The sequence below is a fragment of the Roseinatronobacter sp. genome (genome assembly GCF_051859525.1).
Lineage (GTDB): Bacteria > Pseudomonadota > Alphaproteobacteria > Rhodobacterales > Rhodobacteraceae > Roseinatronobacter.
This window is the reverse complement of the sequence record NZ_JBHYFM010000022.1, coordinates 1-46,250: the sequence shown is the minus strand read 5'-3', so window position 1 is coordinate 46,250 and position 46,250 is coordinate 1. Positions and strand designations below refer to the sequence as shown.

General features: G+C 61.0%; 42 protein-coding genes, 1 tRNA gene and 1 other RNA gene. 28 read left to right on the top strand and 16 right to left on the bottom strand.

Annotation, left to right across the window (positions count from 1 at the left end; genetic code table 11):
• Together ACTIE1_RS13680 and ACTIE1_RS13675 are read left to right on the top strand one after the other, a co-directional pair.
• Positions 1 to 310 (top strand): ATP-binding cassette domain-containing protein (locus ACTIE1_RS13680; protein ID WP_439563443.1); only part of this gene is annotated, 310 nt, incomplete at its 5' end.
• Positions 311 to 498: 188 nt separating this feature from the next.
• The gene (locus tag ACTIE1_RS13675) at positions 499 to 933 is read left to right on the top strand and encodes a c-type cytochrome (protein ID WP_439561078.1); all 435 of its coding nucleotides are present in this window, start codon (positions 499 to 501) and stop codon (positions 931 to 933) included.
• A gap of 61 nt (positions 934 to 994) precedes the next feature.
• Here ACTIE1_RS13675 and ACTIE1_RS13670 read toward each other — a convergent pair whose 3' ends face one another.
• The 3 genes from ACTIE1_RS13670 to ACTIE1_RS13660 are packed head-to-tail and all read right to left on the bottom strand — an operon-like array spanning position 995 to position 4,149.
• A complete protein-coding gene (locus ACTIE1_RS13670; protein ID WP_439561079.1) occupies positions 995 to 2,266 on the bottom strand; it encodes a bifunctional folylpolyglutamate synthase/dihydrofolate synthase in 1,272 nt (423 codons plus the stop codon).
• Positions 2,267 to 2,269: 3 nt separating this feature from the next.
• Positions 2,270 to 3,202: an acetyl-CoA carboxylase, carboxyltransferase subunit beta gene (gene accD, locus ACTIE1_RS13665; protein WP_439561080.1), complete on the bottom strand. Its 933-nt coding sequence runs from the start codon at positions 3,200 to 3,202 to the stop codon at positions 2,270 to 2,272.
• Between the two features lie 56 nt (positions 3,203 to 3,258).
• Positions 3,259 to 4,149 carry a lysostaphin resistance A-like protein gene (locus tag ACTIE1_RS13660; RefSeq protein ID WP_439561081.1) on the bottom strand — a complete coding sequence of 297 codons (891 nt, stop codon included), beginning with the start codon at positions 4,147 to 4,149 and terminating at the stop codon, positions 3,259 to 3,261.
• Positions 4,150 to 4,290: 141 nt separating this feature from the next.
• Between ACTIE1_RS13660 and cls the strand changes: the two genes are divergently transcribed.
• The 11 genes from cls to ACTIE1_RS13605 all read left to right on the top strand — a co-directional run bounded on the left by cls (position 4,291) and on the right by ACTIE1_RS13605 (position 19,197).
• A complete protein-coding gene (gene cls, locus ACTIE1_RS13655; RefSeq protein ID WP_439561082.1) occupies positions 4,291 to 5,718 on the top strand; it encodes a cardiolipin synthase in 1,428 nt (475 codons plus the stop codon).
• Between the two features lie 92 nt (positions 5,719 to 5,810).
• A complete protein-coding gene (locus ACTIE1_RS13650; protein ID WP_439561083.1) occupies positions 5,811 to 6,611 on the top strand; it encodes a S49 family peptidase in 801 nt (266 codons plus the stop codon).
• Between the two features lie 3 nt (positions 6,612 to 6,614).
• Positions 6,615 to 6,803 carry a hypothetical protein gene (locus tag ACTIE1_RS13645; protein WP_439561084.1) on the top strand — a complete coding sequence of 63 codons (189 nt, stop codon included), beginning with the start codon at positions 6,615 to 6,617 and terminating at the stop codon, positions 6,801 to 6,803.
• A gap of 21 nt (positions 6,804 to 6,824) precedes the next feature.
• Positions 6,825 to 7,766, top strand: a complete 942-nt coding sequence (locus ACTIE1_RS13640; protein WP_439561085.1) for a calcium/sodium antiporter — start codon at positions 6,825 to 6,827, stop codon at positions 7,764 to 7,766.
• A gap of 3 nt (positions 7,767 to 7,769) precedes the next feature.
• Entirely contained in the window at positions 7,770 to 8,546 is a 777-nt protein-coding gene (locus ACTIE1_RS13635; protein WP_439561086.1) for an SDR family oxidoreductase, read from the top strand.
• 303 nt (positions 8,547 to 8,849) lie between these two features.
• A complete protein-coding gene (gene uvrC / locus ACTIE1_RS13630; RefSeq protein ID WP_439561087.1) occupies positions 8,850 to 10,730 on the top strand; it encodes an excinuclease ABC subunit UvrC in 1,881 nt (626 codons plus the stop codon).
• Positions 10,731 to 10,736: 6 nt separating this feature from the next.
• Positions 10,737 to 11,450: an NAD-dependent deacylase gene (locus ACTIE1_RS13625; RefSeq protein WP_439561088.1), complete on the top strand. Its 714-nt coding sequence runs from the start codon at positions 10,737 to 10,739 to the stop codon at positions 11,448 to 11,450.
• A 328-nt stretch (positions 11,451 to 11,778) separates the two neighbouring features.
• The gene (locus tag ACTIE1_RS13620; RefSeq protein WP_439561089.1) at positions 11,779 to 12,999 is read left to right on the top strand and encodes a metallophosphoesterase family protein; all 1,221 of its coding nucleotides are present in this window, start codon (positions 11,779 to 11,781) and stop codon (positions 12,997 to 12,999) included.
• Positions 12,999 to 16,454 (top strand): AAA family ATPase, encoded by a 3,456-nt coding sequence (locus ACTIE1_RS13615; RefSeq protein WP_439563442.1) that lies wholly within the window; start codon positions 12,999 to 13,001, stop codon positions 16,452 to 16,454. Before ACTIE1_RS13620 ends, ACTIE1_RS13615 begins: the two co-directional genes overlap by 1 nt.
• A gap of 183 nt (positions 16,455 to 16,637) precedes the next feature.
• Positions 16,638 to 17,999, top strand: a complete 1,362-nt coding sequence (locus ACTIE1_RS13610) for a DUF1800 domain-containing protein (protein ID WP_439563441.1) — start codon at positions 16,638 to 16,640, stop codon at positions 17,997 to 17,999.
• A 16-nt stretch (positions 18,000 to 18,015) separates the two neighbouring features.
• Positions 18,016 to 19,197, top strand: coding sequence for a DUF1501 domain-containing protein (locus tag ACTIE1_RS13605; protein ID WP_439561092.1), 1,182 nt, complete (start codon positions 18,016 to 18,018; stop codon positions 19,195 to 19,197).
• 147 nt (positions 19,198 to 19,344) lie between these two features.
• On the opposite strand, the gene ACTIE1_RS13600 is transcribed toward ACTIE1_RS13605, so the two are convergent.
• A complete protein-coding gene (locus tag ACTIE1_RS13600) occupies positions 19,345 to 19,788 on the bottom strand; it encodes a DUF1178 family protein (protein WP_439561093.1) in 444 nt (147 codons plus the stop codon).
• A gap of 117 nt (positions 19,789 to 19,905) precedes the next feature.
• Between ACTIE1_RS13600 and ACTIE1_RS13595 the strand changes: the two genes are divergently transcribed.
• From ACTIE1_RS13595 to ptsP, 4 genes are all read left to right on the top strand, one after another.
• On the top strand, positions 19,906 to 20,415 hold the full coding sequence (locus tag ACTIE1_RS13595) for a glutathione peroxidase (protein ID WP_439561094.1): 510 nt from the start codon (positions 19,906 to 19,908) through the stop codon (positions 20,413 to 20,415).
• Positions 20,412 to 21,596, top strand: coding sequence for an acetoin utilization protein AcuC (locus ACTIE1_RS13590; protein WP_439561095.1), 1,185 nt, complete (start codon positions 20,412 to 20,414; stop codon positions 21,594 to 21,596). The genes ACTIE1_RS13595 and ACTIE1_RS13590 overlap by 4 nt, the downstream gene beginning before the upstream one ends.
• 67 nt (positions 21,597 to 21,663) lie before the next feature.
• Positions 21,664 to 22,923 carry an aspartate kinase gene (locus ACTIE1_RS13585; RefSeq protein ID WP_439561096.1) on the top strand — a complete coding sequence of 420 codons (1,260 nt, stop codon included), beginning with the start codon at positions 21,664 to 21,666 and terminating at the stop codon, positions 22,921 to 22,923.
• Positions 22,924 to 22,952: 29 nt separating this feature from the next.
• Positions 22,953 to 25,196: a phosphoenolpyruvate--protein phosphotransferase gene (ptsP, locus tag ACTIE1_RS13580; protein ID WP_439561097.1), complete on the top strand. Its 2,244-nt coding sequence runs from the start codon at positions 22,953 to 22,955 to the stop codon at positions 25,194 to 25,196.
• On the opposite strand, the gene ACTIE1_RS13575 is transcribed toward ptsP, so the two are convergent.
• Positions 25,175 to 25,711 (bottom strand): GNAT family N-acetyltransferase, encoded by a 537-nt coding sequence (locus tag ACTIE1_RS13575; protein ID WP_439561098.1) that lies wholly within the window; start codon positions 25,709 to 25,711, stop codon positions 25,175 to 25,177. The genes ptsP and ACTIE1_RS13575 overlap by 22 nt on opposite strands.
• An 81-nt stretch (positions 25,712 to 25,792) precedes the next feature.
• Between ACTIE1_RS13575 and ACTIE1_RS13570 the strand changes: the two genes are divergently transcribed.
• Positions 25,793 to 26,398, top strand: coding sequence for a flavin reductase family protein (locus tag ACTIE1_RS13570; RefSeq protein ID WP_439561099.1), 606 nt, complete (start codon positions 25,793 to 25,795; stop codon positions 26,396 to 26,398).
• A 27-nt stretch (positions 26,399 to 26,425) separates the two neighbouring features.
• Here ACTIE1_RS13570 and ACTIE1_RS13565 read toward each other — a convergent pair whose 3' ends face one another.
• From ACTIE1_RS13565 to ACTIE1_RS13545, 5 genes are all read right to left on the bottom strand, one after another.
• Positions 26,426 to 26,911 (bottom strand): RNA pyrophosphohydrolase, encoded by a 486-nt coding sequence (locus tag ACTIE1_RS13565; RefSeq protein WP_439561100.1) that lies wholly within the window; start codon positions 26,909 to 26,911, stop codon positions 26,426 to 26,428.
• Positions 26,912 to 26,920: 9 nt separating this feature from the next.
• Complete coding sequence (locus ACTIE1_RS13560) at positions 26,921 to 28,252, bottom strand: S41 family peptidase (RefSeq protein WP_439561101.1); 1,332 nt, start codon at positions 28,250 to 28,252, stop codon at positions 26,921 to 26,923.
• 10 nt (positions 28,253 to 28,262) lie between these two features.
• Positions 28,263 to 29,366, bottom strand: a complete 1,104-nt coding sequence (locus ACTIE1_RS13555; RefSeq protein ID WP_439561102.1) for a murein hydrolase activator EnvC family protein — start codon at positions 29,364 to 29,366, stop codon at positions 28,263 to 28,265.
• A 5-nt stretch (positions 29,367 to 29,371) separates the two neighbouring features.
• Positions 29,372 to 30,889, bottom strand: a complete 1,518-nt coding sequence (gene gpmI, locus ACTIE1_RS13550) for a 2,3-bisphosphoglycerate-independent phosphoglycerate mutase (protein ID WP_439561103.1) — start codon at positions 30,887 to 30,889, stop codon at positions 29,372 to 29,374.
• A gap of 85 nt (positions 30,890 to 30,974) precedes the next feature.
• Positions 30,975 to 32,213: an argininosuccinate synthase gene (locus ACTIE1_RS13545; RefSeq protein ID WP_439561104.1), complete on the bottom strand. Its 1,239-nt coding sequence runs from the start codon at positions 32,211 to 32,213 to the stop codon at positions 30,975 to 30,977.
• A gap of 134 nt (positions 32,214 to 32,347) precedes the next feature.
• Between ACTIE1_RS13545 and ACTIE1_RS13540 the strand changes: the two genes are divergently transcribed.
• Together ACTIE1_RS13540 and ilvA are read left to right on the top strand one after the other, a co-directional pair.
• Entirely contained in the window at positions 32,348 to 32,773 is a 426-nt protein-coding gene (locus ACTIE1_RS13540) for an acyl-CoA thioesterase (RefSeq protein ID WP_439561105.1), read from the top strand.
• On the top strand, positions 32,770 to 34,017 hold the full coding sequence (gene ilvA / locus ACTIE1_RS13535; protein WP_439561106.1) for a threonine ammonia-lyase IlvA: 1,248 nt from the start codon (positions 32,770 to 32,772) through the stop codon (positions 34,015 to 34,017). The genes ACTIE1_RS13540 and ilvA overlap by 4 nt, the downstream gene beginning before the upstream one ends.
• Positions 34,018 to 34,135: 118 nt before the next feature.
• On the opposite strand, the gene ACTIE1_RS13530 is transcribed toward ilvA, so the two are convergent.
• Positions 34,136 to 34,462, bottom strand: a complete 327-nt coding sequence (locus tag ACTIE1_RS13530; RefSeq protein ID WP_439561107.1) for an Hpt domain-containing protein — start codon at positions 34,460 to 34,462, stop codon at positions 34,136 to 34,138.
• Between the two features lie 190 nt (positions 34,463 to 34,652).
• Between ACTIE1_RS13530 and ACTIE1_RS13525 the strand changes: the two genes are divergently transcribed.
• On the top strand, positions 34,653 to 35,903 hold the full coding sequence (locus ACTIE1_RS13525) for a PP2C family protein-serine/threonine phosphatase (protein ID WP_439561108.1): 1,251 nt from the start codon (positions 34,653 to 34,655) through the stop codon (positions 35,901 to 35,903).
• Between the two features lie 137 nt (positions 35,904 to 36,040).
• Positions 36,041 to 36,799: an alpha/beta hydrolase gene (locus ACTIE1_RS13520; RefSeq protein WP_439561109.1), complete on the top strand. Its 759-nt coding sequence runs from the start codon at positions 36,041 to 36,043 to the stop codon at positions 36,797 to 36,799.
• A gap of 5 nt (positions 36,800 to 36,804) precedes the next feature.
• Here the strand turns inward: ACTIE1_RS13520 and ACTIE1_RS13515 are convergent, their stop codons facing one another.
• Together ACTIE1_RS13515 and ACTIE1_RS13510 are read right to left on the bottom strand one after the other, a co-directional pair.
• Positions 36,805 to 37,614, bottom strand: a complete 810-nt coding sequence (locus tag ACTIE1_RS13515) for an inositol monophosphatase family protein (RefSeq protein ID WP_439561110.1) — start codon at positions 37,612 to 37,614, stop codon at positions 36,805 to 36,807.
• A 91-nt stretch (positions 37,615 to 37,705) separates the two neighbouring features.
• On the bottom strand, positions 37,706 to 38,059 hold the full coding sequence (locus ACTIE1_RS13510; RefSeq protein WP_439561194.1) for a helix-turn-helix domain-containing protein: 354 nt from the start codon (positions 38,057 to 38,059) through the stop codon (positions 37,706 to 37,708).
• Between the two features lie 360 nt (positions 38,060 to 38,419).
• Between ACTIE1_RS13510 and ACTIE1_RS13505 the strand changes: the two genes are divergently transcribed.
• Entirely contained in the window at positions 38,420 to 39,391 is a 972-nt protein-coding gene (locus ACTIE1_RS13505) for an NADPH:quinone oxidoreductase family protein (RefSeq protein ID WP_439561111.1), read from the top strand.
• Between the two features lie 137 nt (positions 39,392 to 39,528).
• The gene (locus tag ACTIE1_RS13500; RefSeq protein WP_439561112.1) at positions 39,529 to 40,311 is read left to right on the top strand and encodes a Bax inhibitor-1/YccA family protein; all 783 of its coding nucleotides are present in this window, start codon (positions 39,529 to 39,531) and stop codon (positions 40,309 to 40,311) included.
• A gap of 480 nt (positions 40,312 to 40,791) precedes the next feature.
• On the opposite strand, the gene rpmG is transcribed toward ACTIE1_RS13500, so the two are convergent.
• Together rpmG and rnpB are read right to left on the bottom strand one after the other, a co-directional pair.
• Positions 40,792 to 40,959, bottom strand: coding sequence for a 50S ribosomal protein L33 (gene rpmG / locus ACTIE1_RS13495; protein WP_274350835.1), 168 nt, complete (start codon positions 40,957 to 40,959; stop codon positions 40,792 to 40,794).
• A 152-nt stretch (positions 40,960 to 41,111) separates the two neighbouring features.
• Positions 41,112 to 41,509, bottom strand: an RNA gene (rnpB, locus tag ACTIE1_RS13490) — RNase P RNA component class A.
• A gap of 137 nt (positions 41,510 to 41,646) precedes the next feature.
• On the opposite strand from rnpB, the gene surE reads away from it, so the two are divergent.
• From surE to ACTIE1_RS13475, 3 genes are all read left to right on the top strand, one after another.
• Positions 41,647 to 42,432: a 5'/3'-nucleotidase SurE gene (surE, locus tag ACTIE1_RS13485; RefSeq protein WP_439561113.1), complete on the top strand. Its 786-nt coding sequence runs from the start codon at positions 41,647 to 41,649 to the stop codon at positions 42,430 to 42,432.
• A complete protein-coding gene (locus ACTIE1_RS13480; RefSeq protein WP_439561114.1) occupies positions 42,429 to 43,076 on the top strand; it encodes a protein-L-isoaspartate(D-aspartate) O-methyltransferase in 648 nt (215 codons plus the stop codon). The genes surE and ACTIE1_RS13480 overlap by 4 nt, the downstream gene beginning before the upstream one ends.
• A 75-nt stretch (positions 43,077 to 43,151) precedes the next feature.
• Positions 43,152 to 44,327, top strand: a complete 1,176-nt coding sequence (locus ACTIE1_RS13475) for a peptidoglycan DD-metalloendopeptidase family protein (protein WP_439561115.1) — start codon at positions 43,152 to 43,154, stop codon at positions 44,325 to 44,327.
• Between the two features lie 174 nt (positions 44,328 to 44,501).
• Here ACTIE1_RS13475 and ACTIE1_RS13470 read toward each other — a convergent pair whose 3' ends face one another.
• Positions 44,502 to 45,626, bottom strand: coding sequence for an FAD-dependent oxidoreductase (locus ACTIE1_RS13470; RefSeq protein ID WP_439561116.1), 1,125 nt, complete (start codon positions 45,624 to 45,626; stop codon positions 44,502 to 44,504).
• A 143-nt stretch (positions 45,627 to 45,769) separates the two neighbouring features.
• Between ACTIE1_RS13470 and ACTIE1_RS13465 the strand changes: the two genes are divergently transcribed.
• Positions 45,770 to 45,846 (top strand) — tRNA-Met (locus tag ACTIE1_RS13465).
• The last annotated feature ends 404 nt before the right edge of the window (positions 45,847 to 46,250 follow it).

The window sequence follows — 46,250 nt, the reverse complement described above, 5'->3', positions numbered from 1 at the left end:
CGGCGGGGATCTGTCGGGCGGGCAACAACAACAGCTTGCCATTGCCCGCGCCCTGATTGCCCGACCCAAGGTTCTGTTGCTGGACGAACCGACCGAAGGCATCCAGCCCAATATCATCAAGCAGATCGGCAAGGTTATCGAATTGCTGCGCGATGAAGGACAGATCGCCATTGTTCTGGTCGAGCAGTATTTCGACTTCGCCTATGATCTGGCAGATGAATTTTGCGTGTTGAATCGCGGCGAGGTGGTGCTGTCACGCCCCGCAAATCAGGTTACGAAAACAGAAATCCTTGAACGTGTCTCGATTTAGGACCCGCGCCGTGTTGCCTGTCGGGGGGTAGGTAAAATCGTCGCAGGGGGGCGGATGGGCAGGGACACTGTCCTTATGTCACCTTGCGTTAGCGTTTTGTGCCGCTACACTAGCCCCATACCCGCGAGTCGGTCGGGTGTTATATTGCTGTCAGGCAGCGGGTTCCCCCGCACCCAGAGGAGAGACAAATGTTCAAGTTCAAAACCGCAGCGCTGGCTGCACTGTTCACCCTGCCCTTCGCCGCACATGCGGAACCCACCGGTGACGCCGCCGCGGGCGAGCAGAACTTCCGCCAATGCGCAAGCTGCCACGGCATCGTGTCCCCTGATGGCGAGGTTATTCAACGCCTTGCGCCGACGGGCCCGAACCTGTGGGGCGTCGCCGGGCGTCAGGCCGGTGCCTATGAAGGGTATGAGCGGTTCTCAAACTCCATTCAGGCAGCAGGGTCCGAACACGGGCTTGTCTGGGATGAGGAAAGCTTCGTGGCCTATGTCAACGACCCCATCGGGTACCTGCGCGAGGTTACAGGTGATGCACGCGCGCGCGGCAACATGAACCACCGCCTGCGCGGGTCGGCCGAAGATATCTATGCCTATCTGGCACAATTCAGCGCTGACGAATAAACCCGCGCGCTGCGTTCGGAAGTCGGGGGCCAGCCATGGCCCCCGTTTTCATTTGTCCCGGTCAACCATTCTCGCGCAGAATATGCCCCGCCAGATACAGCGACCCGCAAATCAGCACCTGCGCCTGCGGGTCCTGCGCAGCAATTTCGGCCAGCGCATCGGCGACACTCTCGGCCTGTTGTGCGGGAATACCTGCTGACTGCGCGGCATTTGCGGTTTCTTGCGCGCTTAGGGTTGCGGCCTCCCCGGGGATGGAGACGGCATAAAGACGCTGCGCCACACCGGCCAGCGGACGCATGAACCCGCCCACATCCTTGGTATTCAGCATGCCGCAAATCATCCACAGCTTGCCCAGATTCATCTGCGCCAATGTGGCGGCAATCGCCTGACCTGCGGCCGGATTGTGCCCCCCATCCAGCCACAGCCGCCCTTGTGGCAGTGCATCGACCAGCGGACCATTGCGCAGGCGCTGCATGCGCGCGGGCCATTGCGCGCGGGTGACTGCTGCTTCCGCCCCTGCCCCGTGCCCCAGCGTGCGCAATGCGGCCAGTGCCACACCGGCGTTTTGCACCTGATGCGGCCCTGCCAGATTGGGCAAGGGCAGATCCAGCAGGCCGGTTTCGTCCTGATAGACCAGCCGCCCGCCTTCTGTGGTCACATGCCAGTGCTGCCCCTGAACCAGCAATGGCGCGCCAAGGCGCGCGGCGCGCGCTTCGATCACGTCCAGTGCCGCATCTTCTTGCGCGGCCACCACGCACGGCACACCGCGCTTGATGATGCCCGCCTTCTCGCCCGCGATTTCGGCCAGCGTGTCGCCCAGATACTGCTGATGGTCCAGACTGACCGGCGTGATGATACTTAGCGCCGGTTGTTCGACCACATTTGTCGCATCCAGCCGCCCGCCCAGCCCGACTTCCAGCAGGGTGTAATCTGCGGGCGTGCGGGCAAAGGCCAGAAGGGCCGCACAGGTTGTAATCTCGAAATAGGTGATCGCGTCCGTTCCGTTGGCCCGCAGACATTCATCCAGCAAATCCGTCAGCGCGGGTTCGGAAATCAATTCCCCCGCCAGCCGGATACGTTCATGAAACCGCGCCAGATGCGGGCTGGTATAGGCGTGGGCACTGCATCCCGCCCCTTCCAGTCCGGCACGGATCATGGCTTGCGTGCTGCCCTTGCCATTGGTGCCCGCAATATGGATGACGGGCGGCAGGTCGCGTTCCGGATGGTCCAGCGCCGCCAGCAGACGCCAGACACGGTCCAGCGTCAGATCAATAATTTTGGGATGGAATGCCATCATGCGCGCCAGAAGCGCGTCAGACCCTGCGCCTGTCACGGATCAGCGCCCCTGTTCGGGGGCAGCAGGGTCCGGTTGCGGGTCCGCCACCGCGTCCGGCGCGGGAAGATCGCCATAGACGACAGGCCCCTGCGCTGTCAGCATCCGCAGGATTGTCGCCACCTCGGACCGCAATTCCTTGCGCGGGGTCACGCGGTCCAGCATGCCATGATCCAGCAGGTATTCGGCGCGCTGGAACCCCTCGGGCAGGGTTTCGCGGATGGTCTGTTCGATCACACGCGGACCGGCAAAGCAGATCAGCGCATTGGGTTCGGCGATCTGCACATCGCCCAGCATCGCGTAACTTGCCGTCACCCCGCCTGTGGTCGGATGGGTCAGCACCACGATATAGGGAAGGCCCGCTTCGCGCAGCATATCGATTGCGACAGTGGTGCGCGGCATCTGCATCAATGACAGGATACCTTCTTGCATACGCGCGCCACCTGCGGCGGAAAACAGCACCAGCGGCAGCTTGCGCGCAATCGCATGTTCAGCGCCCGCAATGATGGAATTGCCGACATACATGCCCATCGACCCGCCCATGAACCCGAAATCCTGCGCGACCGCGACAAGGCGCGTGCGCAGCACCTGCCCTTCGGCCACCAGCATGGCTTCCTTTTCGCCCGTGCCCTTTTGCGCGGCCTTCATGCGGTCGGGGTATTTCTTCTGGTCGCGGAAATGCAGCGGGTCGGCAATGGGCTGGGGCACGGCGATTTCGGTGAACATGCCGCCATCAAAGAAATTGGCGAATCGTTCGCGCGGCGAAATCGGCATATGGTGGTTGCACGATGTGCAGACCTGCTGGTTCTGGGTCAGTTCCCGATGAAACAGCATTGTCCCGCATTCGGGGCATTTGACCCATAAATTCTCTGGCATCTCGCGCCGGGAGAAAAGCGAGTTGATCGTCGGGCGAACGTAATTTGTAATCCAGTTCATCGCGGTATCCTGAAGGGCGTCTGGCCTGAGATAATCGCCATACGCATGAAATGCAATCAACGAGCGCGCAGCCACCACCGGCATCCTGCCCAGACCAGCACCATGCCCGCCACATCCAGCCCCAGCATGAAGGTCATGACCTCTGTGTCCTTGGGGCCGAAAGGCAGGCGGTACAGCGCCAGACCGTCCAGCGCCTCGCCCGTGGTGAACAGGAACATGGCCAGCAGGTTATTGGCAAAATGCAGACCCCACGCCATGCCGATGCTGCCGCTGCGCGCCGTCAGATCGGCCAGCAGCAGGCCGAAAAACCCTGTCACAAACACCACCATCCAGACCGCGCCGCCCATCTCGTCCGGGGCGTAATGCACCAGCCCGAACAACACGGATGGCACCACCATCCACACCCAGCGCGACAGGAAACGCGCGGCCAGTTGCTGTTGCAGATAGCCGCGAAACACCAGTTCCTCGGCGCCGGTCTGGATCAACAGGCCCAGCAGTGCGACAGGCAGCCATGCCAGCCAGACCGTCCACGCCACGCCGCTGCCCAGTTCGACAAAAACCAGCACATACACAACGCCCGGAACCGACATTGCCAGAAAGATCAGCAGCCCCGCCAGAAAATCGCGCCAGACCAACGCCCGCGGACCAAATAGCGAGGCCACGCTGCGATGATGGATAAACCGCACCGCCGCGAATGCGCCCAGTGCCATGCCGACAAAGGTGAACAGCACCCCCACCAGCGATGCAGGCGTCCCGCCCAGCCCCGCGCCTTCAAGACCGGCATCAAGGTTACGCAGGCCATGTATGCCCATAAACCCCACGCCCATCAACGCGATCCAGCCCAGATAGACGGCCATCAGGACCATCATGCCCAGAAACAGGCGCCACAGTTGCGGGCGCAACCGGGCGGGGGCGACATAACGGTCAAAAATCAATGGCTGCAACATAACAGAATATATCCCCGAAAGGTGAAGCGTGCTGTCGCACAAACTGGCACAATCGCGCCCCGCTTCAAGCAGATCACGGACAGGGTGACAATGGCGCGATGACATGACAATGTGACACCTTATCGTGTTAAGGAACAGGTCATGGCGGCGGCAACAGTTGTTCTGGTTGTCATATTGCAGGTGGGCTTCATTATCCGTGCGCTGCTGCGCGCGGGGCTGTCGCCCTCCGCGCGGCTGGCGTGGGTAACGATCATCTCGGCCCTGCCGGGGGCGGGCATTGCCGCGTATTTCCTGTTTGGCGAAATCCGGCTGGCGCGTGCGGGGCGCGAACGCATGCGCGAGGTGCGCAACAAGTTGCAGGCCGCGCAACGTGCCACACTCGGGCACGGGACCGTGCACACAGGTGCCGCATATCCGGCTTTTGCGGCAGGTCTGGCCACCAGCCAGTTCCCGCCACTGGCAGGAAACCGCCTGACCCTTCTGTGCGAAGGGGACGCCATGATGCACGATGTCTTTGACGCGATCGGGCAGGCGCGCGACCATGTGCATGTGTTGTTCTATATCTGGCTGCCCGATGCGACCGGCACGCGCATGGCGCAAGCCCTGATGGATGCCGCGCGGCGCGGGGTGACATGCAGGGTGCTTGTCGATGACCACGGCGCGCGGCGCCTGATCCGGTCGAACCTGTGGCAGTTGATGGGCGCGGCGGGTGTTGCGCTGGAACGGGCGGCCCCTGTCGGCAATCCCTTCATCAGCCTGCTGTTCCAGCGCATCGACCTGCGCAACCATCGCAAGATCATTGTTGTGGACAACCACCTGAGTTGGGTCGGCAGCAGGAACTGCGCCGATGCTGCCTTCGCCATCAAGCCGCGCTTTGCCCCTTGGGTGGACATCCTTGTGCGGCTGGAAGGGCCGGTGGTCCAGCAGCAACAGGCGGTTTTCCTGCATGACTGGATGACGCATCATGCAGAAGACCTTAGCCATATGCTGCGCGCCCCTGCCCCGCCAGCGCCCAAGGGCGATGTGGTTGCGCAGGTTATCGCGTCCGGCCCAGACGATATTTACACCACACCGTCAGACGCGTTGCGCGCCATGATCTATGCCGCGACCGAACGCCTGACGCTGACCACACCCTACTATGTGCCCGACCCCGCCCTGCACACGGCCATTTGTTCAGCGGCGGAACGCGGCGTGCAGACCGACCTGATCCTGCCCGCCCGCAATGACAGCGCTATCGTGGGTGCGGCCAGCGAAAGCCTGTATCCCGACCTGCTGCGCGCGGGCGTGCGCATCCACCTGTTCACACCCGGGCTTATTCATTCCAAGATCGTCACTGTTGACGGCCAGTTCGGCATGATTGGCACCGCAAATCTGGACCATCGCAGTTTTGACCTGAACTATGAAAACTCGTTATTGTTCCAATGCGCCAGCTTTACCGAATGTCTGGACCAGCGCCAGCGCAGCTACATGGACCGCGCCACGCGGATCGACCGCGCGGATGTGGCCAACTGGTCCATCATTCGCAGGCTGCGCAACAATACGTTGGCGCTGGCAAGCCCGCTGTTGTGAGGGCGCACAGGCCACAGGAAAACGCAGGCAATCGCGCAAACTTCGTCCCGTCAGTCTTGTTGCCCACACTGCGGCACCCTACATGCAAGGCCATGTTCATGAATTTACCTTTCCTTCCGAAAAAACCGACCGTCGCCGTGATCCGCTTGCAGGGCATGATTGCCGCAAGCAGCAGTCCGGGGCGGCTGAATGATGCCACCCTTGCCCCCCTGATCGAGGCGGCATTCCGGCGCGGGAAACCGGCGGCGGTGGCGCTGGTGATCAATTCACCGGGGGGAAGTCCTGTGCAAAGCGCGCTAATCGCGGCGCGCATCCGCCGGCTGGCCGAGGAGGTGAAGATCCCCGTGCACGCCTTTGCCGAGGATCTGGCGGCATCGGGCGGCTACTGGCTGGCCACGGCAGGCGATGATATTCATGTCGATGCAAATTCGATCATCGGCTCCATCGGGGTTGTTTCGGCAGGGTTCGGGCTGCATGACCTGATTGCGCGTCACGGCATTGAACGGCGTGTCTACACCTCGGGCAAGTCCAAATCGCAACTGGACCCGTTCCGCCCCGAAAACCCCGACGACATTGCCCGCCTGCGCGCCCTGCAAGATCAGGTGCATCAGAATTTCATCACACAGGTCAAGGACCGGCGCGGCGCAAGGCTGGCGCAGGATGACAGCCTGTTTACGGGGGAATTCTGGGTTGGCAGCCGCGCGGTTGAACTGGGACTGGCCGACGGGTTGGGCCATCTGGTGCCCGTGATGAAAGCGCGCTACGGCGAGAAGGTGCGGTTCCGCTCGTATGGAATTCGCCGCCCCTTCCTGTCGCGGCTGGGGCTGGGCATCATGTCCGACGCGCTGGAGCTGTCGCAGGAACGCGCCCTGTATGCACATTACGGGATGTAGGCCATGATCATTAAAATTGTGGCGGCATTTCTGGTGTTTATTGTCGTCATGGGCGCAATCAAGAAATTCATGAATCCGGCATACAAGACGCCGCTGGACCGGTTGCGTCAGGCGAAACTGCCGCGCCCGCGCAAATGCAAGACATGTGGAAAATTCCTGCTGAACGGCGAATCCTGCCGCTGCAAGCGCTAGATTTTGGAAGGCTGTATATAGATGCTGGTTGACCTTGCGCAGGTTGCTGCGGGATTGGTGATCTTGCTGGTGGCCGGCGATCTGCTGGTTCGTGGCGCAGTGAACATGGCGCTGCGGCTGGGCATTCCCGCGCTGATGGTGGGCATGACCATTGTGGCCTTCGGCACATCCGCGCCCGAGCTTCTGGTGTCGGTCAAGGCAGTGCTGGAAGATGCGGGCGGGCTGGCATTGGGCAATGTCGTGGGGTCCAATATTGCCAATATCCTGCTTGTTCTGGGCTTGCCTGCGCTGGTTTCCGCACTGGCCGTGAACCGCGAGGTGCTGCGCGATTACCTGATGATGCTGGCAGTCAGCGTTTTGTTCATCGCGCTGGCGCTGACCGGCGTGATCGGGGGCTGGCAGGCGCTGGTGTTGCTGGGGGCATTCGCGCTGTTCATGGCCGACAGTATCCGGCGCGGGCGCAAGGCGCGAACACAACCCGACGATCTGGAAGGCGCGGATATGTCCATGAGCGGGGCGAAGATCGCGCTGTTCACCCTTATTGGCATCGCGGGCCTGCCACTGGGGGCAAGCGTGCTGGTCAGTGGCGCGGTTGATATTGCCGAAACGCTGGGTGTCTCGGACCTGATGATCGGGTTGACCGTGGTGGCCGTGGGCACATCGCTGCCGGAACTGGCCACGACCCTGATGGCGGCCATTCGCCGCGAAGGCGGCGTTGCCTTGGGCAATATCATCGGATCAAACCTGTTCAATCTGGCGCTGATCCTTGGGGTTGCCGGTCTGTTCGGACGCATGGAAATTCCTGCACAGATGATACAGCTGGATCTGTGGGTCATGCTGGGGGCCACACTTCTTCTGGCTTGGTTCATCTGGACACAAAAACCCATCTCGCGGATATGGGGCGGGGCCTTGCTTCTGGGATACGGGGGCTACATCTGGGCTTTGACACAGATCGGAGTGTGAACAATGCCCAAGGCCCTTGTGACTGGCGCGGCCCACCGACTGGGGCGGGAAATGGCCCTGTATCTGGCGCGGCGCGGCCATGATGTGGCAATCCACTATGCGCGCTCGGACATGGCCGCGCGACAGCTTCAGGCGGACATCATGGCCATGGGCCGCAAGGCCGTTTGCGTTCAGTCCGACCTGCTGAAGGAAGATGCGCTGCACAGTGTTGTCACAGACGCGGCGCGCGGACTTGACGGCGCGCTGTCGGTGCTGGTGAACAACGCCTCCATTTTTGAGGATGACAGCATCGCCAATGCCACGCGCGAAAGCTGGGACAGGCATATGATGACAAACCTGCGCGCGCCCTTCGTGCTGACGCAGGCATTTGCAGCGCAATGCCCCCCTGCCCTGACCGATGCCGCCGGGGAACCTGTTGCCAGCGGGCTGGTGGTGAACATGATTGACCAGAAAGTGCGCAAGCTGACGCCACAGCACATGACCTATTCCATCGCCAAGATGGGGCTTTGGGCCTTCACGCGCATGGCCGCGCAAGAACTGGGCCCACAGATCAGGGTGAATGCAATAGGCCCCGGTCCGACACTGCAAGCGGCCGATCAACCACAGGGCGAGTATCAGCACAGCCGCCGCACAACCATGCTGGGCCGCGGTGCGAACCCGTCCGATATTACTGCCGCACTTGGTTTTTTCTTGGATGCTCCGGCGGTTACAGGGCAACTTTTATGTATAGATGGCGGGCAGCATCTGGGGTGGCAAACGCCGGACGTGGCCGGGCTGTAAGCGGCATTCTGCATGCAATTTACCAAGTTGTGCACCGTTCACGAAACAGTCACAAATCCGTAACCATTTATTAATAAATTTCAGTGACTTGACAGGTGCCAATTAAATTATCATTTACAAACAACATGTTAAATTTATGCACAAAAATTAGGCACAGCTTGAAACTGGTAGGGATTCAAGGGAAAATCGACGCGTTACAGTTTTCGCCCACAGACTTATCCACAGATTCAGTGGACAGGATTCAGGTTGCAGGACCAGCCCGGACATTGCAGACAAAGGCAGAATCAGCAAGGACCACGCGCAATGCCGGACAACAGGCCGCCAAATGACACACCGGACACAGCCCTGCGCGGCCATGCCTGCATTCAGTCCTATCTGAAATCGCTGGACAACTCGCCTGGCGTGTATCGCATGCTGAACGAAAAATCCGAAGTTCTGTATGTGGGCAAGGCGCGCAGCCTGCGGATGCGGGTATCGAATTACGCGCGCCCGTCCGGGCATTCGGCACGCATCGCGCGGATGATCTCGGAAACCACAAGCATGATGTTCCTGACCACGCGCACCGAAACCGAAGCGCTGTTGTTGGAGCAGAACCTGATCAAGCAGCTGAAGCCGCGTTACAATGTGCTGCTGCGCGACGACAAGAGTTTTCCCTATATCCTGCTGCCCAAGGACCACGCATTTCCGCAATTACGCAAGCATCGCGGGCGGCGGTCGGTAAAGGGCAGCTATTTCGGCCCCTTCGCCAGCGCGGGCGCGGTGAACCGCACCCTAAACCAGTTGCAGCGCGTGTTCCTGCTGCGCAACTGCACCGATTCCGTGTTTCACAGCCGCACGCGGCCCTGCTTGCTGTATCAGATCAAACGCTGCAGCGCGCCCTGCGTGGGCTATGTGACCGAGGACGAGTATGCCGGACTGGTGGCTGATGCAGAACGCTTCCTGTCGGGCAAAAGCACGCGCATTCAGGCGCAGCTGGCGCAGGATATGCAGGCCGCATCCGACAATATGGAATTTGAACGCGCCGCAGCCTTGCGCGACCGTATCCGCGCGCTGACCAATGTGCAGCAATCCCAGGGCGTGAACCCGCGCGGCGTGACAGAAGCCGATGTCATTGCCATCCATCTGGAAAAGGGGCAGGCTTGTGTGCAGGTGTTCTTCATCCGCGCCAATCAAAGCTGGGGCAACCGCGATTTTTACCCCGCAACAGGTGCAGGCGCGGAAGAACCGGAAATTCTGGAAGCCTTCCTGACGCAATTCTATGACGGCAAGGAACCGCCGCGCCTGTTGCTGCTGTCGCATGAGTTGGAGAACGCCGATCTGGTGGCCGCCGCCCTTGGCGAACGTGCGGGCCGCAAGGTGGAACTGGCCGTGCCCCAACGCGGCGAGAAGGCGGAACTGGTGGAAAACGCGCTGCGCAACGCGCGCGAAAGTCTGGCCATGCGCATGGCGTCGACTGCCGCGCAGGGCCGCTTGCTGGACGGGCTGGCCGACGCCTTCGGGCTGGACGGGCCGCCCGACCGCGTGGAGGTGTATGACAACAGCCATATTCAGGGCACCGACGCCGTGGGCGCGATGATTGTGGCAGGCCGTGACGGGTTTATCAAAAGCCAGTATCGCAAGTTCAACATTCGCGGCGACAGCCTGACACCGGGCGATGATTTCGGCATGATGAAAGAAGTTCTGACCCGCCGTTTCCAGCGCCTGCTGAAGGAAGACCCCGACCGTCAGGGCGACACATGGCCCGACCTGCTGCTGATTGACGGCGGCGCGGGGCAAGTCGGCGTTGTGGCCGGAATCATGGCCGATCTGGGCGTGGATGACATTCCGGTTGTGGGGGTGGCCAAGGGCATTGACCGCGATGCGGGCAAGGAAGAATTCCACCGCCCCGGTGCGCGCCCCTTCGCGCTGCGCCACAATGATCCGGTGCTGTATTTCGTCCAGCGCCTGCGTGATGAGGCGCACCGTTTCGCCATTGGCACACACCGTGCAAAACGGGCCAAAGCTGTCAGCGCCTCGCCGCTGGATGATATTCCGGGCGTGGGCGCAGGGCGCAAGCGCGCGTTGCTGGCGCATTTCGGCTCGGCCAAGGCAGTGGCGCGCGCGGGCCTGTCGGACTTGCAGGCAGTGGGCGGCATATCGGAAACACTGGCGCAGGTCATCCATGACCATCTGAACGCAAGGTAGGCGGCCATGCAGAATATCGTCATTCTAACCGGCGCGGGCCTGTCTGCCGAAAGCGGGCTGGGCACATTCCGCGACCAGAACGGGCTGTGGACCAAATACGACCTGAAGGATGTGGCCACCCCCGAAGGCTTCGCGCGCAATCCCGCGCTGGTGCATGATTTCTACAATGCGCGCCGCGCGAATTGTCTGGGGGCCAGCCCCAACGCGGCACATGCAGCCCTTGCCCGCCTGCAACGCGCGGCCCCCGACCGCGTGTGTCTGGTGACGCAAAATGTCGATGACCTGCTGGAACGCGCGGGCGCGGTGGATGTGGTGCATATGCACGGGCAGTTGAACCGCGCGCTATGTGCGGATTGCGGCCACAGATGGGACGCGCCGCAGGTGATGTCCCCGTCCGACCCCTGCCCTGCCTGCGGGCGTGCCGCGACGCGCCCCGATATCGTGTGGTTCGGGGAATACCCCTATCATATGGACCGGATCGACCGCGCGTTGATGCGCGCCGATCTGTTTGTGGCGATTGGCACATCGGGCAATGTCTATCCGGCGGCGGGGTTTGTGCAGCAAGCCGCCGCTATGGGGGCCGCAACGCTGGAGCTGAACCTTGACCCTTCCGCCACAGCGGGGCTGTTCGAGGACACGCGCCTTGGCCCTGCAAGCCGGATCGTACCCGTCTGGGTCGAGGAGGTTCTGGCGGGCTATTCAGGACAAAAGGACAGGTAACGTCTGCGCGTCTTGGCCTGAAGCGGTCATTGGGTATTGCCCAAAGGTGCGGAATCAAGGGCGCAGCCCTCCGCGCCATCGGTGGGCCGTCCCGCGGCCTGCCGATTACTCTGGTGGCATTTCAATCCTTGAGACTCAGGAGTATGCCGCCTGCATAAAATGCATTCCTATACCGTCGGATCGGCAGACCCCGGCCCACCGCTGGCGCGGGCTTTATCCAAGCGCGTAGGGCAGCTTCAGGCCATAAGCCTCCCCTGCTATCCTTCCGCCCCCCATTCACAACCTTCCCACCCTTGCGCCCCCGCGCGAAGCAAGGCAGTGTCGCGCCATGGCGTTTCGTTTCATTCATACCGCTGACCTGCATCTGGACAGCCCGCTGCGATCGCTGGCGCTGCGTGATCCGGATCTGGCCGGTTTGATTGCCGGTGCCACGCGCATGGCCTTGCGCAACATAATTGATCTGTGCCTGTCCGAGCAGGTCGATGCGCTTCTGGTTTCGGGTGACCTGTATGACGGGTCACAAACCAGCATGAAAACCGCGCGTTTTCTGGCGGCCGAACTGGCGCGGCTGGATGATGCCGGTATCCGCGCCTTCATCATTCGCGGCAACCATGACGCCGAAAGCCGCATCACCCGCGAACTGACCCTGCCGCCCTGCGTGCATCTGTTCGACGGGCGCGCAGGCGTGGAACTGCTGGAGGCAGGCCCCCTGCGCATTGCCCTGCACGGGCTAAGTTTCCGCGAACCCAAAGCGCCCGAAAGCCTGCTGCCCAAATACCGCGCCCCTGTTGGTGATGCCGTCAATATCGGCCTGATGCACACATCCCTGAACGGTGCCGAAGGGCATGACCCCTATGCACCCTGTTCCCTGTCCGATCTGCACGCAAGCGGGTTTGCCTACTGGGCGTTGGGGCATATCCACAAACGCGCGGTTTATCGCGGGGACGCCTGTGTGGTCATGCCGGGCATTCCCCAAGGGCGCGACATTGGCGAAGTGGACGGCGGGTCGGTCACATTGGTCACAGTGGATGATGGCGGTGCCCTGCATCTGGAAGAACGCGGCGTTGCGCTGGCAGCCTTTTGCCCGCTGAATGTGGATGTGACGGGCATTGACCACTGGAACGGCGTGCTGGCCGCCATACGCACCGCATTGCAGAACGCACAACGCCGCGCGCCCCATCTGGTGGCCCGTCTGCGCCTGACAGGGTCCAGCCCGCTTGCGCAGCGCCTGCTGCGCGACCGCGACCTTACCCTGGCCGAGGCACAGGAACTGGCCCGCGCCATAGGCCAGACATGGGTTGAGAAACTGGTTCTTGACCTTGGCGACACCACGTCTGTTTCGGGCGAGCTTGCACAGCTTGCCGCCCTGATCGACACGGAGTTTCGCCACGCCGCGCATTTCACCGCCACATTGGAGGAGATGCGCGCCACCCTGCAAGCCGCCCTGCCCCCAGACCCCGCCTTGCGCGCGGCGTTTGACCAGTTGGACCCCGCCCTGATCGATGACGGGCTGGCGCAGGTTCTGGCCCGTCTGGGGGATGCGCGCTGATGCGGCTGGATGCATTGGGCCTGACCGCTTATGGCCATTTCACCGATGCGACATTTTCCCTGCCCCCACCGTCCAGCGGCGCACCCGACCTGCATATCGTGTTCGGCCCGAACGAGGCAGGCAAATCCACGCTTCTGGCGGCATGGCTGGACCTGCTGTTCGGGTTCCCGAACCAGACGCAATATGATTTCCTGCATGAAAAACGCGCATTGCGGGTGCAGGCGCAGTTGCGTGATGTGTCGGGCAATGCCTATGCGCTGGCGCGGATCAAGGGGAATGTGAACACCTTGCTGGATGCAGCGACCGACCAGCCGGTCGCCCCATCCGTGCTGGCCAGCCTGTTGGGGGGGCTGGATCGCAGCAGCTACACCACCATGTTTTCGCTGGATGACGCCACATTGGTCAAGGGCGGCGACAGCATTCTGGCCAGCGAAGGGGATCTGGGCCAGCTTCTGTTTCAGGCCACCGCAGGGCTGGCCGAACTGGGCGAGCGGTTGCGCGACTTGCGCGCGCAATCGGACGAGTGGTTCCGTCCGCGCGCCCGCAAAACCCAGCTTCACGCATATCGCGACCGCCTGAAACAACTGACCGAGGATCGCAAGGCCGTGGACCTTCAGGTCAGCGCGTGGCGCAAGCTGTGCGATGATGCGCAAACTGCCGATCAGACCTATCAGCGCGCGTTAAACGCACGCGCGCAGACGCAAACCCTGCATGATGCCCTGGCGCGCGATCTGGCCGCACTGCCCGTTCTGGCCCGACTGCACCGCGAAGAAGCGGCGCTGTCCACACTGCCAGCCCCCGCACCCCTGCCCGCCGAGTGGGTGGCGAACCTGCCAGAGTGGCAGCGCGAACACACCAGTCTGGCGGCCCTGATCCCGCAGGCGGAAGCCGCGCTTAGGGATGCCGAACACGCATTGGACGGGCTTCAGGCGGATAGTGCCGCGCTGCGCCATGTGCCCGATCTGGACAGGCTGCAAGCCCGCTTTGGCGTCATTGACCAACAGCAGGATGATTTGCCCAAGCGCCAGTCGCAACGTGACAACCTGCAAGCCGCAATTGCGCAGGCCATCGCCGATCTTGGGCTGGACGGCGACCAGCAGGGCGACCAGAACGCAGCCCCACTTGCCGCACCGCTGCGCGATGCGCTGGCCACCCTGATCGAGCAGGACAGCGACCTGTCACGCCGCGCACAGCTTGCCACGCAGGAACTGGCACAGGCCAGCGATGCGCTTGTCGAAATATCCGGCAATGACCCGGCCGCCCAACCGGATGAGGCCAGATTTCAGGCGCAACAAAACCTGCAGGCGCTGTTGCCCGAATTGCGCGCCAAGGACCCTTTGCGCGCCCATGCGGACGCGACATCGGCATGGGACACTGCACGGGTGGCGTGCGAACATGCCTTTGCCGCGCTGCATCCATGGCAGGGCACGCCGCAGGCGCTGCGCAATATTGACCTGCCTGCGGCGCAGGCCCTGCGCGCGCTTGGCACACAGATCGCTGACGCCGAAGGCGATATCCGCGCGGCAGAAACAGAAAACCGCCGCCTGCAAATACTTGTGGCCCGCGGGCAAGCGGCCTTGGGGGATTGCGCCGCGCCAACGCAGGACGTGCTGGACGCCGCACGCGATCTGCGCGACCGCCTGTGGGCGGCCCATTTGCACAACATGAATAATGCCACCGCGCGCGAATTTGCCGCCGCGATGGCTGCCCATGACGGGCAGACCCGACAGATGATAGATGCCGCGCGCATGGCTGAACGGCTGGAACAGCTGCGCGCCCATCAGGCCGAACTGGCGCAGGCGCTGGCGCACAAGGCACAGGCGGAAGCTGTGCTTGCAGACCTGATGGACCAGCTTGCCGCACTTTGGGCAAGGGTGCACCCGCAAGACACTGGCCCGCCGCGTTCTGTCGCCGATCTGCTTGTATGGCAGGACCAGCGCGCCAAGGCGTTGCAAGACGCACAAGCCCAGGCGCAGGCGCGCACCCATCTGGATGCCTGCATATCGCGGCTGGAACAGGCCCGTGCCACCCTGAGCCACGCGATTGCGGCCATGGGCGAAAGCCCTGCCAGCGAAACCGACTTCACCTTGCTGCTTGCACAGGCCGAGGGGCTGAATGCCAATGCCGCACGCCTGACCGAGCGTCGCGCAGCCCTAAGCCGCGCGCAGGCAGACCTAAGGCGCAGGCAAAACGCGCTGGATCAGGTGCAGGCCAGCCGCGCCGCGTGGCAGACGCGCTGGACGGACACATTGGCGCAGACATGGATCGCCCCGACGACACCTGTGCCACAAGTGCGCGCCATCCTGACGGCACTGGACAGGCTGGCCCCGTTGCGCAGTGAATTGCGCGACCTGACGCACCGCATTGACGCGATCGGCAAGGATGAACGCGCCTTTTGCGACCAGCTGGCTGCGCTGGCGCAGGACATGGACATGCCGCCCCATCCCGACCCGCGCGTGCTGTGGCCACAACTGCGCGACAGGTTGCGCCGCGCGCAAGACACCGCAGAGCAACGCCAGCGCCTGATCAAGGCCCGCGATACGGCCCGCGCGGAACTGGACGCGCTGATGCGCCGTGCACGCGCGCTGGAGGATGCGACCCAGGCGCTGCGCGCGCAATTCAACACCGCGTCACTGGACAAGATTGCCGAACAGATGGCCGCCATCCGGCAGGCCAATGACGCAAGCGCCCGCGTGACCGACACGCGCCATGACCTTGCAAGCCATCTGCATTGTGATGATCTGGCGGCTGAAATCACGCGGTTGCAGGCGCTTGACCCTCAAGCCATGGGGGTGGAACGCGACACGCTTGCCGCCACGCTGAAAGCACAGGATCAGGCGCTGCGCGAAGCCTATGCCCAACTGGCCGCCGCGCGGGCGGAGCTGGACAGCGTAGGACTGGACGATGCCGCCGCCCGACTGGAGGAGGAACGCCAGACACTGGTTTTGCAGATCGCAGAGGAAGCGCGCGACTATCTGGCGCGACAGGCCGGTATTCTGGCCGTGGAACAGGCACTGCGGCGCTACCGCGACACGCACAGGTCCACCATGATGGACCGCGCGGGCCATGCATTCCGCGCGCTGACCTGCGGGCGCTACAAGGGCTTGTCCACCCGTCCTGACGGGGCGCGGGAATTGCTGATTGCACGCGATGCGCGCGGCGCGGCAAAGCCCGTGGACACCCTGTCCAAGGGGACCAGTTTCCAGTTATATCTGGCATTGCGCATTGCGGGCTATCTGGAACTTGCCGGCAGCCGCCCCATGGTGCCGTTCATTGCAGATGACATTATGGAAAGTTTCGACGATGACCGGTCCGCCGCAACCTTCCGGTTGCTGGGCGATATGGCGCGAAAAGGACAGGTGATTTACCTGACCCACCACGCGCATCTGTGCGAGATTGCCAAACGCGCCTGCCCCGATGCGCAAATCCACGATATGCGCGCGCTGTCACGCTGATCGTGTCGGGGTGCCCCCGATGGCCTGTGTGACCTGCGCCCCTGTGCCAGTGCCGACCTTCCAAACGCAACTGGCGCAGGATAGCAGCGGCGAACACTGTTGCGCCCCGTGGGGGAACGTGATTTCCTGTTCGGGCAAGTGCATGACATAGTCATGCCGCGTCATCGGGCAGGTAGGGCGAAAATGGTGTCGGTTCCCACAATAGCGGCGATCCGGTTCGGGGCCGGATTGTCCCCGAACACCCCGGCGCCCGCAAATGCCGATATGCTGTATAACAGCCTGCAAGCAGAAGCGCGGCCTGCATTCCCGCCACAGCCATGGGCGGAACGCCTGTCCCTGCTGCAAAACCGCGCAACCCTGCTGCGCACCAGCCGCGAGGAAACCGCCACGCCCGCCGACCGCTCGGCGTTCGAGGGCGCGCATCAGGCCCTGCGCGATGCCAGCTTCACCGATCTGCGCCATGCCATTGCCGAACTGGCCTATGCGGACTGCGGGTTCCATGAACGCCTGACCCGTTTCTGGGCCAACCATTTCGCAGCCATGGGCATGGGGGGCGCATTGATGCGCACGCGCAGCGCCTTTATCCATGACGCGATCAGGCCGCATGTGACGGGCCGTTTTTCCGACATGCTGCGCGCGGCGGTGCTGCATCCGGTGATGCTGGTCTATCTGGACCAGTTCCGTTCGGTCGGGCCGAACAGTGCGGTGGGCAGGCGACAGGGGCGCGGTGTGAATGAAAATCTGGCCCGCGAGGTTCTGGAACTGCACACGCTGGGCGCGTCAGCAAGCTATACGCAGGCAGATGTCAGCCAGTTTGCCCTGCTGCTGACCGGACTGCGTGTAGGCCCGCAAAACGAGTTCATGTTCGATTCCCGCATCGCCGAACCTTCCATACTGGAGGTGCTGGGCACGCGCTACGGGGCACGCGTGACGCGGCTGGAGCATATCATAAAAGCGCTTGATGATCTGGCCCGCCACCCCGACACCGCCACGCATATCGCACGCAAGCTGGCGCGGCATTTCGTGGCTGATGCGCCCGACCCGCAGCTTGTCGCGCATATCGCGGCTGCGTTTTCCCAAAGCGGCGGGGATCTGATGACCTGTTACCGCGCACTACTGGAACACCCTGCGGCATGGGAAAACCCGATGGCCAAGACCCGCGCGCCGGTGGAATTGATGGCAGCGGCGATACGCGCCCTGAATATCCCGCGTGACGGGTTTCTGGCGCTGCCATCACGGCGCACACGGCTGGAACTGGCGGACCCCTTGCAGCAGATGGGCGAGGCGTTTGAAGCCGTCCCAAACGCTGCGGGGCATGACGACGCTGCCGCCTACTGGGTCACGCCCCAGACGCTTGCGGCACGCATTGGCTGGGTCACGGCGCTGGTGCAGCGCTGGCCGGACGGGCCGGACCCGCGCGCATTCGTGGATCTGGCACTGGGCGATGCAGCGCCCGACGCGCTGCGCCGTGCCGCACGCGGGGCCGAGACGCGCATACAAGGGATCGGGCTGATCCTTGCATCGCCCGCATTCAACCGCAGATAAGGGGAAAGGGCACATCATGGCCGACCGGATGAACCGCCGCCAGCTTTTGACCCGTGCGCTGGCGCTGGGGTGCACGGCGGCGGCCAGCCCTGTGCTAACGCCTGTATCGCTGGCCGCGCTGCCGGGCACGCGCCGACTGGTTGTCATCGTTCTGCGCGGGGCCATGGACGGGCTGGACGTATTCCGCCCCGTGGGTGATCCGCATCTGGCCGCATTGCGCCCGCATCTGACGCAGGAAAACACGCCCCTGCCGCTGGACGATTTCTTTGCGCTGCATCCTGCCTTGTCGGGGTTGATGCCGTTGTGGCACGCGGGCGAGATGGCTTTTGTTCCTGCAACGTCAACCTTGTACCGCGACCAGCGCAGCCATTTTGACGGTCAGGACCATCTGGAAGCGGGCACGGCGGGTGTCCTGCCGCCCGCCTTGCAGCGCGATGGCTGGCTGAACCGGCTGGTTGCACAACTGCCCCATGCGCAGGCACGCACGGCCTTCGCGGTGGGGCGTGAACGCATGCTGATCCTTGAAGGGCAGGCCCCGATGACCCAATGGTCGCCGGGCACCGATCTGGACCTAAGCCCGCAAAACCGGCTGCTGCTGTCCTACCTGTTCGACAATGATCCGCTATTTGCACAAGCAGGCCGGATCGCACTGGAAATGACAGCCACGGGCACCGATACGGATGACGGCGATATCCCCGCAGGCAGCGATGCGGCCGGACTTGGCCAATATATTGCGCAGCAATTGCTGGCTGACGCACGCATTGCCAGTTTTTCACTGACCGGATGGGACACGCATCGCGACCAGCACCGCGCGCTGCTGCCTGCGTTGGGGCGGTTGCAGGATGCGATTCTTGCCTTGCGCGAGGGCCTTGGGCCGGTTTGGGGCGAAACCACTGTGATGGCCATGACAGAATTCGGGCGCACGGCACGCGAAAACGGCGCACGCGGCACCGACCACGGCACGGGCGGGGCGCTGTTGCTGGCGGGCGGGGCGTTGCGCGGGGGGCGGGCCATCGGGGGCTGGCCGGGTCTGGGGGATCAGGACCTTTATGCAGGGCGCGACCTGATGCCCTTGTCGGACATTCGCGCCTATCCGGCATGGGCGATGCGTGATCTGTTCGGCCTGCCGGTATCAAGCATTGAACGGCATGTGTTTTCAGGCCTGGACATGGGCGATACCCCGCGCCTGTTTCTGTAAGGGGGCCTTCCGGCTGCTTTGTGCCTGGCCCGAACAGCGTGCCCTAGAACATGTCGCGTTCATAAGTATTCACGCGACATGTTCTAACTTATTGGTTCTGCATGCTCGAGAAGCTCAAAACCGGTTCCCACTTTTGAGCAACACGCCCTAGTTCGCCTTGCGTGTGGGCGTGAAGGGAAGCGGCAGGACAGGAACCCCGTCATCCAGCAGGGCCTTGGCGTCCTGTGGTCGGGCCTCGCCATAGATCGGGCGGTCGGGGATATCGCCCAGATACATCGCGCGCGCCTGAGAGGCGAAATTCTCACCGACATATTCGGAGTTTGCTTCGATATGGCTGCGCAACTCCCGAAGTTTCGCGGCCAGTTCGGGGCTGTTGTGTTGCGGGGCGGCGGGCGTGTCGGACGGCGCGGGCTTGTCGGGGGATTGCGTTTGCGCCACAGCAGGCGCCATCAACGCCTTTTCGACCTGTGTGTCGCCACAGGACGGACAGGCCACAAGTTTGCGGTTTTGCAGGCTGTCAAATGCAGCGCCGGACTGAAACCAGCTTTCAAACCCGTGCCCTTGCGCACATCTGAGAGAGAATTTGATCATGATCCAGGCCCCTTGCACCCTTGGCTGTGTAGTTAAACGCTGGGGCGGTTAATTCAAGCTGAAACCTTTGCCCTTTCAAGGACCAGCACTAGTTTCCCGTATCTACAGGAGGGATCGATGCGCGCTGTCATATGCACACTCATTGCAATGCTCTTGGGGTTTCCGGCCCATGCGTTCCAGTTCAGGGGTCTGGACGGGCAAGTACTGGATCTGGACGACTGGCGCGGGCAACCCGTTCTGGTTGTGAACACAGCGTCATTGTGCGGGTTCACGCGGCAATACGGCGACATGCAGCAGTTATATGACGATTACGGGCCGCGCGGGCTGGTTGTGCTGGCGGTTCCATCCGATGATTTCCGGCAGGAATTGTCCAGCAATGAAGAGGTTGCGGATTTTTGCCGCGTCCAGACCGGACTGACATTTCCCATTACCGAGATCACGCCGGTGCGCGGGCCGGAGGCGCATGCGTTCTATCGCTGGCTTGCAGATGCGCATGGCGCGGTGCCGACATGGAATTTCAACAAGGCACTGATCGGCCCCGATGGCGCATTGCTGGGGTTCTGGGGGTCCGGCACGCGCCCGACCGCCCGCGCCATCACGCGGCAGATCCGCGCGGCCCTGCCGTGACGCCGGTTTTCATAGGGTCCGGCATCTATCGCGGGTCCAGCTATGGCGCATGGCACCCTTTGCATATTCCGCGAGTTTCCACAGTGATGGATCTTGCGCGCGCCTTGGGGTGGCTGCCCGACGCACAATACCGCACCAGCCCACGCGCCAAACCGCTGGCGCTCGGCATGTTTCACACCCCTGACTATGTTGCGGCCCTGATGCAGGCGGAAGCAACGCAAACCGTGGATGAGGGGATGCGCGCCCGCCACGGGCTGGGCACCACGGCCAATCCGGTCTTTGCTGAAATGTTCCGTCGCCCTGCCACAGGGGCAGGCGGTGTGATGCTGGCTGCCGAGTTGATGCGCGATGGCGGCGTCGTGCATGTGCCCGGCGGCGGCACCCATCATGCCATGGCCGACCGTGCAAACGGGTTTTGCTATCTGAACGACCCAGTTCTGGCGCTGCTGAGCCTGCGGCGCATGGGGCTGTCGCGCATTGCCTATGTCGATATTGATGCCCATCATTGCGACGGTGTGAACGCGGCATTGGCGGGCGCTGATGATATGCTGATGATTTCCGTCCATGAGGACCGCCGCTGGCCCTTCACCGGCGCGCTGGGGGATGACGCGGGCGGACGGGCGCTGAACCTGCCGGTGCCGCGCGGGTTCAATGACAGTGAAATGCGCTATGTCCTGCACCGGCTGATCCTGCCTGTGCTGGAACGGTTCGACCCGCAGGCGGTGGTGTTGCAATGCGGGTCCGACGCCATTGAGGAAGACCCGCTGTCGCGGTTGGCACTGTCCAACAACGCCCATGTGGAAACCGCACTGGCGCTGCGCGATCTGGCCCCGCGCCTGATGGTGCTGGGCGGCGGTGGGTATAACCCGTGGTCGGTCGCGCGCTGCTGGACGCGGGTGTGGGGGGCGCTGAACGGCCATACCGCAAGCGCCCCCCTGACCGATGCGGCGCAGCAGGTTTTGCACGCGTTGCACTGGAACCGGCGCGGCACAGGGCGCAGGCCGCAGGATCATTGGAAAACCACGCTGGCCGACCCCCCGCGCGAAGGCCTTGTGCGGCCCGAAATTACAGGCGCCGTGGCCAGCCTGCATGCGCGGTTTGACGCTGCGTCACCCCATTCGCGGCGCAATGGGGCACAGGGGCAGAAAAAAACCGCCCATAGCCCTGCCCCAAGCCTATAGGCCACCTTGCGTAACCCACTGCACACGCCTATGAAGTGGCGCGAAAACCGTTTGGAGGGGTCGGCCAATGCCGCTTCTGGTAATGAAATTCGGCGGCACCTCGGTTGCGGATCTGGAACGGATCCGCAACGCGGCGCAAAAGGTCAAGGCAGAGGTTGACCGCGGCTATGACGTGATCGTCATCGTCTCGGCCATGTCGGGCAAGACCAATGAACTGGTGGGTTGGGTCAATGAGACCTCGCCCATGTATGACGCACGCGAATACGATGCCGTCGTCAGCTCGGGCGAGAATGTGACCGCAGGCCTGATGGCCCTGACGTTGCAGGAAATGGATGTGCCCGCGCGCAGCTGGCAAGGCTGGCAGGTTCCCATCCAGACCACCAGCGCGCATAGTGCGGCACGGTTTGTCGATATTCCGCGCGCCAATCTGGACGCGAAATTTTCCGAAGGCTTCAAGGTTGCCGTGATCGCGGGCTTTCAGGGTGTCAGCGCTGAAGGGCGTATCACCACCCTGGGGCGTGGCGGGTCCGACACCACGGCTGTGGCCTTTGCTGCGGCGTTCGACGCAGAGCGTTGCGACATCTACACCGATGTGGACGGTATCTACACCACCGACCCGCGCATCACCTCGAAGGCGCGCAAGCTGGACAAGATCAGTTTTGAAGAAATGCTGGAACTGGCCAGCCTTGGTGCGAAAGTGCTGCAAACACGCTCGGTCGAGCTGGCGATGCGCTATAAGGTGCGGCTGCGTGTATTGTCATCGTTTGATGATACGGATGAGCAATCAGGAACCCTGGTCTGTGATGAGGATGAAATCATGGAATCGAAAGTCGTGTCTGGCGTGGCCTATAGCCGCGAAGAAGCCAAGCTGACCCTTGTCACCGTCGAGGACCGCCCCGGCATAGCCGCCGCCATTTTCGGCCCCCTGTCCGAAGCGGGCGTCAATGTGGACATGATTGTCCAGAACATCTCCGAACAGAATTACAAGGGCCGCGAAAAGCCGGTGACCGACATGACATTCTCCTGCCCGGTGGAGCAGGTGAACCGCGCGCGCAAGGCGCTGGAAGCTGCGCGCGATGCAGGGTCCATCACCTATGACATGCTGGAAATAGATGAAGATGCCGCCAAGGTTTCGGTTGTCGGGATTGGCATGCGTAGCCATGCTGGGGTTGCGGCGCGCATGTTCCGCGCGCTTGCGGATGAAGGTGTCAACATCAAGGTCATTGCGACATCAGAAATCAAGATTTCAGTCCTGATTGACAGGAAATATATGGAATTGGCTGTTCAGGCGCTTCATGATGCGTTTGAACTGGACAAGGCGGGCTGAGAAACAGCCCGCAACAATTTGGAGGGGCCATGCCCCACAGAACACAGACAGACAGCCGTATGCTGCTGCGCCGGTTGCGCGACACGCTTGCGCAGGGCAGCCCCGGACAGGAGCGGCTTGACCGGATTACGACCATCATCGCAGAATCCATGCATACGGATGTCTGTTCCGTCTATCTGTTCCGCGATCCTGACACGCTGGAACTGTGCGCAACCGAAGGGCTGAAGCCGGAATCCGTGCATCACACCCGTTTGCGACTGGGTGAAGGGCTGGTGGGCAAGGCGGCAAGGCTGGCGCGCCCCATCAACACGGCCAATGCCCCCGCCGAGGCCGGATTCCGTTATATGCCCGAAACCGGCGAAGATGTGTTCACATCCTTTCTGGGGGTGCCCATACAGCGTCTGGGCGAGCGTCTGGGCGTTCTGGTCGTCCAGTCCCGCGAATCGCGCCTGTATTCCGAGGACGAGATTTACGGCCTTGAAGTGGTCGCGATGGTGCTGGCAGAAATGACCGAACTGGGTGCGTTTGTGGGCATGTCCGCCGACATGCCGTCCCCACATATGAGTCAGGCCGTGTTGCACGGCATCACCGCGCAGGAAGGTGAAGCGGAAGGCCATGTCTGGCTGCACCAGCCGCGTGTGGTTATCACAAATCTGGTCAATGATGATTCCGAAGCCGAGCTGGAGCGCCTGCAACAGGCGGTGAATGCGCTGCGTGTCTCGGTCGATGATATGCTGGCCGCCACGCGGTCGCGCGACAAGGAACATACCGAAGTGTTGCAGACATACCGGATGTTTGCGCATTCGCGTGGCTGGCTGAAACGGATGGAAGAAGACATTCGCCTTGGCCTGTCAGCAGAAGCCGCTGTGGAAAAGGAACAATCCGAAGCCCGCGCAAGGCTGGAAACCGTGCCCGACGCCTATTTGCGCGACCGGCTGCATGATCTGGATGACCTGTCAAACCGGTTGCTGCGCATTCTGACCGGCCAAGGCAATGAAACGGGCGCGGAAATGCCCGAACGCCCCATATTGGTTGCGCGCAATATCGGGCCGGGTGAATTGCTGGAATACGGGCGAAAACTGCGCGGTGTCGTGCTGGAAGAAGGGTCCGTGGGCAGCCATGCGGCGATCGTGGCACGTGCGCTGGCCATTCCGCTGGTCATCAATGTGCCGCGCATCACCACCGAGGCCCTGAACGGCGATCACATTCTGGTCGATGGCACCGAAGGTGTGGTCCATCTGCGCCCCGATGACAGCATCAGTTCGGCATTTCGTGACAAGATGGCGATGCAGGCCAAGGCGCAGGAACGCTATGCCAGCCTGCGCGACAAGCCTGCAACGGCCCTGTGCGGAACACGCATAAGGCTGAAAATGAATGCGGGCCTGATGGCCGACCTGCCGTCCCTGCCCAGTTCCGGCGCCGAGGCCGTGGGCCTGTTTCGCACCGAATTGCAGTTCCTGATCCGCGACAAAATGCCCAAGCGGTCCGAACTTGTGGCCAATTACACCCGTGTTCTGGATGCAGCGCAGGGCAAGAAAGTGTATTTTCGCACCCTTGATATAGGGTCTGACAAGGTCATGCCCTATATGAAGCGCCCGGATGAACCGAACCCCGCAATGGGGTGGCGGGCGCTGCGTGTGGGTCTGGACAAGCCGGGTGTGCTGCGCATGCAGTTGCAGGCCCTGATCCGTGCCGCCGCAGGACGCCCGCTAAGCGTGATGTTTCCCTTGGTGGCGCAAGCTGGCGAATTTGACCGTGCCCGCGATGTGTTGATGCGCGAACTGGACCGCGAACGCAGGCTGGGTCATGCCCTGCCCGAAAAAATAGACGTGGGCACCATGCTGGAAACCCCGTCACTGGCCTATGCGCCCGACAGTTTTTTCCAGAATGTTGATTTCATCTCGATCGGCGGGAATGACCTGAAGCAGTTTTTCTTCGCTGCCGATCGTGAAAACGAACTTGTGCGGCGCAGATATGACACCCTTAACCTGAGTTTTCTGACATTCCTTCAGCATATCGTGGACCGCTGCCATGCTGCGGGAACCGACCTGTCATTTTGTGGCGAGGATGCGGGGCGTCCGTTGGATGCGCTGGCCTTCGCGGGCATCGGAATTCAGGGATTGTCCATGCGTCCGGCGTCTATCGGGCCGGTCAAGTCGCTGATCCGGCGGGCCAACCTGAATGAAGTGACCGAAATCATCGCACGTTGCAGCGCACGCGGATTGGAAAGCGCGCGGCCGGCATTGCTGGATTATGTCGCCTCGCTGCCCTGATCGCAGACCGCCGCCTGTGGCGGGGCCGCGCAGGCAGCATCATGTTGCACGACCAGGCCCTGCACCCCGTCCCAAGCCCCCGGAACCAGCGCCAGCCCAAGAATGCGGGCGGGGTTTGTGGGGGGCGGCATTTGCACAGCGTCAAGGCGCTGAAAGCCGAAGCGCCCGTAATACGGCTCGTCCCCGACAAGCAACACCCGTTTCCAGCCCAGTTGGGCCGCGCGTGACAGGCTTTCGCGCATCAGCCAACCCCCCAGACCTTCGCCCTGATGGGTCGGGTGAACTGCGATTGGCCCCAATAACAACACATCCGCACCCGCCACGCTGACAGGCCAGAACCGGATTGCGGCCGCCACACCGCTGTCATCGCGCAGCAGCAGACATAGCCCCGCCACAGGGGCCACACCGTCACGCAAACGGTAGGATGACAGCGCTTCACGGCCCGGTGCGAAGCACAGGTCATAAAGGGCCTCGACCTCCCACCAATCCGAGTTAGTTTCCTGCAATAACCGCATGATCTGTTCCCTGCGCCATCAGCGCTGGCCGCGGCACTAGCATGCCGCTAGACTGGGCGCAAACACACGAAGAGGCATATTTTGTTTTATGAACCCCGCAACGGCCACGGCTTGCCGCATAACCCGTTCAACGCAATTGTAACCCCCCGCCCCATTGGCTGGATTTCAACGCGCGGACCTGACGGGCACGACAACCTTGCGCCCTATTCGTTTTTCAACGCTGTCGCTTATGAGCCGCCGCAGGTGATGTTCGCATCCACCAGCGCCAAGCCAGACCGCGACGGCACCAAGGACAGCGTGGCCAATATCCGCGAAACAGGCGTGTTTTGCGTCAATATCGTGGAACATGCCGCGCGCGATGTCATGAACACCACGTCCGGCCCATGGCCGCGGCAGGTAGACGAGTTTCAGAAAGCAGGCATTCCGCGCGCATCATGCCACATGATTGACGCCACGCGTGTCGCAAACGCCCCTGCCGCGCTGGAATGCCGGATGACCCAGATTGTGACACTGGCCGGAGAGGCGAATTTTCTGGTCATCGGTGAAGTCATTGGCGTGCATATGCGCGATGACTGCATGGTTGATGGGATGTTCGACATTACCAGTTTCAAGCCGCTGGCGCGCTGCGGTTACCGCGATTACGCCGTGGTGGAACAGGTGTTCAGCCTGAAACGTCCGGGCGAATGATCTTGACGGGGTGGTGCGCCACCCCTGTCAGGCCAGCCATTCGCTGAATTCGTCGATCACGCTGGCGTAGATATCGCGTTTGAACGGCACAATCGCATCAAGCATGTCATTTGCCGTGATCCAGCGCCATTGCGAAAATTCAGGGTGCTGCGTCCGGATATCTATCTGGTCATCGCGCCCTGTAAACCGCATCAGGAACCAGCGCTGTTTCTGCCCGCGATACCTGCCCTTCCAGATACGCGGCACAATGTCATGCGGCAGGTCATAGGCCAGCCAGTCCCGCGTTTCCGCCAGCGGCACCACCAAGTCGGGGGTGACACTGATTTCTTCGGCCAGTTCGCGCAGCGCGGCCGTGCCGGGGGTTTCGCCCTTGTCTATGCCGCCTTGTGGCATTTGCCATGCGGGGATTTCGCTATCGATACGTTGGGCCGCGAAAACCAGCCCGTCCTTGTTGATAAGCATTACCCCCACACAGGGACGGTAGGGCAGTTGCGCAATCTGGTCGGGGGTCATGGTGGTGAGTTACCGACCGTTCAACGCCGTCAGACCACGCAGGATGTCCAGCGCATAGGCCAGTTGGTAATCATCCTGGCGCATGCGGGCGACATCTTCGGCCTGTCTACGCTCATCCTCCAGCTGGCGACGCTCGTCATCGGTGATGTCGCTGTTGTCCAGACGCCCGCGCAGGTCGTTTTCCGACCGTGTGCGCGGTGCGGTTTCGGCCTGATCTTCCTCGATCGGCTGGCGGCGGGGTTGTTCGACAACGATGTCAGGCGATACGCCCAGCGCCTGAATAGACCGCCCCGATGGCGTGTAGTAGCGCGATGTCGTCAAGCGGATTGCCCCGTCCCCGCGCAACGGAACAACGGTCTGCACCGAGCCTTTGCCAAAACTGCGCGTCCCCACAACAATGGCGCGGCGGTGGTCCTGCAATGCGCCCGCGACAATCTCGGACGCCGATGCAGAGCCGGCATTGACCAGCACGACCATGGGCTTCCCTTCAATCAGGTCGCCCGGTTGCGCGTTGAACCGCTCGCCCGCGCCTTCATCGCGCCCGCGGGTCGAGACAATCTCGCCCCGATCCAGAAACGCATCAGAGACACGAATGGCCTGCGTCAGCAGCCCGCCGGGGTTGTTGCGCATGTCCAGCACAACCCCGCCCAGCTCGTCCAGCCCGCCCAGTTCGTCAATGGCTTCCTGCAAGCCGTCACGCAGGTTGGGGAAGGTTTGTTCATTGAAGGTGGTGACGCGCAAAATGACGTTATTGCCTTCTGTGCGCACCCGCACGGCCTGCAAGCGGATGGTGTCGCGGATGATCGACAGATCGAACGGTTCTGCCACGCCGTCACGGATCACAGTGATGATAATCTCGGACCCCACAGGCCCGCGCATCAGGTCAACTGCCTGTGACAGGTTCAGGCCCATCAGCGACTCGCCATCGACATGGGTAATCAGGTCACCCGGCTCCACGCCAGCCTGATCGGCGGGCGTGCCGTCCATAGGGGTCACAACCTTGATGAAGCCGTCTTCCTGCGTCACTTCTATGCCCAGACCACCAAACGACCCGCGTGTCTGGGTGCGCATGTCGTCAAAATCATCGGGCGGCAAATAGCCTGAATGCGGATCAAGCGACGTCAGCATGCCGTTTATCGCAGCCTCGATCAGCTTGGCGGTTTCGACGTCATCGACATACTGGTTACGAATCCGCTCGAAAACATCGCCGAACAGGTCAAGCTGTTCATAAACCGAACTTGTCTGACCACGTTCCTGTGCCAGCAGCGGCGCTGCAACCTGGGTGGCCAGCACCACACCCGCAAGCGCACCGCCAAATCCTGCCACAACGTAACGTTTCATACTTTTGATCCTATTCTGGTTCCTGCCGCCCAGTGAATGCGAACCAAGGCTCGGGGTCAATGGGGTTCCCGCTCTCTCGCAACTCAAAATAGAGTGTTTGATTGCGTGTTCCAGTCCCTGCCCCTTCGGAAATGGCCGCTGGCATGGTCCCCAAGGGCGCATTGCGTGGCAGGATCTCGCCGGTTTCGACCAACTGCGCGCCAAGTCCGGCCAGAACCATCAACATATTTTCTGCCGGTTCCAGAATAACCACATTCCCCTGCCCTGCCAGCGCGCCGGAATACCGCACGGTTCCCGACCATGGCGCCGTGACCAGCGCATCAGGCGTTGTGGCAAGCACCAGACCGGAACGCGAAATACCCGCAGCATCGGGTTGATTGAAACGACGCAACAGCGTGGCGCGCACAGGCAGGGAAAGCGTGCCACGGGCGGCAGAAATGCCCGCAACAGGCGTTGTGCCCAATGCCGACTGGCCTTGGGCCAGTTCGGCGGCGAATGCATCCAGCGATGCGGCATCCAGCGCCAGCATTTGCAGACGTTCAGGATCGTCAAACAACCGCTTTGGCAACGGGCCGCGTTCTGAAATCGCCTGAGCAAGTTCAATGCGGGCTTCCTGTGCTGTGCCAAGCCCCTGTTCCAGCGCCAGAAGCCCGTATTGGCGGGCACGGCGCAGGGCGCGTATTTCATCCAGTTCACGGCGCAGGTCGGCCACTTCCGCACCCAGCGCCGGTGCGATTTCCCCCAACAATTGTGCCGCGCGCGCGGCCTCCAGCGCGCCAGAGGGATGAACCAGTGCGGCATTCGTATCAAGCCGGTCCGTCGCCATAAGGACCGCCAGCAGGCGCGCCAGATCGCTGCCCCGCGCAGAAAACACCCGCGCCAGCGCCGTTTCGCGCAACTGCACATCACGCAACCCTTCGCGCAGGGCGACCATGCCATCTTCATAGGCTTGAATCGTGGTGCTGAGTGCGGCGATCCTGTCACGGCCCGAACTGGCCTGCTGCAACTGCACGCCCGCGTCCTGCAACGCTTGCGCCGCCGCCATTGCACGCGCAGCCGGATCGCCCAGCGCGGGCGCGGATACCAGCGCCAGCCCTGCCGCGATCAGGGCCACGCGAATCATTCCTGAATAATCAGGCTTTTGCCTGTCATCTCTGGCGGGGTCTTCAGCCCCATCAAGGCCAGCACTGTCGGCGCCACATCGGCCAGACGCCCCGCGCGCAGCCCCGCCCCCGCTGGCCCGCCGATCAGAACCACAGGAACAGGATTCAGCGTATGCGCCGTGTGTGGCCCGCCGGTTTCGGGGTCGATCATCATTTCGCAATTGCCGTGATCTGCGGTCAGCAGCATTGCCCCGCCCGCCGCCGCCAAGGCATCAAGCGCTGCGCCAAGGCCCTTGTCCACGGCCTCGACCGCGCGAATTGCGGCATCCAGATCGCCGGTATGGCCGACCATATCGGGATTGGCGAAATTGACGACAATCAGGTCATAGCCCGCGCCAATGACCTGAACCAGCTTTTCGGTCACGTCACCCGCTGCCATTTCGGGTTCCAGATCATATGTCGCCACCTTGGGGCTGGATGGCATGAAGCGATCCTCGCCCGTTTCCGCATCTTCCTTGCCGCCGTTCAGGAAGAAGGTGACATGGGGGTATTTTTCGGTTTCAGCCAGACGGAACTGGCGCAACCCATGCGCGGCAACCCAGGCACCCAGGGTGTTCACGATCTTGCGCTTCGGGTATGCGGTGGACATGAAGGCGTTATGCGCATCGGAATATTCGACCATGCCCAACACCGCACTCCATTGCGGGGTTGCCCCCCTGTCGAAGCCGCTGAAACTGGGGGCTGCAAGGGCCGCAAGGATTTCACGCGCACGGTCGGCACGGAAATTCAGGCAAAACAGCCCGTCCCCCGCCCGCGTCCCCGCATAGCCGGAAATGACAGTTGGTGCGATAAATTCGTCGGTTTCACCGCGTCCGTAGGCTTGGGCAACCGCATCCGCCGCGCTGGCCGCGTCCTGCCCTTCGGCGCGGATGATGGCATCATGGGCGCGCTGCACACGGTCCCAGCGATTGTCGCGGTCCATTGCCCAGTACCGGCCGATCACTGTGCCGATACTGGCACCATCGGGAAGGCTGGCCTGCAAGGCATCGATGAACGGCGCGGCCGATTTCGGGGCCACATCGCGCCCGTCGGTGATTGCATGCACCACCACTGGCACACCAGCGGCGCAGAGTGCCGAGATCGCGGCTTGCAGATGCGTGATATGGCCATGCACCCCGCCATCCGACACCACACCAAAGACATGCGCGGTCCCCTTGCTGGCCTGCATTTTGCCAATAAAGGCCAGCAAAGCGTCATTTTTCAGGAAACTGCCATCTTCCAGCGCCAGATCGATCTGCCCCAGATCCATTGCCACGACACGGCCCGCGCCAATATTGGTGTGGCCTACCTCGGAATTGCCCATCTGCCCGCTGGGCAGGCCCGCATCGGGGCCATGGGTGAGCAGGGTGGCATTGGGGCAGTCGCGCATCACCCTGTCAAAATTCGGTGTATTGGCCTGCATGACTGCATTGCCCGCACTGTCGGGGTTCAGGCCCCAGCCATCAAGGATACACAAGACAACAGGTTTGGTCATGACGTTCCCTTTCCGCGGGTGCGGGACCGAAGACACGCGGCCTTCGGCCCGAGAGTATTTTTGGCAAGATGAAACAGGCCTGCGATCAGCCCTTCAGCCGCCGGTTGCGCGCCGCAAGCAGTTTCAGGCGCAGGGCATTTAGCTGGATGAAACCGGCCGCATCCTTCTGGTCATATGCGCCTGCATCATCTTCAAAGGTGACATGCGCTTCGGAATACAGGCTGTGATCGGACCAGCGCCCGACTGTGCGCACGGACCCTTTGTAGAGTTTCAGGCGGACCGTGCCCGTCACATGTTCCTGACTTTTGTCGATGGCGGCTTGCAGCATTTCACGTTCGGGCGAGAACCAGAACCCGTTATAGATCAGCTCCGCGTAGCGCGGCATCAGGCTGTCCTTCAGATGGCCCGCCCCGCTGTCCAGTGTGATCTGTTCGATACCGCGATGCGCTTCCAGCAGGATGGTGCCGCCCGGTGTTTCATAAATCCCGCGCGATTTCATGCCCACGAAGCGGTTTTCAACGAAATCCAGCCGCCCGATTCCATGTTTGCGGCCATAGTCATTCAGCGCGGTCAGGATGGTGGCCGGTGACATTTCGGCACCGTTGATGGCAGTCGCATCGCCCTTCCGGAAGGTGATTTCAATAAATTCCGGCGTATCAGGCGCATCTTCGGGGTTTACGCTGCGCTGATAGACGTAATCGGGCGCATCTTCGGCCGGATCTTCCAGAACCTTGCCTTCGGATGAGGTGTGCAGCAGGTTCGCGTCCACGCTGAAGGGCGCCTCGCCGCGTTTGTCCTTGGCAATGGGGATCTGGTTGGCTTCGGCAAATTCCAGCAATTTGGTGCGCGATGTCAGGTCCCATTCGCGCCATGGTGCGATCACCTTGATATCGGGGTTCAGCGCGTAAGCCGCCAGTTCAAAACGCACCTGATCATTGCCCTTGCCAGTTGCACCATGGGCCACAGCATCCGCGCCGGTCGCTTCGGCGATTTCAACAAGGCGTTTGGAAATTAGCGGGCGCGCGATGGACGTACCCAGCAGGTATTGTCCTTCATAAAGGGCATTGGCACGGAACATCGGGAATACGAAATCACGCACGAATTCCTCGCGCAGATCCTCTATGAAGATATTGTCAGGCGCGACCCCCAGCATTTCGGCTTTCTTGCGGGCGGGGTCCAGTTCCTCGCCCTGGCCCAGATCGGCGGTGAAGGTCACCACTTCGCAATCATATTCGGTTTTCAACCATTTCAGGATGATCGAGGTATCCAGCCCGCCGGAATAGGCAAGCACGACTTTTTTCGGGGCATTCGGTTTAGCGGACATAGGGGCGGCTCCGGATTGGGTGGCAGGTTTTGTTTTCGTCTATTGGCTTTGGCGAAGTGCTGCAAGGGTGCAAGGGGGTTCTGCTGCGCCGCAGATGTGATATGCCATGCATGAACCACATTATCGGAGATGTCATGTCAACGCGTCTTGAACTGCTGCGAGGGGTCATTCACCCATGGCACCACGACCATTTCGGCCATATGAACGTGCGCCATTACGCGCCTTTCTTCGATGATGCCTGTTATCATATGTGGACGGCAATGGGCCTGCCCTATAGCCGTATGCTGGCCGATGACAGGGTGCACACAGTCACCGCACAGGCAACGACGCGCTTCGTCCGGGAATTGCAGGCGGGGGATCTGGTTGTCATTGACGGCGCGGTATCGCGCATCGGCACGAAAAGTTGCACGTTTCACATGCGTATGCGGCATGCCGACACAGACGCGGTGCACGCAACCTATGAGGTGGTCGAGGTGTTTTTCGACCCCGAAACCAGACAATCCGCACCTATGCCGCACACCATCCGGCAAAAACTGCAACACTGGCTGGTTGCGCCATGACACAGTTCCCGCTGGCCGCCACGGCAGCCGCGCAAGCCTTGCGCGCGCTGTTCCCCCCCACGCCGCTGGTGCGCAATGACCACCTTTCGGCCCGTTACGGCGCTGATATCTGGCTGAAGCGCGAAGACCTGTCGCCAGTGCGCAGCTACAAGATCCGTGGCGCGTTCAATGCCATGCGCAAACGTCTGGCCGCCCTGCCTGCGCAACGTCATTTCGTCTGTGCAAGCGCGGGAAACCATGCGCAGGGCGTCGCATTTGCCTGTCGGCATTTCGGGGTGCAAGGCACTATTTTTATGCCCGTAACCACGCCACAGCAGAAAATCATGAAAACCCGCACTTTCGGCGGGGCGCATATCGACATCAAGCTGACTGGCGATATTTTTGATCAGGCACTGGATGCGGCGCAGCATTTCTGCACCGATCTGGGCGCGCATTTCCTGTCGCCCTTCGATGATGACGATGTGATCGAAGGACAGGCCAGTGTTGCCGTCGAAATGCTGGAGCAACTTGGCCGTGCGCCTGACATGGTCGTCCTGCCCGTTGGCGGTGGCGGCTTGGGGGCCGGTATGACTGCCTATCTGCGCAGTACGGCCCCGGACGTAGACCTGCGCTATGTGGAGCCTGTGGGCGGCGCAAGCCTGACCGCCGCATTGCAGGCAGGCGAGCCGGTGACGCTGCCGCGTGTGGATACGTTCGTTGACGGCGCATCAGTTGCGCGGCTGGGCGTTCGCCCCTTTGACAGGTTGCGTGACATCCAATCCGGCCAGATCTTGCTGGCCGCGGAAAACAGGGTCTGTGTCACAATTCTTGATATGCTGAATCATGACGGGATTGTTCTGGAACCGGCGGGCGCATTGTCCATTGACGCATTGCAGGATATTTCGACGCAGATCCGGGGCAAAACCGTTATTTGCGTGGCATCCGGCGGGAATTTCGATTTCGAGCGCCTGCCAGAGGTGAAGGAACGCGCCATGCGTTTTTCCGGCACGAAGAAATATCTTCTGCTGCGCCTGCCGCAACGCCCCGGTGCCTTGAAGGACTTTCTTGGCATCCTTGGACCTGAAGACGATATTGCACGGTTTGAATACCTGAAGAAAACAGCCAGAAATTTTGGCACTGTTCTACTGGGCATCGAGACAACGCAGCCGCAGAATTTCGAAAGCCTGTTTGCGCGGATGGAAGAGGCCGGATTTACCTTCACGGATATTACGAATGACGAGGTGATTGCGAATTTTGTAATCTGATACAGGTATTAAAGAGAGTGCATGGGCCGGTTTGCAAATTGCGTCAGTTGATACGATCAAGGCGTTCGATGCCCTGCTCGGTGTCAGGAAGGTTCTGGACATCGCCATTCACGGCGCGTCAGACCTTGGCCCGCCAATCATTGCGCAGAACCGCAATCGCCTGTGGAAAATCCGCAAGCACGGTGCTGCGTTCGGAATCGGTGGGCGTGCCGTCATTGGCCATCTGCTCGGCCTGTCCACAAAGGCTGGCCATGTCTTTCAGCCCCAAATTCAGCGCGGCCCCTTTCAGAAAGTGGAATTCCGCCATTCGGGCAGGTGCTTCTTGCGCATGCCGCAACCGCCCAAGCGCTTCGTCGACTTCGTCGACAAACAGCGCCAGAACTTCTTCAAACGCTTCTTCGCCAATTTCATCGTGCAATTCCCGCACGCGACACCAATCGATCACAAAGCCACCCTTCTTGTGCAGTTTTCGAACTATTACAGCATTTCCTTAACGCGCGGTAACTCCGCATGACAATAAAAACACTGTGCGCTTTACAGCTTGTTAAGCTGCGGATGCGACTTTGCAACGGATGCATCTTTCGTCATCGACGGCCAAACGGGGCAGGCATTTGGGAACGGACACTGAAAAGTCTGTGGTTGGGAAGGCCGGGGTTCCGGCTGCAAAGCACGCGCTGATCGTTGATGACAGTCGCGCGCAAAGGCTTATTTTCGCGCGGCACTTGCGCGATTGGGGGTACCTGACGACCGAAGCCGCATCGGGGCTGGAAGCGCTTGCGCTGTGTCGGGCCACACATTTCGACCTTGTGCTGTCCGACTGGATGATGCCGGGAATGAACGGGCTGGAATTCTGTCAGGCATTCCGCGCACTTAAAAACGAGAACTATAGCTATTTTATTCTGCTGACGTCGAAGAATGACAAGGATGCAGTTGCAGAAGGGCTGAATGTCGGGGCGGATGACTTCCTGAACAAGCCCGTATCTACGATGGAGCTGCGCGCAAGAATAAGCGCGGGTGAACGCTTGCTGGATATGGAACGCGAGGTGCGCAAGACCTTGCAACAACTTCAGCAGGTTCACGATGCGCTGGAACGGGACCTGCAACAGGCGCGCAAACTGCAACATGCCTTGATTCGCGACCGTTTTCGCGACTATGGCACCAGTCATTTGTCCCTTCTGCTGCAATCCTCTGGCCATGTCGGCGGCGATCTGGTCGGAACGTTCCGGATTTCGGACACTAAAATCGCGGTTTATTCCATTGATGTGTCCGGACATGGCGTTGCCGCTGCGATGCTAAGTGCACGCATAAGCGCACTTTTCGCCGAAGGGGCGCAAAGCCAGAATATTGCCCTGACCCAAGACCCGCAAACAGGCGCGATCAGGGCCTGCGCACCGGAACAGGTCGCTGCACGCATGAATGACCTTATGCTTAGCGAGATGGACACGGACACTTACCTGACGCTGGCGTATGCGGAACTGGACCTTGTGACGGGGCGGGCCAGAATCGTTCAGGCGGGGCACCCGCATCCGGCAGTGCAGCGAAAATCCGGCAAGGTGGAATTTGTGGGCCTTGGCGGGTTGCCCATAGGCCTGATCCCGCAAGCCGGATATACCAGCTTCGAGGTGACGCTTGCCCCCGGTGACAGGCTTTTCCTGTATTCCGACGGGATTACCGAATGCAATGATCCTGACGGCACCGAATTCGGGCAGGACAGGTTGGGCCAGATGATGGAAAGCCTTGCACAGACGCAGGGGCTGGATTTTCTGGATGCCCTGAAATGGCAGCTTGGTAAATGGGCGGGCAAGGACGATTTCAGTGATGATGTGTCCGGCATTGTCTTTGAACTGCACGAGTACGAAGCCGGCAATCATGCGGAACATGCATGACACTGCCCTTTGCATTTGGCGGCACGCTTGCCTTCGGGGTAAATTGCGGCAAAAATTGAAATGCATGCGGGACATTGTGCAACGGGGTCGCCCCTGACCACCGTTTCTGCCCGCCGCACCGCAATGAAGGAGGCATCTTGAGCGAATTTCTGACAACCCCGAACGGACGATCCCTGGCCTATTCGCGCAGTGACGGGGACGGTCCCGGCATTGTGTTCCTTGGCGGGTTCAAATCGGACATGAGCGGCACAAAGGCCGTATTTCTGGAAGATTGGGCCAGAACCAATGGCCGTGCGTTCTTGCGTTTTGACTATTCCGGTCATGGGCAAAGTTCGGGGGCATTCACCGATGGCTGCATCGGGGACTGGGCCGAAGATGCCATGGCCGCCATTACTGCGCTGACCAAAGGGCCGCAAATTCTGGTCGGGTCGTCCATGGGGGGATGGATCGCCTTGCTTGTCGCGCGTGCCATACCTGATCATGTGTGCGGAATTGTGGGCGTCGCCGCCGCACCTGATTTCACCGAGGACAGCATGTGGCCGCAACTGACACCGGCCCAGCAACAGCAGATATTGCAGACCGGCCAGACCGAACTGCCGAATGAGTATGACGATCAGCCCTATATCCTGACACGCCGCCTGTTCGAGGATGGCAAGACCAGACTTGTTTTGCGCGACCCGCTGGATCTGCCGTTTCCCGTGCGGCTATTACAGGGCACGCGCGACGAGGCGGTTGATATCTCGGTGCCCTTGCGCCTTCTGGAACATGCAACTTGTCCCGATATGCATTTGCGCCTGCTGAAGGATGTGGATCACCGGTTTTCGACACCGCAATGTCTGCACCTGATCACCGCCGCGATCGAGGAAATCACGACCAGCCTGAGCGCCACGCCATAGCGAACCTAGCCGTTCAGAAGTGCAAGTGCCTGTGCATGAATGTCGGGGTTTGCGGCGGCAATGACCTGCCCGTTTTCCCCGACAGGATTGCCCTGCCAGTCACTGACCACGCCACCGGCCGCTTCGATTACCGCAATCGGGGCCGCAATATCATATATGTTCAGCCCTGCCTCGATCACCAGATCGATCTGGCCCAGCGCCAGAAGGGCATAGGCATAGCAATCCATTCCGTAACGCGTTAGCCGGCACATGGACGAGACACGCTGGAATGCCGCGCGCTCGGACTCTGTGCCAATTTCCGGAAATGTCGAGAACAGGATTGCGCCATCCAGCGCCGGTGTTGTCCGGCAGCGCATATCAGTGGCACCATGCGGACCAACAGCCTGCGCCACGCCCATGCCACCGACAAAACGCTCCCCGATATAGGGTTGGTCAATGACGCCCAGAAATGGGCCATGAGCATCGCACAGCGCAATCAACACCCCCCAACAGGGGCTGCCGCTTAGAAAGGCACGGGTTCCGTCAATCGGGTCAATCACCCATGTCAGGCCGGAACGTGACGGGACAGGCGGAAATTCTTCACCAGTGATACCATCATCAGGCCGCAACCGCGCCAGTTCTGTGCGGATTGCCTGTTCGACAGCGCGGTCTGCAACTGTAACCGGGTCAAATCCGTCATCCGATTTGTTATCGGCCAGCAGGCTGGGTTGCCGAAAATGGCGCAGCGTTTGTGTCCGCGCCAGATCGGCGAAAGAGTGTATCAAGTCCAGTAGCTGCGACTGTTCCGCAGGCAGAATGGTTGTGCGGGTCTTCACGCTGCGATTCCTTATACTGCGGTCAGGCGCCCTTTTTGGACTGCCATGTCACAGATCGCAACCGCCCTGCCGCCTGCGCAACCTGCGGGTTTCAGGCCGCCTCGCCCAAGGCGCGCGCCAGATCGAACAGGCGTTTGCGCTGGTTTTCGGGAATAGCGTAATAGGTGCGCAGAAGATCCAGAGTTTCCTTGTTTGACAGCATGTCGTCATTTTCGGGCAGCTGGTCTGAATTCACATCTTCAAAGAAAAAGGTAATAGAAACCTGCAATGCCTGCGCGATGTCCCAAAGTCTGGAGGCCGAAACGCGGTTCATTCCGGTTTCGTACTTCTGAATCTGCTGGAACTTTATCCCGACAACTTCTGCAAGTTGCTGCTGGGTCATACCAATGGCCCAACGACGCTGTCTGATACGCTGCCCTACATGGATATCAACAGGATGCGACATTAATTTCCCCAGTCCACTTATAATTAACTCACTCACCAAGAAGTCATCGACGGCCACATCATACTGAAACCAAACAATAAACTTCAAACAGGCGAGCTTGCCGCAAACTTACTACCCTGGGCGGGCGACACGAACTCCGACGCGGCAAGCTCAACCGCTGGTGTAGAGCAACTTTACCGAAATAGATTGATCAAATGTTTCACGCCCCCCGAATTTCCAAATATTCGCAAATTGCATTGCGTTTTGCGAACAACCAGAGGCTGAATGAAGCGCATTGCGAATACCGTGGACCGCGCAGCCCTTGTTTGGCATCAACAATTCCGTCAGATTACCCCGAACACCAGTCACGGAGGCCCCCAAATGCGTGCAATCCGACTCGAAAACATCGAATCACCCCCGCTGCTTCGCGATATTGACACGCCGCGTCCCGAGCGCGGACAGATCACCATTGACGTTGCAGCTTGCGGGCTGAATTTTGCAGATTTGCTGATGATGAAGGGGCAATATCAGGAACGCCCCCCCTTGCCAGCGACGCTGGGAATGGAGATTTCCGGAACCGTGCGAGAGGTCGGGGCGGATGTTCGCGGGTTTCATGTCGGACAGCGCGTTGCCGCATTTACCGGACTGGGCGGTCTGGCAGAGGTGGCCGTCTGCCCCGCCGACCGCTGTATCGCGCTGCCTGACACACTTTCGATGACGGACGCTGCGGGTTTTCTGGTGGCATATGGCACATCGCATCTGGCGCTGCGACACCGCGCTGGCTTGCAGCCGGATGAAACACTTGTTGTTCTGGGCGCCGCCGGTGGTGTGGGGATAACGGCGGTGGAAATCGGGGTGCGGATCGGGGCACGGGTGATTGCCGTTGCGCGCGGCCAGCAAAAGTTGCAGGTCGCAAAAGATGCCGGTGCGGCAATCTGTCTGGACAGCGACACGACAGATTTGCGCAAGACACTGAAGGAATTGGGCGGCGTCGATGTCGTTTATGACGCAGTGGGCGAACCAATGGCGACCGAGGCCCTGCGCGCGATGCGCCCCGAGGGGCGGTTTCTGGCCATCGGGTTCGCGGGTGGAAAGGTGCCGCAATTTCCCGCGAACATTCTGCTGGTCAAGAACCTGACTGTGATTGGCCTGTATTGGGGCGGGTATCTGAACTTCGCCCCCGAAACACTGACGGGCAGTCTGGCCGAATTGCTGGACTGGTATGTCCAGGGACATTTGACGCCGCATGTCAGCCATGTGCTGCCGTTCGAGCAGGCCCTCGACGGGTTCGAGATGCTACGCAGCCGCAAATCGACCGGCAAGGTGGTCATTTCAATCAGGGACAATGCGTAGGAATATTGCGTATCACCGGAAACCCGATCAAATCCTGTCTATTTCACTCCGGAAATGCTTGAATTATTCGGCATTCGGCACGATATTCCCTGCATGACCGCGCGGAATTCCGCGCATTTTTTTGACCGGAGGTGAAAATGGCCAATTTCAACACGATGCGCGCTCAGACGAGTGGTGCACGCGCTGAACAGATTGACGCGGGTTTGCGCGCCCACATGAACAAGGTTTACGGAACCATGTCGGTTGGCATGCTGATCACAGCTGCCGCGGCATGGGCCATTTCCGGACTGGCAGTTACAACAGACCCGAATGCGGCTGTTGCCCAGCTGCCCAACGGCACGATGCTGAACAGCCTTGGTGGCGCAATCTACCTGTCGCCGCTGCGTTGGGTCATCATGTTCGCACCGCTGGCCTTTATCCTGTTCGGCTGGGGCGCCCTTATGCGCCGCGCATCTGCCGCGGGTGTACAGCTTGGCTTTTTCGTATTTGCCAGTGCAATCGGCCTGTCGCTAAGCTCCATCTTCCTGATGTTCACCAGCTATTCGATCACGCAGACATTTCTTGTGACAGCCATTGCCTTCGGCGGGCTTAGCCTGTGGGGATATACCACCAAGAAAGACCTGTCGGGTATGGGCACCTTCCTGATCATGGGTGTGATCGGCCTGATCGTGGCAATGGTGATCAACATCTTCCTTGCAAGCCCTGCAATGATGTTCGCGATTTCGGCGATCGGCATTCTGATCTTTGCCGGCCTGACCGCGTTCTACACGCAGCAAATCAAAAGCGAATATGTCGCGCATGCAATGGCGGGCGATCAGGAATGGCTGGACAAAGCGGCCATTGATGGCGCGCTGAGCCTGTATATCAGCTTCCTGAACATGTTCCAGTTCCTGCTGATGTTCCTTGGACAGCAAGAATAACGACACGCTAAGACCGATACCAGACGGGGCCAGTGGAAACACTGGCCCCTTTGTTTTGGACCATAGGATGAACGGCTTTGCGCATATGCGCTGCCGGAGTGGGGCCGTTGGTGATTTTTGGCCTGTTGCGGCCATTGGGTATTGCCCCAAGGTGCGGAATCAAGGCCGCAGGCCGCCGCACCATCGGCGGGCCGTCCCGCGGCCTGCCGATTTGGCTGATGGCAATTCAAGCCTTTGAAGTCAGGAGTATGCAGCCGGCATAAAGTGCGTTCCTTGAGCGTCGGATCGGCAGACCACGGCCCGCCGATGGTGCGGGCTTCATCCAAGTGCGACGGGCAGCTTCAGGCCAGAACAATCCAGCGGTTCCAGTGCGCCGCATGCAAACGCGATGTGTTTAGCGCAACAGTCAACTGCGGCCCTGCCCCTAAACAAAAAGCCGCGCCCGAAGGCGCGGCTTTCAGTTAGTCAAAGCGGGCAGGATTACTTGATCTTGCCTTCTTTATATTCGACATGCTTGCGCACAACGGGGTCGTATTTGCGCGTTGTCATCTTCTCGGTCATGGTGCGGGCATTCTTTTTGGTCACATAGAAATGCCCGGTCCCCGCGGTCGAGTTCAGACGGATCTTGATGGTGGTCGGCTTCGCCATTTTTTACTCTCCTGAACCGGGACACGGCCCATAAAGGCCCCGCACCCGTGAATTCTGAAGCTGCCTTCTACTATGCTTGTGCCCCGTGTCAACCGGATTCCCGAAAATATCCGCAGCTTGCTGTCCGGTTTTGTTGGCCACCAAGGCAAATATTGTGCGGATGGTCTGTAAGCCGGGTTCTGTTCAGGGGACAAATGCCCCCCTTGATGACCATTCATCTGCCCCTGCCCTTGCGGACAGGATCTAGCTGCCAACCCGGACTTCGGGCTGAAGCGGCCCTGCGGTGATATCCTGTCGGATCATACCCGCGCGAAGTCCCTATTCGGCATTGCTCCCGGTGGGGCTTGCCATGCCAGTCCGGTTGCCCGTCCTGCGGTGGGCTCTTACTCCACCGTTTCACCCTTGCCATGCATGCATGGCGGTCTGTTCTCTGTGGCGCTTTCCCTCGGGTTGCCCCGGCCGGGCGTTACCCGGCACCGTTGCTTCATGGAGCCCGGACTTTCCTCGCACAGGGGCATGCGCCCCTGCACGCGGCCATCCGACCATCCGCACATGCCCCACATAGGGAATGTGGCACTGCGCTGCAACTGCTACAATCGCCCAGCGATGTAAATGGTTCGGGCGCTGCCCCTTGTCGGCTGCGCCGCCCTGTTCTAAGCAAGATATATAAATGACCAAGGGGGTATTATGCGCATTCTGGTAACCAATGATGACGGGATCAACGCCCCTGGATTGCAGGTTCTGGAACAGATCGCGCATAATATTGCCGGACCGAAGGGCGAGGTCTGGGTCGTCGCCCCCGCGTTCGAGCAATCCGGCGTGGGTCATTGCATCAGCTACACCCACCCGATGATGATCGCAAAACTGAGCCAGCGCCGCTATGCGGCCGAAGGATCACCTGCCGATTGCGTGCTGGCGGGGCTGTATGATGTTTTGCAGGGCGCGCGGCCGGATCTGGTCCTTTCAGGTATCAACCGTGGCAACAACGCCGCTGAAAACGTGATGTATTCGGGCACTGTCGGCGGCGCGATGGAAGCCGCCCTGCAAGGGTTGCCCGCAATCGCGTTGTCGCAATATATGGGCCCGCTGTCTGAAGATCTGCCAACCCTGTTCGACAGTTCGGTGGGCCACGGACAGGCCGTCATTGAACGCCTGATCAAGGATGCGCCGTGGGATCAGGGCGATTACCGGCTGTTTTACAATGTGAACTTCCCCCCTGTGGCCACCGCGGACGTCAAGGGGCTGCGCGTGACCCCGCAAGGCTACCGGCGGGACACGTTTTTCGGGGTAAAGCCGCATATCTCGCCTTCGGGCAGGAAATTCCTGTGGATCACCGGCGGACCACAACACCAGCCAACGGCGCCCGGAACCGATGCGGCGGTCAATCTGGACGGCTATATCTCGGTCACGCCCATGCGCGCCGATCTGACGGCACATGACGCCCTGAATGATGTGAAAAAGGCACTTGAATGACGCAAGGTGACGATCTGGCCGAACAGCGCATGCGCTTCATCTACACCATCCGGTCACGCGGGGTGACCGATGCGCGCGTGCTATCGGCCATGGAAAAGATCGACCGGCGTGCCTTTGTCACCGGCATATTCAGCGACCGCGCCTATGAAGACATGCCGCTGCCCATTGCCTGCGGGCAGACCATAAGCCAGCCGTCTGTTGTGGCCCTGATGACCGAAGCCTTGCAGGTCAGCCCCCGCGACAAGGTGCTGGAGGTGGGCACCGGATCGGGCTATCAGGCCGCGATCCTGTCCCAGCTTGCCCGCCGCGTCTATACTGTAGAGCGTCACCGCACATTGGCACAGGTGGCGCAGCGCGTGTTCGATGATCTGGGGCTTCATAACATCACAAGCATGGTGTCCGACGGGTCCTACGGGTTGCCCGATCAGGCCCCGTTTGATCGCATCATCGTGACTGCTGCGGCAGAAGACCCGCCCGGCCCGCTCTTGGCGCAGTTGAAGATCGGGGGTATCATGGTTGTGCCTGTGGGTCAGTCAGATACAGTGCAAAGCCTGATCCGCGTGATCAGGCATGACGACGGGTTCGAGTATGAGGAAATGCGCGCGGTGCGTTTTGTGCCCCTTCTGGAAGGTCTGGGGCATTAGGAAATAACAGAACGGGTTCGGCAGGGGCAAAGAACCGCCCGCGACATTGCGCGACACAGCAGAGGTGACAGGAAAATGCATCTGAGACGCCAGGTGACACTATTAAGCAGCGCAGCCCTTCTTGCGCTTGCAGCCTGCGAAGGCTTCGACCCCGATCTGCGCCCTTCAAGTGCGCCTTTCACGACTGCAGATGCGGCACGCGAGATTACGGGCCAGCGCCCAAGACCGGATTCGCGCGGCATTATTTCATATCCGGACTATCAGGTTGCTGTTGCACGCAGCGGTGATACCGTCGCCACAGTCGCAAACCGCATTGGCATGTCCGAAAGTGAGTTGGCAAGTTTCAACGCATTGACCCCTGACACCAGACTGCGCGGCGGCGAGGTTTTGGCCCTGCCACGCGGCACAGGGTCGGGTGGCACCACCGCGCGCGCGGGCGAGATCGAGATCTCGACCCTGGCCGACAGTGCCATCAGTCGCGCCGAAACCGGCCAAAGCGCAAGCCCACCCCCCGCAACCACAACGCAACCTGCCGACGAACAGCCAACCCGGCATGTGGTGCAGCGCGGCGAAACCGCCTTTATTATTGCGCGGCTCTATAATGTTACCCCCCGCGCCCTTGCCGACTGGAACGGGCTGGACCCCGAAATGCGCGTTCGCGAAGGGCAGACCTTGCTTATCCCCGTGGGACGCCAGCAGGACACGCAGCAGACGGCCGCCGCAGCGCCTGCACCAGAACCGCAAACCACGGCACCGGGCAGCACCAGCCCTGCCCCGCCGCCGCCCAGCGCCTCAACCCCGCTGCCCGCACCCGTGCCATCGGCCGATCAGATGCAGGCCGAAGCCCAAGCCGCAACACCACCCGCCGCAGACCTGTCACAGGAACGCACCGAGGCATCGCGCACGACCTTCGTCATGCCGGTGGACGGGCGTATCATCCGTGCCTATTCGCCCGGTCGCAACGAAGGTATCGGGATTGCTGCCGGCGCGGGAACGAATGTTCGTGCCGCCGCCGCCGGCACAGTTGCCGCAATCACGCGCACCACAGGGAATGTGAATATTGTGGTGATCCGGCACAATGACGGACTGCTGACAGTCTATGCGAATGTGGACAACCTGAATGTAGCCAAGGACGCGCGCGTGACGCAGGGACAGAATATCGGCAAAGTGGCGGCGGGTGACCCCAGCTTCCTGCATTTCGAAGTGCGGCGCGGACAAGAAAGCGTCGACCCGATGCGATACCTGCAATAAACGGTCGGGGTTTCACAGGCCGTTGTTACGCAACGCGGTCGTGTGGCCCATATCCCCTGCGACCTGCATCAAGCGATACGCCCACACCCGCGCATGCGCGCAGCAGCCGCCAGATATTCGGTCCCGACTTGCTGACTGGAGTGTTGCCTGACCAGAAGCAGGTCCAAGGATGGGTCAAACAGGCCCGTTGAACTGGCGCATGAACTTCGCATCAATGCGGTCTTTCAGCCGCCACAGCCACCGCCCTTCCAGCGGCAGCCCCCATTTGTCGGCCAGTGCCGTCTGGCCCCCAAGCGAGACCAGCTTCAGATAATCGCGTTGCGGCTGGTAGGACCGCCATGGCCCTGCCCCAAGAGCCGCCCGCAGATTGGCCAGTAAAAACGGGGCCTGCCGCACCGCGAACACCCCTGCTTTGGGGCGCGGCGCATGGGTCATATGGGCACAATCGCCAACTGCGAAGACCCGCCCTTCGTTCAGTGTGCGCAAATGACGGTCCACCTTGATAAAGCCGCGCTCCAAATCCAGACCCGTTTGCAAAAGCCAGTCTTGCGGACGTGTCCCCGCAACCCCAACCACAAACGACGCGCCTATGCGCTGGCCATTTGCGCAGACCACGCTGCAGGCCTCAATGGCGGTGACATCGACATGTTCCAGAACCTCTATTCCGAACCGCGCCAGATGTGAAAGCAAGCGTTTACGCGCGAAAGCCCCGATATTGGGCAACGCGCGGCCCCGGTCAATCACGCGCAGAATATGACGCTGGCCACGCAAGCGGTACGCCATGGCCAGTGCCAGTTCCACCCCTGCCACCCCTGCCCCCAGAACGGCAATTTCCGGACGCAGAACGCCCCCGTCCACCTGCCCCAGCCACGCAGTCCAGCGCTGCGCATAAGCGCCCAGGGGCTTGGCCGAAACCGCATGCTCGGCATATCCCGGCAAGGCGGGCAGATCCGAGGTTATCCCAATATCCACGGACGCCAGATCAAACCGTATATCATCGAAGCCCTGACCGCCGACCACACCGGCAGCACGGTCAAGCCGGTCAACCTTGCCCAGCACCAGCCTGCCCCCGATTTTCGCAATCAGGTGTTGCAAATCGATATCCAGGTCCTCGCGCGCATAATGTCCGGCAATGAACCCCGGCAACATACCTGTATAGGGCGCCTTGGGTGTTGGCGTGATCAGGGTGACCCTTGCCCTTGGGAACGGCGTTTGTGCAAGTTGATGCAAGACCAACGCATGGGTATGACCGCCACCAATCAGCACAATTTCCCTAGGCTGCCGCTTCAGACCATTCATATCACACCACTCTTCCGGTTCACCACAGCCACACTAGGCAGCCCCCTCGCCGAACACGAGGCAGAAGTGACAATTATCCGTCACAAGGGTGCTATCAAGGTCTTGACGCTGATTCAGCACTGCACTAAACGCTTCACGTGTCTGGCGGAGTAGCTCAGTTGGTTAGAGCAGCGGAATCATAATCCGCGTGTCGGGGGTTCAAGTCCCTCCTCCGCTACCACCTCAACCCCTTGTAATATTTCATGTTTCGTCTGCGCCCTTTGTGACCGGTAGGGTGCGGTTTGCAGTTTGGTTTGCAAAACTTGGCCGCGATGCGTGCTTTTCAAGCTTCGAAATCGCCAGATCTGCCGGCCCCGAATCGCGACTAAGGTAGTGGCTGTCGAGGATGGCTTCGGCCTCTTTCAGGGCATGCCCTGTGATCGACGCAATTTCCGGCACGCTGCATCCGGCCTGTGCCAGCCGCGTCACCGCGGTGCCGCGTAGGTCGGAAAAAATCAGTCCCTTGGCGCTGGGCCGTAGCTAACTCCAGAAGCACGTGCACGCTAATCACCGAGCGGCTGGTCGAGGATGCGAAGATTTTCTTGTATTTTCGCCACCCGCGCTACTCACACCGTGAGCAAAGGG

What these genes read in the sequence shown, in the direction of transcription:
- ACTIE1_RS13675 (WP_439561078.1), top strand. Translation starts at nt 499, where the DNA reads ATGTTCAAGTTCAAAACCGCAGCGCTGGCTGCACTGTTCACCCTGCCC.
- accD (WP_439561080.1), bottom strand. Translation starts at nt 3,202, where the DNA reads ATGAACTGGATTACAAATTACGTTCGCCCGACGATCAACTCGCTTTTC.
- ACTIE1_RS13660 (WP_439561081.1), bottom strand. Translation starts at nt 4,149, where the DNA reads ATGTTGCAGCCATTGATTTTTGACCGTTATGTCGCCCCCGCCCGGTTG.
- cls (WP_439561082.1), top strand. Translation starts at nt 4,291, where the DNA reads ATGGCGGCGGCAACAGTTGTTCTGGTTGTCATATTGCAGGTGGGCTTC.
- ACTIE1_RS13650 (WP_439561083.1), top strand. Translation starts at nt 5,811, where the DNA reads ATGTTCATGAATTTACCTTTCCTTCCGAAAAAACCGACCGTCGCCGTG.
- ACTIE1_RS13645 (WP_439561084.1), top strand. Translation starts at nt 6,615, where the DNA reads ATGATCATTAAAATTGTGGCGGCATTTCTGGTGTTTATTGTCGTCATG.
- ACTIE1_RS13640 (WP_439561085.1), top strand. Translation starts at nt 6,825, where the DNA reads ATGCTGGTTGACCTTGCGCAGGTTGCTGCGGGATTGGTGATCTTGCTG.
- ACTIE1_RS13635 (WP_439561086.1), top strand. Translation starts at nt 7,770, where the DNA reads ATGCCCAAGGCCCTTGTGACTGGCGCGGCCCACCGACTGGGGCGGGAA.
- uvrC (WP_439561087.1), top strand. Translation starts at nt 8,850, where the DNA reads ATGCCGGACAACAGGCCGCCAAATGACACACCGGACACAGCCCTGCGC.
- ACTIE1_RS13625 (WP_439561088.1), top strand. Translation starts at nt 10,737, where the DNA reads ATGCAGAATATCGTCATTCTAACCGGCGCGGGCCTGTCTGCCGAAAGC.
- ACTIE1_RS13620 (WP_439561089.1), top strand. Translation starts at nt 11,779, where the DNA reads ATGGCGTTTCGTTTCATTCATACCGCTGACCTGCATCTGGACAGCCCG.
- ACTIE1_RS13615 (WP_439563442.1), top strand. Translation starts at nt 12,999, where the DNA reads ATGCGGCTGGATGCATTGGGCCTGACCGCTTATGGCCATTTCACCGAT.
- ACTIE1_RS13610 (WP_439563441.1), top strand. Translation starts at nt 16,638, where the DNA reads ATGGTGTCGGTTCCCACAATAGCGGCGATCCGGTTCGGGGCCGGATTG.
- ACTIE1_RS13605 (WP_439561092.1), top strand. Translation starts at nt 18,016, where the DNA reads ATGGCCGACCGGATGAACCGCCGCCAGCTTTTGACCCGTGCGCTGGCG.
- ACTIE1_RS13600 (WP_439561093.1), bottom strand. Translation starts at nt 19,788, where the DNA reads ATGATCAAATTCTCTCTCAGATGTGCGCAAGGGCACGGGTTTGAAAGC.
- ACTIE1_RS13595 (WP_439561094.1), top strand. Translation starts at nt 19,906, where the DNA reads ATGCGCGCTGTCATATGCACACTCATTGCAATGCTCTTGGGGTTTCCG.
- ACTIE1_RS13585 (WP_439561096.1), top strand. Translation starts at nt 21,664, where the DNA reads ATGCCGCTTCTGGTAATGAAATTCGGCGGCACCTCGGTTGCGGATCTG.
- ptsP (WP_439561097.1), top strand. Translation starts at nt 22,953, where the DNA reads ATGCCCCACAGAACACAGACAGACAGCCGTATGCTGCTGCGCCGGTTG.
- ACTIE1_RS13575 (WP_439561098.1), bottom strand. Translation starts at nt 25,711, where the DNA reads ATGCGGTTATTGCAGGAAACTAACTCGGATTGGTGGGAGGTCGAGGCC.
- ACTIE1_RS13565 (WP_439561100.1), bottom strand. Translation starts at nt 26,911, where the DNA reads ATGACCCCCGACCAGATTGCGCAACTGCCCTACCGTCCCTGTGTGGGG.
- ACTIE1_RS13560 (WP_439561101.1), bottom strand. Translation starts at nt 28,252, where the DNA reads ATGAAACGTTACGTTGTGGCAGGATTTGGCGGTGCGCTTGCGGGTGTG.
- gpmI (WP_439561103.1), bottom strand. Translation starts at nt 30,889, where the DNA reads ATGACCAAACCTGTTGTCTTGTGTATCCTTGATGGCTGGGGCCTGAAC.
- ACTIE1_RS13545 (WP_439561104.1), bottom strand. Translation starts at nt 32,213, where the DNA reads ATGTCCGCTAAACCGAATGCCCCGAAAAAAGTCGTGCTTGCCTATTCC.
- ACTIE1_RS13540 (WP_439561105.1), top strand. Translation starts at nt 32,348, where the DNA reads ATGTCAACGCGTCTTGAACTGCTGCGAGGGGTCATTCACCCATGGCAC.
- ilvA (WP_439561106.1), top strand. Translation starts at nt 32,770, where the DNA reads ATGACACAGTTCCCGCTGGCCGCCACGGCAGCCGCGCAAGCCTTGCGC.
- ACTIE1_RS13510 (WP_439561194.1), bottom strand. Translation starts at nt 38,059, where the DNA reads ATGTCGCATCCTGTTGATATCCATGTAGGGCAGCGTATCAGACAGCGT.
- ACTIE1_RS13505 (WP_439561111.1), top strand. Translation starts at nt 38,420, where the DNA reads ATGCGTGCAATCCGACTCGAAAACATCGAATCACCCCCGCTGCTTCGC.
- ACTIE1_RS13500 (WP_439561112.1), top strand. Translation starts at nt 39,529, where the DNA reads ATGGCCAATTTCAACACGATGCGCGCTCAGACGAGTGGTGCACGCGCT.
- rpmG (WP_274350835.1), bottom strand. Translation starts at nt 40,959, where the DNA reads ATGGCGAAGCCGACCACCATCAAGATCCGTCTGAACTCGACCGCGGGG.
- surE (WP_439561113.1), top strand. Translation starts at nt 41,647, where the DNA reads ATGCGCATTCTGGTAACCAATGATGACGGGATCAACGCCCCTGGATTG.
- ACTIE1_RS13480 (WP_439561114.1), top strand. Translation starts at nt 42,429, where the DNA reads ATGACGCAAGGTGACGATCTGGCCGAACAGCGCATGCGCTTCATCTAC.
- ACTIE1_RS13475 (WP_439561115.1), top strand. Translation starts at nt 43,152, where the DNA reads ATGCATCTGAGACGCCAGGTGACACTATTAAGCAGCGCAGCCCTTCTT.
- ACTIE1_RS13470 (WP_439561116.1), bottom strand. Translation starts at nt 45,626, where the DNA reads ATGAATGGTCTGAAGCGGCAGCCTAGGGAAATTGTGCTGATTGGTGGC.